The sequence below is a fragment of the Streptomyces sp. NPDC031274 genome, from assembly GCF_055570235.1.
Map to the genome: position 1 here is coordinate 110856 of NZ_JBVIHP010000022.1, position 54670 is coordinate 165525.

Consider the following 54670-nt stretch of genomic DNA (forward strand, 5'->3'; position numbering starts at 1 on the left):
TGCCGACTTCCGCTTGGGTACGAGAAGTTCACCGCCTCCGCACAGCGCGGCGGCCTCCGCCACAGAGGGCGTGCCCACGGTGGCGAGCGGCGCGTCGGAGGGGCTCGGCACGTCGACACCGGCCAACTCGTCGGCCGCGTACGACACGACCGGTACCCCGAGCCGCGCCGCCGCCCCGACGATGCCGGGCTCTTCGGCCTTCGTGTCGAGCGTCGCCAGCGCGGTGACGCGGGCGGGGGAGAGCCCCGCGTCCCGGAGGGTGTCCTCGACGAGGCCGATGACCTCTTCGGCGGGCGCACCCTTACTCGCACCGACGCCCACCACGAGGGAGCCACCGGCCGCCACCTGTTCGGGGGACATCGTCATCGGGCCGACGGCCTCTGCGCCTTCCCTCGTGTGTTCGATGACCGCCGCCCCCGGGAGGTCGGCCGTCCCCGACCCGGCAGGGGAGACCTCGCCGGTGGCGGCTTCGGCGGTGGCTTCGGCGGCGGCCATGGGCGGGGGCTCCTCTCGTACGGGACGGAAACAGGACAGAAACGGGTCGGTGTCCGCTCGGCGGGCCCGATGTGGATGTGCGGGGCAGGGGGTCAATCGGCTAGCAAGGGCGCATGGCGGTGTTCGTGGCGCTCGGCGCCTTTGTGATGACCCTGGTGGGCGGCTGGACGGCCCAGCGGGTCACCGACCGGCGCCACCTCGTCCTGGGGCTCGCGGGCGGTCTGATGCTCGGCGTGGTCGGTCTGGACCTGCTGCCCGAGGCGCTGGACGCCGCGGGCAGCCCCGTCTTCGGGGTACCGGCGGCGCTGCTCCTGTTCGTCGCGGGCTTCCTCACCGCGCACCTGGTGGAACACCTCCTCGCGGGCCGCCAGGCCGCCCACGGGGCGGGCGAGGACACGAACGGCCGGATCCCGCAGGTGGGGATGACGGCGGCCGGGGCGATGGTCGGGCACAGCGTCATGGACGGTGTCGCGATCGGTGCCGCGTTCCAGGTGGGCGGCGGCATGGGCGTGGCGGTGGCGCTCGCGGTCATCGCCCATGACTTCGCTGACGGCTTCAACACGTACACGCTCACCAGTCTGTACGGGAACGCCCGCCGCAAGGCCCTCGCGATGCTCTTCGCGGACGCGGTGGCCCCGGTGGTGGGCGCCGCGTCGACGCTCCTGTTCACCATTCCGGAGCAACTGCTCGGGGGATATCTCGGCTTCTTCGGCGGCGCGCTGCTCTACCTGGCCGCCGCGGAGATCCTGCCGGAGGCGCACCACGAGCATCCGGCGCGCTCGACACTGCTGTGCACGGTGGCGGGGGCGGCGTTCATCTGGCTGGTGGTGGGCATCGCGGAGTGAGACGGCCACGGCGTGGACCGAGGTCACGGTCTTCCGCTCCGGCCGCCCCCGACCTCGAACCCGAACCCGACCTCGACTCCGGCCCCGCCCCCACCCCGCGTACCGCTCATCCCCGGCACCTCTCCACGAACCGACGCGCGATACCCGGCTCGGCGGCCCAGTGCGTGTGCAGATAACTCGCGTGCACACCCTGTTGCACGAAGCCTTCGACGCGCCGCTCGGGGGAGTGCAGCCCCCAGGCGGGAGCGGCCCCGGCGCCCGGTTCGACGACGGTGCGGTGGAACTCGTGCCCGCGCATCCGGGTCCCGACCACCGCGAGCGGGCTCTCGGACACGGCGACGGCCTCGCGGTACCCGAGCGTGAGCCGCTCGGACATGTGGGAGCGGGCGTCGAGCACCCCGCACATCGGCTTCCCGTCCAGCTCCCGGGTCAGATAGAGCAACCCGGCGCACTCGGCGGCGACGGGCGCACCGCTCAGCGCCAGCTCGGCGACGACTTTCCGCAGCGGCTCGTTGGCGGAGAGCTCGGGCGCGTACACCTCGGGGAATCCGCCTCCGATGATCAGTCCCGCGGTGCCGGGCGGCAGTTCCTCGTCGTGCAGTGGATCGAACGTGACGACGTCCGCGCCCGCGGCCGTGAGCAGCTCGGTGTGTTCGGCGTAGGAGAAGGTGAACGCGGCCCCGCCGGCGACGGCGACCACCGGCCGACGCTCATCGTCCTGCGGCACCTCCTCCTGCGGCACCTCGCCCTGCGGCACCTCTTGAGGCGTCCACGTCTCACCGGTCATCGCGGGCGCACTGCGCGCCAACGCCAGAATCGCGTCGAGATCGCAGCCCTCCCGCACCCGGGACGCCAGCGCGGCCACCGATTCGACGGCTTCGGTCTGCCGCTCGGCCACCGGAACGAGCCCCAGATGCCGCGAGGGCGCCCGGACCTGCTGCACCCGGCCGAGCGCGCCGAGCACGGGCACCCCGGACTCGCCCAGCGCGTCCCGCAGCAGCTCCTCGTGCCGCGCGGACCCCACCTTGTTGAGGATCACGCCCCCGAGCCGCACCTCCGGATCCCAGGACGCGAACCCGTGCACGAGCGCGGCGACGGAGCGGGACTGCGACGACGCGTCGACGACAAGGACCACCGGCGCCCGGAGCAGCTTCGACACATGCGCGGTGGAAGCGAGCTCACCCTGCCCGGAGACCCCGTCGTACATCCCCATGACGCCCTCGACCACGGCGAGATCGCAGCCGCGTGCCCCATGGTTGAACAAGGGCGCCACCATCTGGGGCCCGCACATGTACGCGTCGAGATTCCGCCCGGGGCGGCCGGTGGCCAGCGCGTGATACCCGGGGTCGATGTAGTCGGGGCCCACCTTGTGCGGGGACACCGTGAGCCCCGCCGCGGAGAACGCGGCCATCAACCCCGTGGCCACGGTCGTCTTCCCGCTTCCGGAGGACGGCGCGGCGACGACGAGCCGAGCTACCACTCGATGCCCCTCTGGCCCTTCTGCCCCGCGTCCATCGGATGCTTGACCTTGGACATGTCGGTGACGAGATCGGCGAACTCGACCAGGGCTTCCGGCGCGTTGCGCCCGGTGATGATGACGTGCTGGTGCCCTGGACGGTCCCGGAGAACCTCGATCACCTCGTCCACGTCGATCCACCCCCAGTGCAGGAGATAGGCGAACTCGTCGAGGACGTACAGCGAGTACGTCTCCGCTGCGAGGTCGCGCTTGACCTGCTCCCACCCCTCGCGGGCCTTGTCCTCGTGGCTGGGCTCGCCCTCGGCGGGCGCACGCTGGATCCACGACCAGCCCTCGCCCATCTTGTGCCAGTCGACGGGGCCGCCCTCGTCGCTGGCGCCGAGCACCTTCAGGGCGTTCTCCTCGCCGACCTTCCACTTCGCCGACTTCACGAACTGGAAGACCCCGATGGGCCATCCCTGATTCCAGGCCCGCAGCGCGAGCCCGAAGGCGGCGGTGGACTTTCCCTTGCCGATCCCGGTGTGCACCATGACCAGCGGCCGGTTGCGCCGCTGACGCGTGGTGAGCCCGTCGTCCGGCACCACGTTCGGCTGTCCCTGCGGCATCAGGCCACGCTCCTCATCTGCGTCTGAGTTCCCTGTACGTCCTTGACGAGCCCGGCGATGGAGTCCGCCCGCAGCTCGTCGAGCGTCACGGCCGTCCCGCCGAGCTCGCCCGCAAGCTGCCCGGCCAGCCCGAGCCGGATGTGCCCCGACTCGCAGTCGACGACCACGGAGGCGATGTTGGCGGCCTCGAAGAGACGCGCGGCACGCCCCGCGCGGGCCACCGGATCCACGCCACCCGTGGCCCGGCCGTCCGTGACGACCACGACCAGGGGGCGCCGTGCCGGATCCCGCAGCCGCTCGACGCGCAGTACGTCGTGCGCCTTGAGCAGCCCGGCCGCGACCGGCGTACGCCCGCCCGTGGGCAGCGTCTCGAGCCGGGCGGCAGCCGCGTCGACGGACGAGGTCGGCGGCAGCGCCACCTCGGCGTCGGAGCCGCGGAAGGTGACAAGACCGACCTTGTCCCGGCGCTGGTAGGCGTCGAGCAGCAGCGAGAGCACCGCACCCTTCACGGCGCTCATCCGCTGGCGTGCGGCCATGGACCCGGAGGCGTCCACGACGAAGAGCACGAGGTTGCCCTCACGCCCCTCCCGCGTCGCCTGCCGCAGATCGTCCCGCCGCACGACGAGCCCCCGCCCCACGCGCCCCCGCGCCCGCTGATGCGGGGCAGCCGCGTGCACGGTGGCCGCCAAGTGCAGCTTGGTGAGCGCTCCTTGAGGCCGCCGGGCCCCGGTGGTCCGCCCGTGCTCGGTCCGCGCCCTCGATCGGCGCCCCGCGGCACCCTCACCGAGACCGGGGACGCTCAGCATCTTCGTACGGAACGGCTCGGAGGCCTGCACGGGCCGCTGTTCACCGCCACCGCCACCGGCCGCGGGAGCCTGTGCCGGGGATGCGTCGTCGTCCTGGTCCTGCCCGGTCCCGGCGTCGGTGTCGGAGGCGGGTGCGTCATGTGCGTCGGGCGCCGGGGCGTCGGGGGTGTCGGGCCCCTCCTGGGGCGGCTGTCCGCCCCCGCCGGGACCGTCGCCGTCGGGCTCGGGGTCCTCGCCCCCGTCATCGCCGTTCTCGTCGTCGCCGTTCTGCTCCAGCGTGTCGTCGAGCTTGTCCTCGTCGAGGCCCGGCGCGTCGAAGGGGTTGCGACGGCGCCGGTGCGGAAGCGCGAGAAGAGCGGCCTGCCGTACATCCTCGGCGAGTACGTCGTCGCGGCCGGCCCAGGCGGCCAGAGCCGTCGCGGTACGCGCCATCACGATGTCGGCCCGCATCCCGTCGACCTCGAAGGCCGCACAGGTCGCGGCGATCTGCCGCAACGCACCGTCCCCGAGCCGCACGTGGGGAAGCAGCGCACGTGCCGCGACGATCCGGTCCCGCAGCGCGGACTCGTCCTCGTGCCACCGCGCGGCGAACCCTTCCGCGTCGTCGTCGTACGCGAGCCGTCGGCGCACGACCTCGACCCGCTGATCGGTCTCGCGCGATGCGGCGACCTCGACGGTGAGCCCGAACCGGTCGAGCAACTGCGGGCGCAGTTCGCCCTCTTCGGGGTTCATGGTGCCCACGAGCAGGAACCGCGCGGCATGCCGGACGGACACGCCCTCGCGCTCGACGTACGAGGCGCCCATGGCGGCGGCGTCGAGCAGCAGGTCGACCAAGTGGTCGTGCAGCAGGTTGACTTCGTCGACGTAGAGGATGCCGCGGTGGGCGTCGGCGAGAAGACCCGGCTCGAAGGCCTTCACGCCCTCGGCGAGCGCCCGCTCGATGTCGAGAGCCCCTACGAGGCGGTCCTCGGAGGCCCCTACGGGCAGTTCGACCATCCGCGCGTCCCGCACCGAAGCGCCGCCGACGTCGTGCGGACCGTCGGGGCAGGCGGGGTCGGGGGCGGCCGGGTCACAGGAGAAGCGGCATCCGGCGACGACGGGCACCTGCGGCAGCAAGGCCGAAAGGGCTCGCACGGCGGTGGACTTGGCGGTGCCCTTCTCCCCGCGCACGAGCACACCGCCGACGGCGGGCGAGACGGCGTTGAGCAGCAGGGCGAGCCGCAGGTCGTCCTGCCCGACGAGGGCGGTGAACGGATAGGGGGTACTCACAAGGCCTCCATTACGTGGTTCAGGGCGGGGCAGGGGGCGGCGGCTCTCACCCGTCCCCCTCCGCCGGTCGTGCGGGCGCCCCGGGTGCGATGAAGGGGAGGCCGGACGGGGCGCCGGTCTCGATCAGGCGGAGCAGCGCGTCCGTGTCCGCATGCTGCTCGATCAGGTCGCCGAGCAGGTCGAGCTGCTCCTCGCGCAGTGCGGCGAAGCTGGTGTCGGGCGCGGGCACGAAGCGGCGCCCGGCGGCGCGGGCGACCTCGGTCAAGAAGCGGCGCCGGAACGCGTCGCTCTCCAGCGAGCCGTGCCAGTGCGTGCCCCACACCTCGCCGACGCGGCAGCCGTCCAAGAAGGCCTCACCGCCCAGGACTTCGGCGACGCCGTGATGGATCTCGTACCCCTCGACGGGTTCGCCGAGCGCCTCGCCGACCGGCCGCGCGAGGGTCTTCTCGCGCGCGAACCGCACGCGCACGGGCAGCAGGCCGAGCCCGTCCACGGCTCCTGCCCGCGACTCCACGTCGTCCTCGATGTGCTCGCCGAGCACCTGGAAGCCACCGCAGATACCGAGCACGGGCCGCCCCTCGGCGGCGCGCCGCGCGATGGCGTCCGCGAGACCGCGCTCGCGCAGCCACTGAAGGGCGCGGACGGTGCCGCGCGTCCCCGGTACGACCACGAGATCGGCGTCGACCAGCTCATCGGCGCGGTCCACGAACCGCACCACGACGCCGGGTTCGGCGGCCAGGGCGTCCACGTCCGTGAAGTTCGACATCAGTGGCAGGGCACAGACGGCGACCCGCAGCACGTCCTCACCGACCGGGGGAGCGACGACGGACTCCCGCACGGCGCCCCGCAGGGACACCCGAAGGCCGTCCTCCTCATCGATGCCGAGGCCGTGCTGGAAGGGCAGCACACCGAACGTGCGCCGCCCGGTGAGCCCGTGCAGCATGTCGAGCCCGGGTTCGAGCAGTGAGACGTCGCCCCGGAACTTGTTGACGAGATAACCGGCGACCAGTTTCTGGTCCTCGGCGCTGAGCAGCGCGGTCGTACCGAAGAACGAGGCGAAGACGCCGCCGCGGTCGATGTCGCCGACCACGAGGACCGGGAAGCGGGCGGCCCGCGCGATCCCCATGTTCACGATGTCCGTACGCCGCAGATTGATCTCCGCGGGACTGCCCGCGCCTTCGCAGATCACGGCGTCATAGCTGCCCCGAAGTTCTTCGAGGCATCCCACGACGGTGGAGAGCAGCTGCTCCTGGCGCCCTCCGTGGTAGCCACGCGCGCTCATCTCGCCGACGGGCTTGCCCATGAGGACGACCTGGCTGCTGCGGTCACTGCCCGGCTTGAGCAGCACGGGGTTCATCAGCGCGCTCGGCTCGACCCGCGCGGCCTGCGCCTGCATGGCCTGGGCCCGCCCGATCTCGGCGCCTTCGCGTGTGACGAAGGAGTTGAGGGACATGTTCTGCGCCTTGAAGGGCGCGACGGAGACCCCCTTGCGGGTCAGCCACCGGCAGATCCCGGCGGTGATCACGCTCTTCCCCGCGTCGGACGTGGTCCCGGCAACGAGCAGCCCACCACTCATCAGGCCCTGCCTTTCCGCATAGTGCTCACCACGGCCGCGACCCCCAGGGCGAGCAGCCCGACCCGTCGCGAAAGCTTCACGGCCCGCTCGATGTCGGCGACTTCGACGTCCCGCCCGTCCCCGTTCAGGACAGGCCGGTGCTCGACCCGGCCCCCGTACGAGAGGGTCCCCCCGAGCCGTACCCCCAACGCCCCGGCGAAGGCGGTCTCGACGGGCCCCGCGTTGGGGCTCGGATGCTTGGCCGCGTCCGCACGCCAGGCCTTCAGGGCTCCTCGCGGCGCATCCCCGGCGGCAGCCGCGAGCACCGCGGTGAGCCGGGCCCCGGGCCACCCCAGAACATCGTCGAGCCGCGCGGAGGCCCACCCGTACCTCCGGTACTTCACCGACTTGTGCCCGACCATGGCGTCGAGCGTGTTCACGGCCCGGAAGGCGACAAGCCCGGGAACCCCGCCGAGCGCACCCCACACCAAGGCGCCGACGACCGCGTCGGACGTGTTCTCGGCGACGGACTCGACCACGGCCCGCGCGATGCCATCGGCGTCGAGCGCCTGCGGATCCCGCCCGCACAGATGCGGAAGGCGCTCCCTGGCCACCTCGATGTCCCCGGCGGCGAGCGCACCGCCGACGGCCCGCGCCTCGCGGCCGAGCGAGGTCCCGCCGACCACGGCCCAGGTGGTGGCGGCGGTCAGCGCGACGGATGCGGCGCGTGAGTCACGTACAAGGGAAGAGGCGAGGGCGGCGGCACCGGCCGCGCCCCCGGCGCACACCACGGCGTGCAGGGCGCCCCACCCGCGGTGGTCACGCCACAGCACACGCTCGACGGCTCCCGCGGCCCGGCCGAACGCGGCGACCGGATGCCCGCGGCGAGGATCGCCGAGGAACAGATCACCGAGGAGGCCGGCGGCGGCGCCGTACGCGAAGTCGCGATCGGCACGCATGGCTTCAGCCGGCCGTGACGCGGAGGGGAGCGAGGGGCCCGGCCTGGACAGGCGGGGGCACAGAGACCGGCAACGGGCGGCCGCACATGGCGATATGTCCTCACTCAGGGTGTCCGCGCCCTGATTCGACGAGATCGGCGGCGAGAGTTCCTGGCTTCCGAGGAGTCGTCTCCTCGATGACAGTGGCGGGACCGCGCCGGATTCGCACCGGCTTCCTCTTCTGCCGCCGTAATGGCTCCGGCAGTCCACCACGCCCGCGAACGCCCGTCAACTTGCCGTTGACCTGGGGCGGGAGAGTGTGCCGAGGCCCACAGCCGGGCCTCTCGCCGGAACCCTCACCGGGCCCGCGCACAGAGGTGGGGTGCGGGCCGCCGAAGCGTCCCGCACCCCACCCGGAGCTGCGATCGTCAGGCGACGATCAGAGAGATCCCGTACGCCACCGCCGCCGCGCAGAGCGCGAAGCACACGTACGCGCCCGTGCGTGCCGCCATCGGGGGCCCGCCCGCGGTGGAAGCGGTGGAAGCGGTCGAAGCGGCGCCGGACGTTGCCGCCTCGCGCTTGGAGAGGCCGACGATGCCGAGGGTGAACAGGCCCACCAGGGCCACCGTCACCGCGAGGCTGACTCCGAACACGGAGCCGAGAGCTGCCCAGTCGATGTTCATGCTGACTTGTCCTTACACCGTGGCGGGCCGGGCGGGGTCCGCCACGGTGCCGGTCGGAGTCGGGGTCGGGGCCGGGATGGTGGCCTTGACGAGGTCGACGTCCGCGGTCGTCACGGCCGAGCCGGTGGGCGGCGGCGTGACGGCGGCGATCGCGGTGGTCACGACACCGGCGGGCTCGGCGGCCGGGGAGCCGCCGATCTCGTCGTCGGCGACGTTCGTGTGGTCGACGGCGTCGCGCCGGGACAGCGCCCAGATGACGGCGGAGCCGGCCACCAGGAGCGTGGCGGTCGCCGCGACGCCCCAGGGGCCCTGCTTGGTGAGGAACTCGGCGCCCGCGCCGACCAGACCGGCGGCCGGGAGCGTGAGGCCCCAGGCGACGAACATGCGCGTCGCCGTGGACCAGCGGACCACACCGCCCTTGCGGCCGAGGCCCGCGCCCATCACGGCGCCCGAGCAGACCTGGGTGGTGGAGAGCGAGAAGCCGATGTGCGAGGAGGCCAGGATCGCGGTCGCGGCGCTGGTCTGGGCGGCGAAGCCCTGCTGCGGCGCGAGGTCCGTCAGACCCTTGCCCATCGTGCGGATGATGCGCCAGCCACCGAGGTAGGTGCCGAGGGCGATGGCGATGCCGGCCGAGACGATGACCCACATCGGGGGGTTGGCGCCCGGGTTCAGGACGCCGCCGGTGATCAGGGCGAGCGTGATGATGCCCATGGTCTTCTGCGCGTCGTTCGTGCCGTGCGCCAGCGAGACGAGGCCCGCGGAGGCGATCTGACCGGCGCGGTAGCCCTTGGCGGTCGCCTTGGTGTCGGTGTTGCGCCCGATGCGGTACGTCAGGCGCGTGGCCAGCGTCGCGGCGATGCCGGCGACGAGGGGCGCGGCGATCGCGGGGAGCAGGATCTTGGTGACGACGGTGCCGCCGTTGATCGACGACCAGCCCATCGACATGACCGCGGCGCCGATGAGGCCGCCGAAGAGCGCGTGGGAGGAACTGGAGGGCAGGCCCACCAGCCAGGTCAGGAGATTCCAGAGGATCGCGCCCACCAGGGCGGCGAAGATCACCTCTGTCTTCAGTCCGTCCTCGTTGACGATGCCGCCAGAGATCGTCTTGGCGACTTCGATCGACAGGAAAGCGCCGACGAGGTTCAGCACGGCGGACATGGCCACCGCCGTCTTGGGCTTGAGGGCGCCAGTCGAGATGGTGGTGGCCATCGCGTTGGCTGTGTCGTGGAAACCGTTCGTGAAGTCGAACACGAGAGCGGTAACGATCACGATCCCGAGGAGAAGCGTGATGTGTTCCATTTACCCAGGCTTCTGTTGGACGTCAGTGGCAAGTGGAACGTAGGCAAGCTGAGTGAACGGAAAGTGAACTGGGTCGGGCCGTGCGGTGACCCAATTCGGGGCACTGCCACTCCGGTTCCGTCGTGGCCCTGACGAAGATCGCCCGGAGTGGCGTCGCGAGGCCTGGAACGTGAGCTTCCAGAGGCCTGGAATGCGGGGTTCCGAGGGTGTCCGGCAGCGCGTGGCTACCCTCGGGCGAACCTCTTCAGCTGGCTCAGCGAGCCGTTGAAGAGATTCTGATCACCTGGCAGCCTGCCGCCGTTGTCGTACTGCCAGAAGGTCAGGTACGACCAGCCCCTGGGCAGCGACCCCGACCCCGCCGACCAGCGCGCGAGCCACAGCGCGTGATGCGCCGCGAAGGCACGGCTGCCGCCTGTGCACTTGTTCCACCACCTGGTGGTCGTGTAGATCACGGGACGCCGTCCCGTCTGCCGCTTCACCTCGTTGCTGAACGACTTGATCCAGTGGACCATGCCCCGCTTGCTGATGCCGTAGCACTTCCGCTTGCCGTACGGATTGTGCTCGATGTCGAGGGCCGGCGGCAGCGTCCGGCCGTCTGCGCTCCACCGTCCACCGTGCCTCATGAAATAGGCGGCCTGCTTCTTGCCCGAGGACTTGCTCGGCACGGCGAAGTGGTACGCGCCGCGGAGGATGCCCGCTTTGCGGGAGCCGTTGTACTGCTGCTTGAAGCGAGGATTGCGGTACGTGTAGGACTCGGTGGCCTTGATGTAGACGAAGCGTGCGCCCTTGCTCTTCGCCTTGTGCCAGTTGACTCGCTTCTGGTGCGACGAGACGTCGTGCCCCCTGGGCTTGCCCGCCGCCGAAACCGGAATCTCGGCGAGGACGGTCCACCCAAGGGCCAGAGTCACTACTGAGGCCGCGATGACGCGCGCGCGGCGACGGGACGGTTTGTGGTCATGAGCCATATTTCCTCCCGGACTGCGACGTGCGGGACAAATTCTTCCGGAGAGTACTGGAAGACCATCGGATGGCAGTCGATGGCCGCCGATGGCAAGCCAATCAATGCCAGGGAGGGATGTATGCACATTTGTACTCTTACGGACTCCCTGCCTCCGCCCCTACGGTGCCGCGCCTCACGGCTGGCAGGATCGCGGCATGACGGAGCAGCGGGACGAAGTTCGGCAGGACGCGGTGGAGCGGGCGTGGGGCGAGCTGGTGGCGGCTGCCCGCAGGACGGTGACGGACGGCCTGGTGGTGGGCACGTCGGGCAACGTCTCGGTGCGGGTCGGCGGCACGATCCTGGTCACCCCGAGCGGCATGCCGTACGACCGCCTGGGGCCGCGGGACGCGGTCGGCGTCGACACGGACGGCAATCAGCTCTTCGGTGACCTCGCCCCCACCAGCGAACTGCCCATGCACCTGGCCGTCTACCGCACCACGGACGCCGGAGCCGTGGTCCACACCCACGCGGTGCACGCCACCGCCGTCTCCACCCTCGTCCCGGAGCTCCCGCCCATCCACTACATGGCGGCGGCCCTCGGCGGCCCGGCCCGGGTTGCCCGGTATGCCCCGTACGGCTCCGACGAGTTGGCCGAGAACATGCTCCGGGCCCTCAGGGACCGCACGGGTTGCCTGCTCCAGAACCACGGAACCGTCACCTACGGCGACACCCTGGACCAGGCGTACGACCGCACGGCGCAGCTGGAATGGATGTCCCGCCTCTGGCTGACGGCCAGCGCGGTCCCGGGTCACACCCCGACGCTCCTGTCCGCGGGGCAGCTGAGGGAAGCGGAGGACAGGCTGCGGGGCTACGGCCAGCAGTGACGGCCCCGGGGGCGCGTCCGGCCGGGTCGGCTTCGTCCCGGGGGCCCGCGGATTCAGCACCTCGCCCACGGGTACGCGGACGGCATGACGTCACCCCGCGGGCTACGCCCACTGGCCGTGGCCACTCGCCCGCCGGACACTGGGCAGGTGCGCCCAGCCAAAGCGACGGCAACGGCCGTCACCGCCGTCACCACCGCCCTCCTGGGCGGCGCAGCCGCCGTCGCCGCGGGTCGGTTCGCCAGCAATGCCGCCCTGAAGGCACCGGCGGGCCGCCCGCTGCCGACCGACCCCCGCCTCACGGTCCACTCCACGACCGCGGGCCAGATCACCCTGACCCGCGCCCTCGCGAGCCTGCGCCCCGGCACGTACGGCCTCAGCGGCAACGGCAGCCACGCCGTGATCGGCCCCGTCCTGGACTGGGCGCCGCACGAGGCGGACGCCGTCGTACGCCGCCTGGAGCGCGTCACGCACGGCTCCCTCGAACCCGGTGCGAAGGTCTGGCTCACCCCGCAGGTCCACATCGGCGACCCGCACGCCGCACTGGACATCGACCACGCGGACGTCGACATCCCCGGCGAACTCGGCGGCCTGCCCGCCTGGTTCGTGCCGGGTGTCCGCGACACCTGGGTGATCACCGTGCACGGCCTCGGCACGACCCGAGAGCACCCCATGGTCGTCATGGACTTCCTGCACCGCCAGCAGTTCCCGGTGCTCGACATCGCCTACCGCGGCGACCTCGGCGCGCCCCGTTCCCCGGACGGCCTCGGCCACCTCGGTGAGACCGAGTGGCGCGACCTGGACGCGGCCATGCGCTACGCCGTGCGCCACGGAGCGCGGAACGTGATCCTGCACGGCTGGTCCACCGGCGCCGCCATGGCGCTGCGCGCCGCCGCGCACTCCGCCCTGCGCGAGAGGATCAGCGGACTCGTCCTCGACTCCCCGGTGCTCAACTGGGAGACCACCCTGCGCGCGCTCGCCGCGGCCCGGCGTACACCGGGCCCCCTTCTGCCCCTCGCGGTGCGCGCCGCCCAGGGCCGCACGGGCCTGCGCGGCGACCGCATCCTGGAGGCCGCCGACCCCGAGGTGCTCAAGGTCCCCACGCTCCTCTTCCACGGCCCCGACGACGTGATCGCCCCCTGGGCGCTCTCCCGCCAACTCGCCGAGCGGCGACCGGAACTCGTCACCCTCCACACCGTTCCGGATGCGCCCCACGGAGCCATGTGGAATGCCGACCCCGCAGGCTACGAAGAGGCGCTGCGGCGCTTCCTCACGCCTCTCATGTAGCGCGCGAGAGCCCTCTGAGGTAGCTCTCCGGAGCCTCGCGAAGGCATTCCGTTTGGGTTTTCGGACCGTCAACAGGAAGACTGCTCCTGTGACGTCCCGTATCCCGCGCGACTCAAGGCTTCGACTCGTCCGCGCTCAATCCCCCAGGGCCGAGAGGCGAGCGGGGGCGGAGCGCGACACAGCGCGGCCCCTGACCGCCCCCGGCGCAGTGACGCAGCAGCGTGCGCGCCGTCCCGCGCCCCGGCCGCCCGAGGGCACACCCGCCCCCGGAGAGCTGGCCCGCATGGCGCGCAAGCGCCTCGCCGACGCCGTCCGGGTCGCGCGCTGGGCCGACACGTCCCTGCGCTCCGGGCCCAGCCGCGTGGGAACACCCGGCGCCGCCGACGGAGCCGAAGGCACCAAAGGCACCCTCTCCGTCGCCATCGCCGAACGGGCCGCCGCGGAACTGGCACTGACCCCGGATCAGGTCCGCGCCGACTGGGACACCGCACGCCTCGCAGGACTCATCGAGGTGCACGGCGACATCGCGCGCCCCGGCTGGCGGCTGCGCGCCTGGGACCGGGACGACGCCGCCGTGCTGCGCGGCTGGGTCGCCCTCTTCGACGCCTGGTCGCTCGCGCACGCGGCATCACGCGAACTGGCGCCCGCCACCGTGGCCGAGACCGTCGAGGCCATGCCGCAGCTCCTCACCCTGCTGCAGCTCTCCGCGGGCCCCGTCCCCGTACCGCAGCTCCTCGACCTCCTGGACCAGCGCGTCACGGAACTGCGCACGGAGCGCTGCGAGATCCCCTACGGCCCGCAGCCCGAGCCGGTGGACCCGGCCGAAACCCCGCCCCTCGCCACCCTCCTGGACTGGGCGCTGCGCGGCCTCGCCGCCGTCGGCGCGCTGACGTTCGCAGAAGGGCAGGCCACGCTCACGCCGCTCGGCAGCTGGGCGGTCTGGGTCAAGCTCGAGCAGATCTGCGTGGCCGCGCAGAGCCCGGCGGGCAACATCGAGCAGTCCGCCGAGGACATGCTGCGCGGCTGCGCGCGGCTTCGCCCGAACGCGGCCCGCTCCGAGTACCGCGCCTGGCTCGCCCCGCGCCCCGTCGGCAGCGCCGTCACCGAGCTCCTGGACGCGGCCCGCGGCGAGGACGCCCTCCTGCGCGGCCTCGCCTTCGAAGCCCTGCGGGTGGTCGGCGCCCCGGCCGAGGCGGAGGTGCGGGCCGTCGTGGACGAGGTCTCGCTGCGGCCCTACGCCCTCATCTGGATCGCCGAGCAGGAGGGGGCCGACCCCGAGGACGTCCACCTCGTTCTGACGCGGGACGAGTCGACGTGGCTGTGGGTCGACACCGCCGCCGCCGTCGCCGACCACGGGGAGATCCATCTCCTCGTACGTCATCTGGAGTCCGCGGTGCAGCCCACGGTGCCCGCGCTCCTCGACGAGGTCCGGCGCATCGGTCACCCCCGTACCGTCCAGGTCCTTGTCGCTCTGGCCGCGGCCCACCCCGACCCGGCGCTCGCGAAGGCCGTGCGCCGGGCGGCGTTCCAGGTGCACACCGGAGGGGTGTAGCGCCGCACGGGAAGGTGCCTCATTGGAAGGCGCCTCACCGGAAGGTGTTGCACTGCCCCATGTCGCCGGTGCGGTAGCCCTGGTAGAACCACTGCTGCCGCTGCTCGGCCGAGCCGTGCGTCCAGGACTCCGGGGTGACCCGGCCCTGGAACTTCTCCTGGATGCGGTCGTCGCCGACCGCGGCCGCCGCGTCGAGGCCCTCGCGGATGTCCGCGTCGTCGAGGCTGGTGATCAGCGGCTTGCCCGTCCTGTCGTCGGCGGTACGGGTCGCGTGCCGCGCCCAGACACCCGCGTAGCAGTCCGCCTGCAGCTCGACCTTCACGGCGTTGCTGTTCTGTCCCGTACGCCCGTCCTGGGAGCGCTGCAGCGTCCCCATGAGGTTCTGCACGTGGTGCCCGTACTCGTGCGCCACGACGTACGCCTGCGCGAAGGGGCCGCCGCTTGAGCCGAACTTGGTCCGCAGCTCGTCGAAGAAGCCCAGGTCCAGATAGACCTTCTGGTCACCGGGACAGTAGAAGGGGCCGACCGCCGACGACGCGGCGCCGCAGGCCGTGCCCACCCGGCTGGTGTAGAGGACGGTCGGCGCGGGGGAGTAGGTCCCCTTCCTGCGCTGGAACTCGGGGCGCCAGTAGTCCTGCACGCTGTTGACCACCGCCACCATGCGGCAGTCGTCCTTGGTGTTCGCGTCCTGTCCCGTACGGCAGGTCTGCTGGACCTGCGCGAGCGACGAGGACGCGGCCGCGGGCTCCTCGCTGCCCGACGAGAGCCCGAGCTGATCCGGGCCGACCCCGAAGAGCAGCCCGAGGACCAGCGCGATCAGGCCCGCGATGCCGCCGCCGACCGTCGCCTTGCCGCCGGGAATCCGGCTGCCCCGCACATCCTGTACCTCGGACGTGTCCAGATCGGCGTCGTCGTCGAACTGCATGGGCGCACCACCCTCTGCCTCGCATCCGGGGCGGCCGCTCGCCGCCCTGTGCCGAGATGCCGGCGCCTTCATCCTGATATGCCCCATCCCGTGCGGCGCCGGACGGGGGTCCGAACGGGGGACCCCGGCGACATGGCGCGCCGTGTCGCGGCCGCCGCCCGGGCCCGCGCGCTCACGCCGCCGCTACGCTCTGCGCCTGTCGCGTGGGCAGAGGTACCGGCAGAGATGCCGAAGAGGGGGGCGTCGTGTCCGTTGTGCCGTGCGAGGCGACGGGATCCGCGCCCGTACCGTTCGAGGCGACCAGATCTGGGCCCGTGCCGCGCGAGGCGCCCGGATCCGGGCCCGTGCGGCCGGTGCCCGCCCGTCGCGGCCCCCGTCGCGGCCCCCGGCTCGCCCTCCCGGTGGTCCTCGGTCTCCTCGCCCTGCCGCTCATCACCGCCGCCCACCACTCACGACCGGCCCCCTACGGAGACCACGTCACCGTCCACGCGCGCGTGGACGCCGGTACGGCGGCCCCCGCGCTGCGGACCACCGGCCGCGCGGTCGAGGCGTACGACAAGGCGACAGGCCGCCCGCGCTGGACGTACCGCCGCGAGGGAGCCAGGCCGCTGGCCCTGCTCTACGCCCCCGGGCACGCCGTCGCGCTCTGGAACGACGGCCTGGTCACCGACACCGCGCGCGCCGACGGCAGCGCCGTCCGCTGGCACCGCGCCATCCCCGACAGCGCTCCCTGGCTGCGCACTCCGGCGGCCCGCGGCGCCGCCGGGGTCCTTCAGCGGCTCGACGCCCGCGGCCGCATGCTCGCCGTCGTCACCCCGCAGCGCGTCGCCGCCTACCGCAGCGCCGACGGCGACCTGCGCTGGGTGCTGCCCGCCGAACCCGGCTGCGCCTTCGAACCCGCCCGGTCGGTGCGCCACCGCGAGGCTCTGCTGGTCGCCCAGCCCTGCGAGGACGCCGCGACGCCGTGGACCTCGCAGCTGATCGCCGTGGACGACCTCGGCCGGATCGTGCCCCGGCGCACGCCCCTGGGCAACGAGCTGCCGGGCGGCGCCCCCGACGGCGTACGCACCCGGGCAGAAAATGAGTTTGCACCGCCCCGTTAGAATTGCCCTCATGGCCATTCTCCTCGTGCATTAGACGGCGTGATCGCCTTCCCCTCTTCCGCCGTCCATCCCCCCTGCCCAGGAGTCTGTCCGTGATCACCGCTTCCGGCATCGAGCTGCGCGCCGGCGCCCGCATCCTCATCGAGAACGCCACCTTCCGTATCGCCAAGGGCGACCGCATCGGCCTGGTGGGCCGCAACGGAGCGGGCAAGACCACGCTCACCAAGTGCCTCGCCGGTGAGGGCGTCCCGGCCGGCGGCACCATCAGCCGCTCCGGAGAGGTCGGCTACCTCCCGCAGGACCCCCGCACCGGTGACCTGGACGTGCTCGCGCGCGACCGCATCCTCTCCGCCCGCGGACTGGACACCCTCATCCGCAAGATGCGGGAGAACGAACAGCGCATCGCCAGCGGCTCGGGCGCCACGCGCGACAAGGCGATGCGGCAGTACGAGCGCCAGGAGACGGAGTTCCTCACCAAGGGCGGGTACGCCGCCGAGGCCGAGGCCTCCACCATCGCCGCCGCGCTCAGCCTCCCCGACCGCGTGCTCGGCCAGCCCCTCCACACGCTCTCCGGTGGTCAGCGCCGCCGCGTCGAGCTGGCCCGCATCCTCTTCTCGGACGCCGACACGCTCCTCCTGGACGAGCCGACCAACCACCTCGACGCCGACTCCATCGTCTGGCTCAGGGACTACCTCAAGTCCTACCGCGGCGGCTTCATCGTGATCTCCCACGACGTCGACCTGGTCGAGACGGTCGTCAACAAGGTCTTCTATCTGGACGCCAACCGCGCCCAGATCGACGTCTACAACATGGGCTGGCGGCTCTACCAGCAGCAGCGCGAGTCCGACGAGAAGCGCCGCAAGCGCGAGCGCCAGAACGCCGAGAAGAAGGCCAGCCAGCTCCACTCGCAGGCCGACAAGATGCGCGCCAAGGCCACCAAGACCGTCGCCGCCCAGAACATGGCCAAGCGCGCCGACAAGCTCCTCGCGGGCCTCGACGAGGTACGCCAGAGCGACAAGGTCGCCAAGCTGCGCTTCCCGGACCCCTCGCCCTGCGGCAAGACCCCGCTGATGGCCGAGGGCCTCTCCAAGTCGTACGGCTCCCTGGAGATCTTCACCGACGTCGACCTCGCCATCGACAAGGGCTCGCGCGTGGTCATCCTCGGCCTCAACGGCGCGGGCAAGACCACGCTCCTGCGGCTCCTCGGCGGCGCGGAGAAGCCCGACACCGGGCAGGTCATCGAGGGCCACGGCCTCAAGCTCGGCTACTACGCGCAGGAGCACGAGACCCTCGACCCCGAGCGCACGGTCCTGGAGAACATGCGCTCGGCCGCTCCCGACCTCGACCTCGTGGCGGTGCGCAAGACGCTCGGTTCGTTCCTCTTCTCCGGCGACGACGTCGACAAGCCGGCGGGCGTCCTGTCCGGTGGCGAGAAGACCCGTCTGGCGCTCGCGACCCTGGTGGTCTCCTCCGCCAACGTGCTGCTCCTCGACGAGCCCACCAACAACCTCGACCCGGCGAGCCGCGAGGAGATCCTCGGCGCTCTTCGCACCTACAAGGGCGCGGTCGTCCTCGTCACGCACGACGAGGGCGCGGTGGAGGCGCTCCAACCGGAGCGGATCATCCTGCTGCCCGACGGAGTCGAGGACCTGTGGGGCCAGGATTACGCGGATCTGGTCGCGCTCGCCTGATGCCGTCGAGGCGTCCACATTGGTTGATCGAATAACTGATCCACTGCGTATGGATCATTCGGCCGATCCGTGATCCTTCATCTGTGTGAGGTCTCCTCGTACCGAAGTGTGGGATACACGGATTTCCCCTGTGGTCTGGGCCTGGAACTCGACTCTCTCCCGTCACCGCGCTGACCTGGTGTTTTGTCCCGCAACTCATTCAGCCGTACGGAATTCGACACGCGGAATCGTTAATTCCGATCGTGGTCCCGCCTTCCCTGGCGGGAAACCTCGTCGTACGGACCTTGCCGAATGGGTGGCCAGGAAGGCCGGGAGGGGTGATCATGAGAAGTCCAGAGCGCACTTCCCACGAGGAGGCACGGGTGGCCGAGACTCTGAAGAAGGGCAGCCGGGTAACCGGCGCCGCGCGCGACAAGCTCGCGGCAGACCTGAAGAAGAAGTACGACGGCGGTGCGAGCATCCGGGCGTTGGCCGAGGAGACTGGCCGTTCGTACGGTTTTGTGCACCGCATGCTCAGCGAGTCCGGAGTCACGCTGCGGGGACGCGGCGGGGCGACGCGAGGCAAGAAGGCCGCAGCTGGCTGACAGCTGCGGGCGGTTCACCGGTTTCGACGGTGGCCACCCGGTCGATCGGCTGATCGGTCGGGTGGTTACTGTGCAGTCACTTACGGGCGCGCGTGCGCGCCCGGACCGACCGCACACCACCATCGGAGGCCCCTATGGTTTCGCCCGGCAGTGAACTCGGCGGATCCGCACCGGTACTCGACAAGGACGGCGTACGCCTGACTGTCGACGAGGCCGTCGCCACGGTGACGCTGGCCAACCCGGCCAAGCGCAACGCCCAATCTCCCGCGCTGTGGAGGGCGTTGGCCGAGGCAGGCCGGATGTTGCCGGGCAGTGTCCGTGTCGTCGTGCTCCGCGGTGAGGGCAAGTCCTTCTCCGCGGGCCTCGACCGGCAGGCGTTCACGCCCGAGGGCTTCGACGGTGAGCCGTCATTCATCGATTTGGCGCGCGGCGACGACGACGTCCTCGACGCGACGATCGCGGAGTACCAGGAAGCGTTCACCTGGTGGCGGCGCAGTGACATCGTGTCCATCGCCGCCGTCCAGGGGCATGCCATCGGTGCGGGCTTCCAGCTCGCGCTCGCCTGTGACCTGCGGATCGCCGCCGACGACGTGCAGTTCGCCATGCGCGAGACCAGCCTGGGCCTGGTGCCCGACCTCACCGGCACGCACCCCCTCGTGGGGCTTGTCGGCTACGCCCGCGCGCTCGAGATCTGCGCCACCGGGCGGTTCGTCCACGCGCCCGAGGCCGAGCGCGTCGGCCTGGCCAACCTCGTCGTGCCCGCCGACCAGCTCGACGCGTCCGTGAGCGACCTGGCGGCCGCGCTCCTCACCGCCCCGCGTGACGCGGTCATCGAGACCAAGGCGCTCCTGCAGGGCGTGGCCGGCCGTACGTACGAGGAGCAGCGCACCGCCGAGCGTGCCGCACAGGGGCGCCGCCTGCGGGACCTGGCGGGGCTCGGCGACTGACCCCCCTTCACCTCTTCACCTCGTCACTTCTCACTCCACCGCGGTGACCAGGACGGCCACCGATGGGTGGTCCGGCAGAGCCTTGCCGACCGCTGCACGGACCGCGAGCGCCACGTCCAGGGCGCGGTGTTCGCGGCCCGTCGCCAGCTCCACGCGCGCGTGGCGGCGCGGCAGGGCGGTGTCCGCCGTCGGTAGCTCGTCGATGTGAACGGCACGGCCGAAGCCGCCGAGGGCGCCGGTCAGCCGCCGCACGCCCGGCACGCCGAGGGCGGCGCCCGCCGCACGGGCCTCGTCCCCGCTCCCGGTGGCCGCCTGCCCGCCGTCCGGCGGCGTCTCGTCGTCCGGCTGTACGTCGACGGAGGCCTGCGGGGCCTGCCCCTCGTCGAGCAGCGTCGTCACGCTGAGATCCACCTCGTCGACCACCAGGCCGAGCCGCTCGTCGGCTGCCGCGAACAGCGCCGCCCGGAGCCGGGCCGCCGCCTCGGGAAGCGGCTCGGTCGACTCGGCAGCGAACTCCGCCGTGATCCGCAGCGGGCCCGGCGGCAGCGCGCTCGGCGGTGACGGCACGGGGGAGACGTCCGCCTTCGACGGATCGGCGAGCGCCAACCGCAGGTCACCGAGGCGTACGCCCCTCACCCGATCCGCCGCTTGGCGCAGTACCCCGCCCGCGCACGCCTCGGTCAGCCAGGAGCCGTCACCCGGGCCGCCCAGGGGCAGAACCCGCCCCAGGCCGAGCTGTCGCCGTACCGCCTCGGTCCATCCGTCACCGGTCATTCCCCCAGCCTGCCGCATCCCTGGCGCGCGAGGACGTAAGCGCACTTAGTGTGGGCGAAGGAGCAGATCCCCTTTCGAAAGGGACAGACCGCAATGAGTGACACCGGACAGCGGAACCGGCCTCAGGAGACCCTCGCGAAGGAGTCTCCGGACGAGGCGGGGAAGAGCGGCTCGACCAAGAGGGGCGGCGGCGACCCCGCCACCCGAGGGCGCACCACCATCGCCGACGGCGTGGTCGAGAAGATCGCGGGCCTCGCGGCCCGGGATGTCCTCGGAGTGCACGCGATGGGCGGCGGACTCGCCAGGACCTTTGGGGCCGTACGCGACCGCGTGCCCGGCGGTTCGAGCTCCAAGTCGGTGTCGCGCGGCGTGAAGGCCGAGGTCGGCGAGGTACAGACCGCGCTCGACCTGGAGATCGTCGTCGAGTACGGCGTCTCGATCGCGGACGTCGCGCGCGCCGTACGGGAGAACGTCATCGGGGCGGTCGAGCGCATGACGGGGCTCGAGGTCGTCGAGGTCAACATCGCGGTGAGCGATGTGAAGCTCCCGGACGAGGAAGACGATGAGCCGCAAGGCCGCCTTCAGTAACGCGGTCGCCAGGAGCAACGCTGTCGCCGGGGGCCCGAACTCTAGGAGCGCACGATGAGCATGGCCGTTATCGGCATGGTGGCCGGAATGGCACTCGGCTTCGCCGGGTACTTCGGTGGGTTCGGGGCGTTTCTCCTGGTGGCAGCCCTGGGCGCCATAGGGTTTGTCGCGGGCCGGTTCCTCGAGGGGGACCTGGAGCTCGGCGACTTCTTCCGTACCCGTGGCGACGACCGGCGGCGGTGAGTCATGGCGGCACAGGTCGCGCCCGGGGAGCGAGGTGCGACCAGGATCGCCGACCGGGTCGTCGCGAAGATCGCGGCACAGGCGGCACGTGAGGCGCTGACGGCGGTGCCCGCCGACGGTTCACCGCCGCACGCGACCGTCACCGTGCGCCATGACGTCGCCCGCGTGCGGATCAGCGTCGAGCTCGACTACCCCTCGGACATCGGCGGGCAGTGCGGCGCGGTGCGTCGCCAAGTCGTCCAGCGGGTAGAGGCGTTGGCGGGGATGGAAGTGCCCGAGGTCGCGGTCCAGGTCGAACGGCTGCACTCGGCACACGTTCACGCCGCGACGCAGGGGAGGACACGATGAGCGAGGCTCAGGGGCCCCAGGGTGCGGGCGCCGGTGGCGGCACACAGCCGCTGCCCGTCATCGAACGGGCCGACGGCGAACTCGACCAGTCGGCGTCCGCGGCGTCCTACGACCCGCGGCCCACACTGGCCGACGACACCAAGGCGACCCGCTTCTGGTCACCGCGGCGTGTGCCCGCCGCCGTCCTCGCGCTGCTCGTCCTCGGCGGCGCGGGACTCGTGCTGTACGACATCGCCGCGGTGCGGGCCGGGCACTTGGCCATGAGCTGGCGGCGCGACCTCGCCCGCGAACTGGCCGAGCGGCCCCTGGCGGACACGGCCGTCCTCGTCGGCGCCGGGGTGGCCGCGGCCGCCGGTCTCTGGCTGATCGTGCTCGCCGCGACGCCCGGGCTGCGGGCGGTCCTCGCGATGCGGCGCGGGGACCCGGACGTACGGGCGGGGCTGCACCGGGGGGCCGCCGCGATGGTGCTGCGGGACCGGGCGATGGACGTGTCCGGCGTGCAGTCGGTGCGGGTCCGCATGAAGCGCTCCAAGGTGGATGTCCGCGCGGTCTCGCACTTCCGTGAACTCGACGACGTACGAAACGACTTGGACACCACGCTGGCCGACGGCATCAGGGACCTGGGCCTCGGCCGCGGCCCCGCGCTCTCGGTCCGGGTGGCACGGCCTGGCAGGAAGGGCTGAGCGCGCGATGCTGAAGACGGTCAACCGTGTGGTGCTCGGCCTGATCGGCCTGGTGCTTGTGCTCGGCGGCGGTTCGGTGCTCGCGGTCGGGCTCGGGGCTTCGCCGCCGTCGTGGTGGGTCCACGACGGGAAGCGTGACGTCCTGCTGAGCGACGCGGACCGGGCCAGGTGGCGGGACGAGGGCTGGTTCTGGCCCACGGTCATCGCCGTACTCGCGGTGTGCGTGCTGCTCGCCCTGTGGTGGCTGGTGGCGCAGGTGCGGCGGCGGAGGCTGGCCGAGGTGCTTGTGGAGACCGGGGACGGAGAGGGCGCGCTGCTGCGGGGGCGGGCCCTGGAGAACGTGCTCGTGGGGGAGGCGGAGTCGATCGAGGGCGTCCAGCGGGCCGCGGTCGCCCTGACGGGCCGCCGTAACGCGCCCCACGCGCGGGTGTCCCTGCTCCTGGAGCCCCACGCGACCCCCGGCGATGCGCTGCACCGGCTCTCCGCGGAGGCGCTGGCGCATGCGAGGGACTCGGCGGGGCTCGACCGGTTGCCCGCGGTGGTGCAGCTGCGGGGTGTGAAGCATCGGGCTGAGCGGGTGAGTTGAGGTCCTCGAACGCCGGACGGGCAGAGTTGGCCCGGCCGGCGTTCGATGGCATCTTTCGGGGGCCCTGGGGCGGGGCAGCCCCAGGGTTTCGGAAAGGGGCGGGATCGGGGATCAGAACCCGTGCCGCGCCCCGCCGTCCACCGGCAGCATGACCCCCGTCAGATAGGACGCCGCGGGCGAGAGGAAGAACGCCGCCGTACGTCCGAACTCCTCCGGAGTCCCGTACCGCCGCAGCGGAATCCGCGACTCGTGGCCCGCCCGAGTCGCCTCGGGGTCCGCCGAAAGTCCGTCGAGCTGCCGCACCCGGTCCGTGTCGATCCGGGACGGCAGCAGCCCGACGACGCGGATGCCCCGGGGGCCGAGCTCGTCGGAGAGCGACTTCGCGAAGCCCGCGAGTCCGGGCCGCAGCCCGTTGGAGATGGTGAGACCCGGAATCGGCTCGTGCACCGAGGCGGAGAGCACGAAGCCGATGACGCCCCCCTCACCGAGCTCCGCCGCCGCGCCCCGGGCAAGGCGCACCGCCCCGAGGAAGACGGACTCGAAAGCCGACTCCCACTGCTCGTCCGTGTTGTCGGCGGCGAAACCCGGCGCGGGCCCGCCGACGCTGATCAGTACACCGTCGAAGCTCCCGAAGTGCTCACGCGCGGCGGCGATGAGCCGGCCCGCGACGGCCGGATCGGCGTTGTCCGCCGCGATGCCCCGGGCGTTGTCGCCGAGCTCGGCCGCCGCGTCGGCGACCGTCTTCTCGTCCCGGCCGGTGATCAGTACCTTCGCGCCGTCCGCGACCAGCGCACGCGCGGCGGCGTTGCCCAGGCCCCGGGTGGCGCCGGTGATGACGTAGACGCGGTCCTTCAGTCCAAGATCCATGGCCCTATCCTGCCGCCTCGCGGCAGCCGAACGCGAGGGCGGGGCGACTACACCGAGGCGGGCGTGGCCTCCGGCGCCGGTGTCTCTGCGGCGGCCGCGCGGCGGTCCTTCAGCTCCCTGCGCACCAGGACCACCCAGCCGATGGGCACGCCCGCGCAGAACAGCCACCACTGGACGGCGTACGCCATGTGCGGCCCGATGTCGCCGTGCTCGGGCTCGCCGATCAGCTGGGGGGAGCCCCCTGCGGGCTCCGGCGAGGTCAGCTCGACATAGCCGCCGAGCACCTCCTTGCCGAGGCTGTGCGCCTGCTGCTCGCTGCTGATCAGCATGATCTGACGGTCCGGCAGCCCCTGGATGTTCTTGATGCCGCTCTGCCCGGACGTCTCGTCGGCTTTCATGCGGCCGGTGACGGTGATCTCGCCCTTGGGTGCCGCGGGGACCTTCGGGAAGGCGGTCTGGGGTCCGTTCGCCGGGATCCAGCCCCGGTTGACGAGCAGTACCTTGCCGTCGTCGAGGACGAACGGGGTCAGGACGTGGAAGCCGATCTCCTCGTCGGAGTTCGTGCGACGCCGCACGACGACCTCGTCCTTCGTGTCGTACGTCCCGTGCGCGGTCACCCTGCGGTAGCGCTCGGAGTCCGCCACGGAGTGGCCGGGCGACGTCAGCTGCTCGGCCGGTACCGGCCTCGCGTCGAGCGCCTTGGAGATCTCCGCGTTCTGCGCGACGCGGTGCTCATGGCGGTGCAACTGCCAGAAGCCCAGCTCGATCATCGTGGGGATGAGAACGAGGCCGATGAGGGTAAGGATCACCCACTGCCGGGTCAACAGGAAGCGGTACACGCCTTTGACGTTACCCGTCCCATTTCGGCCCCCGGCGGGAGGGGTCCCGTCGAGGGCCGGATCCCGCAGCGGCGGGAGCACCCCGGACGCCCGGTCACACGGCCCGGTCACGCGTCCGGGTCACGCGTCCGGGTCACGCGTCCGGGTCACACCCTGTCGACGATGCCCACCTGCCCCTCCGCCCGCGAGCAGTGCGCACCGCAGTACCACTGCCCCTCGACCTCCACGCCCTGGCCGATGATCCGGCAGCGGCAGTGCTCACAGATGGGCGCCATGCGGTGAATGGCGCAGGAGAAGCAGTCGAAGACGTGCACCGCCCCTTGGGCATGAACCTCGAAGGACATGCCGTAGTCGTTTCCGCAGACCTCGCAACGTGCCATGCGCCACAGGGTGGGACGCGCGGCGCCCGCATGCGAGCAAGCAGGCGGGAGCCGGGCCGATAATCACCCGTCTGACGTCCGCGGGCGGCTCAGCCCTCCGCCGCCGGAGCGACATCCTGGAGGAGCTGGCCGAACGCGGCCTCGTCGATGACGGGCGTGCCGAAGGACCGCGCCTTCACGGTTTTGGACGTGCCCGAGTCCGGGTCGTTCGTGACGAGCAGGCTGGTCAGCCGCGACACGCTCGTGGCGATGTGCAGACCGGCCTCGACGGCGCGGTCCTCAAGCAGCTCGCGCTCGATGGAGGTGTCGCCGGAGAACGCGACACGCATACCCTGTTGGAGTGGTTTGCCCGTTTCGTACCGCCCCGGGTTGGGGTAGGGGCAGGCGGGCCGCTTGCGCGAGGGGCGCCAACTCCCCGGACCGAACGAGGAGTACGAGGATGAGCCGGAGCCCGGACCTGTCGGCTGGCGGACGATCCGGGCCGCCCCGTCGGTCCACTCGGTGAGCGGACGGCACTCCAGGAGCGGCAGTCGCACCCCACCGCTCGCCGCGGCCTTGAGGCTGGGACGGAACGCCTCGGCGAGCACGCGCGCGTCGTCGAGCGCGTTGTGCGCGTTGCGCTGTTCGACGCCGAAGTGCGCGGCGAGCGACTCCAGCTTGTGGTTGGGCAGCGGGAGCTGCAGTTCCTTGGAGAGGGCGATGGTGCACAGACGTTGGCGCACCGGGGCGGTGAGCTCCGCGCGTGCGTACTCCCTGGCGATCATCGACCAGTCGAAGACGGCGTTGTGCGCGACCAGGACGCGGTCGGCGAGGCGCGCGGCGAACTCCTCGGCGATGTCCTTGAAGAGCGGCGCGTCCGCGAGGAGGTCACTGGTGAGGCCGTGGATCCATACGGGTCCGGGGTCGCGCTGGGGGTTGACCAGCGTGTACCAGTGGTCCTCCACGTCGCCCTGGGCGTCCACCCGGTAGACGGCGGCCGACACTATGCGGTCGTCGCGGGCGAGACCTGTGGTCTCGACGTCGACGACCGCGTACCCCGTTGGGTACGCGGCCGGCCAGGTGGCTGCGGACGCTGCGGTCGTCTGGTCTTCGAGCATGGTCCCTGAGGATACGGGCCGCGACTGACAGTCAGGTCCCCGGTCCGGTACGCGGGTCTGTCGCGTGGCCGATTCGGTCGCCGGGGGGCGTGCTTCTGTCGGATTCCTCGCCGAGAAGCCCGGACACCAGTGCCCTTGTCGACAGGGTGAACAGTGCCTCGGGGTCGGCGGGCCTGGCGAGCGCGCGGGCGAGTGCCGGGTCGTGTTCGGCCGTCCGCGCGCCCCACAGCTCTTCCTCGCCGGGCCGCTGCACGGGCGCGCGTTCGCGGTTGCGCTCGACCAGGACGTGGCCGACGACATGGACCTGGACGGCGCGTACGGCGTCGGCCGCGCGGGCGCCGCGCAGGCCCGCCGCGTGCACTTCGTGGACGAGGACCTGCTGGGCGGGCAGGAACATCCGCTCGGTGAGGCCGCGTTCGTGCACCATCGCGACGAGGTGCGGGTGGTCGCGCAGCTGGCGGCGCAGGGCGCGCGCCACGGAGACGATGCGCCGGTCGGGGGTGCGTCCCGCGGGGTGGATCGCGCCGAGGTCGGCGAGGGTGCGCTCGACGAGGGCGTCCAGGAGCGACTCGCGGTTGCCGACGTGCCAGTAGATCGAGGTGACAGCGGTGCCGAGCTCGGCGGCGAGCTTGCGCATCGTCAGGGCCGCCGGGCCGTGCTGCTTCACGAGGGCCGCGGCGGCGGCGAGGACCTGTTCCCGGTCGAGACGGCCGCGTTCCCGGTCGGGATGGCCGGGTTCCCGGTCGGGGCGGCCAGGTTCCGGGTCCGGATGCGCACGCGTCTCTTCACTCTTCACGCCTCCTGTTGTAACTGTGTTACAGAACCGCCCGCAAGACCTCTTGTAGTCCTGACGAAGGGTGGTACGACATGGCACGCGTACGTTATGGAGCGCGCACCGAGGCGGAGATCGCCGCCGCGCGCACCGCGAGTTCGAAGCTGCCCGACATCTGGTCCACCGGTGTGGTGGCCGTCTGGGAGAGCGATCCGGACGCGGTGGCGGCGGTCCTGCCGCCTCCGCTGAAGCCCACGCACCGGCCCCTGGTGCGGGCCAACATCAGCAAGGTCGACCTGCCCGGGTATCCGCTCGGCGCGGGCTCGGTGGCCGTCGCCGCCGAGCACGACGGGGTGCCGGGCTGGTATCCGCTGGTGATGCCGATGACCCACGAGCGGGCGCTGATCGGCGGGCGCGAGGTCTTCGGGGAGCCGAAGAAGCTGGGCGAGGTCGAGGTGGAGCGCGACGGCCTGGTCGTCCGGGCCTCGCTGGCCCGGCACGGCATCGCCTTCGTGGAGGTGCGCGGCGCCGTCAGCGGCGACCTGCCGCTCCCGGCGCCGGTCCAGAAGACCGACTTCTACTTCAAGTTCCTTCCCGCGGTGGACGGTTCGGGCTTCGACGCCGATCCGGTGCTCGTGCACTGCGTACGCAACGAGAAGGTCCGCAAGCTGGAGGGCATCACCGGGGACGTCGTCCTGCGCGAGTCGATGTACGACCCGGTCGCCGACCTTCCCGTACGCGCGGTCGTCGAGATCACCATCGGCGAGAAGACCACCGACCAGAAGGGCCGGGTGGCCGAGCGGGTCAGCGCGCAGGCGCTGCTTCCTTACATCCACCAGCGTTACGACGATCCGCAGCAGATCCTCGACGGTCCGCCCGAGGGGAGCGTCTGAGATGGAGCTGCGGGAAGGGCAGGTCGCCGTCGTCACGGGCGCGGCGAGCGGCATCGGCCTCGCCATGGCGCGGCGGTTCGCGGCGGAAGGGCTGAAGGTGGTCCTGGCCGACGTCGAGGAGGGCGCCCTGGAGAAGGCGGCGGCGGGGCTGCGCGAGGGCGGGGCGAGCGTGCACGCGCGCGTGGTCGACGTCGGCTCGCGCGAGCAGGTCTTCGCCCTCGCCGAAGCGGCGTACGAGAAGTTCGGCGCCGTCCATGTGCTGTGCAACAACGCGGGTGTCGGCTCGGGCGCCGAGGGCCGCATGTGGGAGCACGAGCCGAACGACTGGAAGTGGGCCTTCGAGGTCAATGTGTGGGGTGTCTTCCACGGCATCCAGGCCTTCGTGCCCCGGATGATCGCCGGCGGCGAGCCCGGTCATGTCGTCAACACGTCCTCCGGTGACGGCGGCATCGCACCGCTGCCGACGGCGTCCGTGTACGCGGTCACCAAGGCGGCCGTCGTGACGATGACGGAGTCCCTGTACGCGCATCTGAGGGCGGAGCACGCGCGCGTGGGCGCCTCCGTGCTCTTTCCGGGGCCGCACATGCTGCGTACGGGGCTGTGGGAGTCGCACCGCAACCGGCCCGACCGGTATGCCAAGTCCCGCCCCCGCAAGACCCCTTACCGCAGCCTCGACCAGTGGGAGTCCGCGATGAAGGACGCGGGCCAGGAGGTGGAGTTCACCCCGGTCGAGCAGGTCGCGGACTTCGTGGCGGAGGGGATCGCGGCCGACCGTTTCTGGCTGCTCCCCGAGAGCGAGCACAGCGACCGGCAGATCAAGGCCAGGTCGCTCTCGATGCTGGACCGCGCCAACCCGGCGTACCTGGAAAGCTTCATCCTCGACTGACTGAGGGACGTGTGATGACGGCTCAGCAAGGCGCTCAGCAAGGCGCTCAGCGAAGCGCCCAGCAGAACGACCCGTACCTGATCATCTCCTCCGACTGCCACGCCGGGCTGCCCACCGAGGAGTACCGGCCCTATCTCGACAGCCGCTTCCACCGGGAGTTCGACCAGTTCCTGGGGGAGCGCGACGCCCGCCGCGCGGAGGCGACCCGGCTCGGCATCCGCAACGACGCGTTCGCCGCCAAGTGGTTCCAGGACAACGAGGAGGGCCTGCGCGGCGGCTGGGAGACCGCGCAGCGACTCAAGGAGCTCGACGGCGACGGGGTGGTCGCCGAGGTCGTCTTCCCCGACGCGGACGCCGTCGACAGCCAGACGGCCGCGCCCTTCGGGGTGGGCCTCGGCCTCTCGGGTGACCAGGACCCGGAGCTCGGCATGGCGGGTGCGCAGGCGCACAACCGCTGGCTCGCCGAGTTCGTGTCCCAGCATCCCGAACGGCACTGCGGTGTCGCCCTGTTGCCCATCACCGGAGAGGTCGACCGTGTCGTCGCCGAGGTCCACCGGGCCAAGGAGTCCGGGCTCGGCGCGCTGATGATCCCCTCCATGTGGGTCGACAAGGCGCCCTACCACGACCGCCGTTACGACCCCGTGTGGGCGGCGGCGGCCGAGTGCGCGATGCCCGTGGTGACCCACTCCGGGGCGGCGCCCCGCCATGAGTACGGCGATCACCTGGGGATCTACGTCTCCGAAGTGACCTGGTGGCCCGCGAGGCCGCTGTGGTTCATGCTCTGGTCCGGCGTCTTCGAACGTCATCCGGGGCTGAAGTTCGGCGTCGCGGAGTCCGGCTGCTGGTGGCTGCCGAACCTCCTGTGGTTCATGGACCGCCTCTACCTGGGCGCGCACGGCGGCAAGAAGCTCTCGCCGTTCGCGGAGCTCAAGCGGCCCCCGCACGAGTACCTGGACCGGCAGATCTTCATCTGCGCCACCAACACCAAGCGCCGTGAACTCGCCCAGCGCTACGAGATCGGCGTCGACAACATCCTCTGGGGCAGCGATTTCCCGCACCCCGAAGGGACCTGGCCCGACACGCGCGCGTGGCTGAAGAAGACCTTCCACGACATTCCGGTGGGGGAGACCCGCCGGATGCTGGGTCTGGCGGCCGCGGAGGTGTTCGGCTTCGACACCGAGAAGCTGGCGCCGCTGGCCCGCCGGATCGGCCCGACACCCGCCGAACTGGGCCAGGGGGCCGATCAGGCGGCGGTCGAGGCGTCCTGGGCGCGCTCGCGCGAGGTGGGGCGCCACTGGCTGACGGACCACGACTTCCCGGTACTGGGGGCCCAGACATGACCGAGGACACGAGCGAAGCCATGAGTGAGAAGACGACCGAAGCCATGAGTGAGAAGACGACCGAAGCCATGAGTGGGAACACGGCCGAAGAGCGCTACACCGTCATCTCGGCCGACTGCCACGCGGGCGCCGATCTCCTCGACTACAAGCCCTACTTGGAGTCCCGCTTCCACGACGCGTTCGACGCGTGGGCGGCCACCTACGTCAATCCGTACGAGGACCTGCTCGCCGACACCGCCGACCGCAACTGGAACTCGGACCGCCGCCTCGCCGAGCTGGAGAAGGACGGCATCGTCGCCGAGGTCGTCTTCCCGAACACCATCCCGCCGTTCTTCCCTACCGCCTCCCTGATGGCGCCGGCTCCCACGCGTGCGGAGTTCGAGCAGCGCTGGGCGGGTCTGCGCGCCCACAACCGCTGGCTCGCCGACTTCTGCGGCGCGGCCCCGGGCCGCAGGGCGGGCGTCTTCCAGATCCTCCTGAACGACGTGGACGAGGCCGTCAAGGAGATCCACCGCTCGGCCGACGCGGGCCTGAACGGCGGCCTGCTGCTGCCCGGCACGCCACCGGGCAGTGGACTCCCGGAGCTCTACTCGGCGACGTACGACCCGATCTGGGCGGCCTGTGCCGAGCGCGGCGTACCGGCCAACCACCACGCGGGCTCCGCGTCGCCGCCGCTGGGCGACGAACCGGCCGCGCGGGCCGTCTTCATGGTGGAGACCACGTGGTTCTCGCACCGGGCGCTGTGGCACCTGGTGTTCGGCGGAGCCTTCCGGCGCCACCCCGAGCTGCGGCTGGTGCTCACCGAGCAGGGCTCGGGCTGGATCCCGGGCGTGCTCGACATGCTGGACTACTACCACGGGCGCCTGGTCGCGTCGGCGTCGAAGGCCGACACCGCGGGGACCGCAGAGGCGAAGTTCGGTGCGGGGCTCGCCGATTCGATGGGCAAGGGCCCGTCCGAGGTCTGGCGCGAGAACTGCTTCGTCGGTGCGAGTTTCATGCGCCCGCACGAGGCGCTGATGAGGGACCGGATCGGCCTGGACAAGATCATGTGGGGCAGCGACTATCCGCACGACGAGGGCACGCACCCGTACTCGCGCGAAGGTCTCCGCATCGCCTACGCGGGCCTCCCGAAGGACGAGATAGCGGCCATGGTCGGAGGCAACGCGGCCGGTGTCTACGGCTTCGACCTGGAGCGGCTCGGGGCGGTCGCCGCACGCGTGGGACCGACGGTCCAGGAACTGGACGAGCCCCTCAAGGAGACACCGGCGGGAGCGACGAGCCCGGTGTTCGCCAAGGGAGGGTCGGCGCGCGTCTGGTGACGGCGTGCCCCTGCCGAACTCGCCCACCCGGGGGTGAGACCCTCCCCGGGTGAGCGATCAGGCAGCTGGACATGACGAACCGCACGGCGGCGCTCTCGCGTCGCGCCTCAACTGGCTGCGTGCGGCGGTGCTCGGGGCCAACGACGGCATCGTCTCCACGGCGGGACTCGTCGTCGGCGTGGCGGGTGCGACCGGCGACCGCAGCACGCTGCTCACGGCCGGTCTCGCCGGGCTGCTCGCCGGGTCGATGTCGATGGCCGCGGGCGAGTACGTCTCCGTGTCCACCCAGCGTGACTCCGAGAAGGCCGCCCTCGCCATGGAGAAGCGCGAGCTGCGGGAGCAGCCCGAGGCCGAACTGGTCGAGCTGACGGATCTCCTCGCGGACCGGGGGCTGAGCCGCGAGGTGGCAAGACAGGCGGCCGAGCAGCTCACCGAGCGGGACGCGCTGCGCGCGCACGCGCGCGTGGAGCTCGGTATCGACCCCGACGCACTCACCAATCCGTGGCACGCCGCCTGGGCCAGCTTCGTGGCCTTCACGGTGGGCGCGCTCCTTCCGCTTCTCGCCATCGTCCTGCCGCCCGCCGACTGGCGTCTCGGGGTCACCGTCGTCTCGGTCCTCGGCGCGCTCGCCCTCACGGGCTGGAGCAGCGCGCGGCTCGGCTCGGCGCGGGTGCGGCCCGCCGTGGTGCGCAACATAGGGGGAGGGGCGCTCGCGATGGCGGTGACGTACGGGGCGGGGGCGCTGCTCGGGGCGGTGGGGGTCTGAGCGCCCGCATGTGTCTGAGCGCCCGCATGTGTCTGAGCGCCCGCATGTGTCCCAGCGTCCGCATGTGTTTGAGCCTCCGCTTTTGGCGGAGATCGCCAACGTTCACCGCCTTACCGCTGGTAATACTTGTCGGTAACTACGTCTAGCGGCGGCCGACGACGGGCCCTTACGGTGCACGCATGCCGCCGAACCTGCCCGATGTCGTGCTGTGGTCCATCCCCGCTTTCGTGCTGCTCACCGTGGTGGAGATCGTGAGCCACCGGATCCATCCCGACGAGGACGAAGCCGGGTACGAGACGAAGGACGCCGCCACCTCCATCACCATGGGGCTCGGCAGCCTCGTCTTCGACTTCCTGTGGAAGATCCCCATCGTCGCGATCTACACGGCGGTGTACGCGCTGACGCCGCTGCACATCCCCGTCCTGTGGTGGACGATCCCGCTGATGCTGCTCGGGCAGGACTTCTTCTACTACTGGTCGCACCGCGGGCACCACGTCATCCGCATCCTGTGGGCCTGCCACGTCGTGCACCACTCGAGCCGCAAGTTCAACCTCACGACGGCGCTGCGCCAGCCCTGGACCAGCCTGACGGTCTGGCCGTTCTACATCCCGCTGATCGCCCTCGGCGTGCACCCGGCGGCGCTCGCGTTCTGCTCGTCGGCGAACCTCGTCTACCAGTTCTGGATCCACACCGAACGCATCGGCAAGCTGCCAAGGCCCTTCGAGTTCGTCTTCAACACGCCCTCCCACCACCGCGTCCACCACGCGTCGCAGGGCGGCTACCTGGACCGCAACTTCGGCGGCATCCTGATCATCTGGGACCGCGTGTTCGGCTCCTGGGTCGCGGAGACGGACCGCCCGGTCTACGGCCTCACGAAGAACATCGCCACGCACAACCCACTGCGGGTGGCCACGCACGAGTACGCGGCGATAGCCAAGGACCTCAGGAAGGCGACCAGCTGGCGCGAGCGGGGCGGACGGCTGTTCCGGGGGCCGGGCTGGCAGCCACCGGCGCAGACAGCGCCACAGGCGGCACCAGAGCCGGTGGTGGAGGGGGCGGCATGAGCCCTGTCCCCGCTGTGGGCAGGCGTTCCGCGAGGCGAGTGCGGCCTCCCCTGCTCAAGCGGAGCCGAGAGCTCGGGGAAGGGCGGGCGCGACCCGCGGCACCGGGTGCCGAACCAGAGGCGTCGACTGGAGCACGGCTGCTCCTCGCGGCGTTCGGCCTCGCCGCAGTCGGCGACCTGACGGCACTCCTGGCAGGCTCGGACGCGGCCCACACCGTCTTCAAGCCCCTCCTCATGCCGCTCCTGGCGGGGTACGTATTCACGGTCAAAGGCCCGCGCCTACTGACCGCCGCTCTCCTCTTCGGCTGGGGAGGCGACACCCTCCTCCTCTTCGACGCCGACCCCGCGTTCCTGGCAGGAATGGGCTCCTTCGCGGCGGGCCACGTCTGCTACCTCGTCCTCTTCAAGCGCCACGGCTCCAAGCGCGAGGGCACGTCACGCGCGCGCGGCGCATGGCTGGTGGCCGCGTACGCCACCGCCCTCATCGGCACGGTCGCCCTCCTCTGGCCGGACCTCCCCGCGGACATGCGCGGCCCGGTGGCGGGCTACAGCCTGCTGCTCACCGCGATGGCGTTCGCCGCCACGAGGCTGGGACCCACCGCGGCGGCGGGCGGCGCGCTGTTCCTCCTGTCCGACACCCTCATCGCGACCGGCGTCGCCGAGTGGCCACAGGCCCCGCGCCCCGACTTCTGGATCATGCTCACCTATATCGCCGCGCAGTTCCTGCTGGTCAGAGGCGTACTGGGGGCACGTTCCGCGCGACTCACCAGCGAATCGGCAGCGGCAACGCCGTCAGGAGCGCCGACACCGCCACGACCAGACCTAGCGCGATGACCTCCCCGCGCGCGGGGGAGTACGCGGAGACCGGGTCGGCGGCCCCGCGCAGCCGTCGGCGCGCGAGCAGGGCGAGGGCGGACACGACCACCACGAGGAGCACCTTGGCGAGCAGCGTGCGGCCGTAGGCCGTGTCCGTGAGCTGGCCGACGACCGTGCTCGCCGGCATCCGGCGCAGAGTGCTGCACACCCCTGTCACCGTGATCGCGGCGAACAGAACGGCCGCCACGCGCGCGTAGAGCCCCAGTACCGCCGCGCCCGCCTCCGGGGCGAACGGCCGCCACAGCCGCAGCATGCGTATCACCTGCAACAGGCCGCCCGCCCACAGCACCCCGCAGGTCAGATGCACCAGCGTCAGACCGGTGCCGATGAGCGGGGTGTCCTCCACCGGGGAGTGGGCCCGCAGCGCCTCCGCCACGATCACCGCGGCCAGCGGAAGCGCGGCAGTCGAAGGCCGCCGTGAGCGCGAGCAGAGCAGCGCCACGATGAAGGCGTTGACCTCCAGGAGCGCCAGCCTGCCGTCCCGCGACGCGTAGAGGCCGCCGATGTCCATGTCGGAGAGCTGGTGCGGCACCAGGTTGCCGGTGGCGACCACCGAAGCGAGGCCGAGCGCGGCGACGATGCCGGCGCCCGCCGCGTACGCCGCCCAGCTCCGCGGCTCACGGTCGAGCGGCGCCCCCGGCACCCTGCGGGCAAGACGGATCGCGTAGATCTCGCCCAACTGCACGCACAGCGCGGCGAACATGACCGTCCGCAGGAACGTGATCCCGGCCGTGCCGGGCGCCTCGGCCTCCCCGGTGCCGTTCAGCGCCGCCGACGGGCCGATGAGGGGGATGAGGGCGGCGACGAGCACCAGGACGAGCACGGCGACCGCACGGGCCGTGGAGGGGCGTCGGCGCGGCGCGCTGTGCGAGGCGTGGGGCGTGGCGGCGACCGCGTCCGCCGAGGCCTCGCCGCCGGAGTCGGCGGACGGCTGTATGGAGCTCACCACATGATCTTCACCAGGTGCACCCTTAACGGGCAAGTCCTGGCAAACAACTGGCTGAAGCTCATTCCGCCCGGCAGGAGCTTCGCGAGCGGCGTACCGGTGCGGGCTACTCCGTGGGAGCGGCGGCCGTCCACCCGAGCTTGATCTCCTTCTCCGGCTCCGACGGCTGGAGGTCCCAGCCCAGCGGGGCCGCCGTCCGCACCACGTAGGAGCCGCCGACGCCGCGGTAGAACCGCAGCGGGACCACGCACTCCTTGGGCAGCTCCGGGGCCTTGGGGTCCTTCGGGGCCGACAGCTTCCGCGTCCACTTGTCGAGGTGATTGTCGACCCGCGCGCGGTAGAAGTCGGCGTGCCCCTCGTGCTGCAACTCCGGCCAGGTCACGGCCCACAGCGGCCACAGCTCCATGCGGCCGAGGGTCGCGTCCATGACCTTCTCGAAGCCGCGCTCGTAGCCGGGAACGATGTACGTGAAGATCTCCGTGATCATGGCGATCGCGATGAGGACGATCGCGAAGGCGATCCACACCACCCACCACACGGGCAACACGGTCACCGTGGCCACGAACTGGAGCACCAGCTGCCAGGTGGGCCGGACGGGCCGGGGCACCCAGCTGTCCGTGTCGACGGAGCCGAATGCGGAATTCCGGTACTCATACATGGGACGAGATCCTCTCGCGAAGGGCCGGGCGGCACACAACCGCCCGGCCCCGCCTCACGAACCCGCTACTTCCGCACGGCGTCCAGCGCGTCGATCATGCCCACGCCGTAGAAGCCGTTCCTGTTCTTGCCGGCCGCGCAGACGGCGTCGACCTTGCCGTCACCGTCGATGTCGTACGGATCGGTGCACTTCATGGCGTCGGCCTCGCCGTAGAGCAGCGCCTTCACCTTCTCCGATGACGCGTGCGGGTGGGCCGACTTGATGAGCGCGGCGACGCCCGCGGCGTGCGGTGACGCCATCGACGTACCCGCCTTGTAGCCGAACTTGCCGCCCGGGAGCGTCGACAGGATGCGGCCGTCCGTGGCCGGTGCGTCCGGCGTCTGGAACTTCGTGGAGTCGCCGCCCGGCGCCGCGATGTCGACGACGCCCTTGCCGTAGTTCGAGTACGAGGACTTGATGCCCTTCGCGCCCGTGGCCGAGACGGTCACGACACCCGGCAGCTGCGACGGAAGGTCGAAGCAGTCCGCTGTCTTGATGGTCCGCTCCGTGGGCGTCGTGTCGTCCGGGCTGGAGTCGTCCACGATCTCGTCCTGCGCGAGGTCCGTCTCGGCGTTACCGGCCGCCGCGACGTTCACCGCGCCCTTGCGCTCCGCGTACCGGGTGGCCCGCCCGACGGCGTCGACCAGGGCCTTCTGGTCGTCGTCCGTCTTGCAGTTGAAGAGCCACGGATCGGTGTAGTAGCTGGAGTTGGTGACATCGACCCCGTGATCGGCCGCCCACATGAAGCCGCAGACCACGGCCTCCGTGTAGTACATGCCGGTCTCCGGCTCGGCCACCTTCAGGCTCGCCACCTTCACGCCCGGAGCGACGCCGGTCACGCCGGTGCCGTTCTTCGCGGCGGCGATCGTGCCCGCCACGTGCATGCCGTGGTCGCTCTCCCCGGCCACCGGACGCCACGCGTCGCCCTTCTGCACGGGCACGCCGCCCAGGCAGCTCGCGGACGCCTTCGCGTCGAAGTTCGGCGCGATGTCCGGGTGCGTGTCGTCCACGCCGGAGTCCAGGACGCCGACGGTGACCTTGGAGCTGCCCAGGGACTCCTTGTGGGCCTTGTCCGCCTTGATGGCGGGCAGGTCCCACTGGAGCGGCTCCAGCTCGTCCTGGCCCGGGGCCGCCTGCCCTGCCGCCTGCTTCGCCTCGGCGGCACTCAGCGGCCTGTCGGCCTCCAGTGCGTCGTCGGACTGCGCGGACAGCGGAGCCGTACGGGTGGCGCCCGCCGAAGCGACGCCCTTCGCCTTGCGGATCTTCTTGGCGAAGTCCGCGTCCGACGAGTGGACGACGATCACGCCGATCCTGTCGTACGCGATGACGACCTTGCCGCCCGCCTGGGCGATGGCCTTCTTCACGTACGCCGATGTCTTGCCGGACGGTGAACCGCCGTGCCCGGCGCGGACATTGACGACGTAGCTCATCGACGTGCCGTCCGCGAGGGACGCGCCGAGGCCGGACACGACGGACGACACCGGGCCGCCCGGCCGGGACGCGGCATCGGGCTGAGCCGACGCCGTGCCCGGCAGGAAGGCGACGGCCGATGCCAGCGCCATGCCGAGCGGGAGTGCGAGCACGCGCCGGGAGCGCGTGAAACGTGCGGTCATGATGTGCGAGCCCCTCACTTCTTCACGGCGTCGAGCGCGTCGACGATCCCGCTGCCGTAGAAGCCGTTCTTGTTCTTGCCGCCCTCGCAGACGGCGTCGACCTTGCCGTCACCGTCCGGGTCGTACGGCGTCGTCGGGCAGCCCGGGTTGTCGGCCTGCTTCTTGAGAAGCCGCTGGATCTCGGCGGGGCTCGCCTTGGGGTGCGTCGACTTCAGGAGCGCGGCCACGCCCGCGGCGTGCGGCGATGCCATCGATGTGCCCTGCAGCCAGCCGTACTGGTTGCCCGGCATCGTGGAGAGGATGCGGCCGTTCTTCGACGGGGTGTCGGCCGGAATCTGGCGGGCGTCGCCACCGGGGGCGGCGATGTCGATGACGCCCTTGCCGTACGTGGAGTAGTACGACTTGAGGTTCTGCACGCCCGTCGCGCTGACCGTGACCACGCCGGGAAGCTGCGTCGGGATGTCGAAGCACTCGGACGGGTCGATGGTGCGCGGCACCGGCGTCGAGTCGTCCGGGCTCGAGTCGTCCAGGATCTCGTCGGCGGCGAGGTCGTGGTTGGAGTTGCCCGCGGACGCGAGGTTCAGGGTGCCCTTCTTCTGGGCGTACAGCTGGGCCCGGTTGACCGCGTCGACGATGGCCCGCTGGTCCGGGTCGTCCATGCAGTTGTAGAGCCACGGGTCCACGTAGTAGCTGTTGTTCGTGACCTCGATGCCCTTGTCGGCGGCGAACACGAAGGCGCAGACGACGCTCTCCGGGTAGAACAGCTCGCTGACCGGGTCGGCCACCTTGATGCCCGCGACCTTCACGCCGGGCGCGACGCCCGCGACGCCCACGCCGTTGCGGGCGGCGGCTATCTCGCCGGCCACGTGCGTGCCGTGGTAGTGGTCCGGCTTCTCCGGGCGCCAGGCGCCGGGCGAGGTGTCCGCCTTGCCGCCGACACAGCTCGCCGACTGCGAGGCCGAGAAGTTGGGCGCGAGGTCGGGGTGGGTGTCGTCGACTCCGGTGTCGATGACGCCGACGGTGACCTTCTTGCTGCCCGGGTTTATCTTCGCTGCCTTGTCGGCGCCTATCGCGCGCAGATCCCACTGGTCGGCCTCGAGCGGCTCGGCGCCCGCATCGGCCTGCGCCTTGAGCGACTTGGCCTCGGACTTCGACAGGAGGGTCGGTGCGCCCTCCTCCGTCGTGCCCGCCGCCGTCAGGGGCGAGGTGCGGGTCGCGCCCGCGGAGTGGACGCCCTTGACCTTGCGCAGCTGCTTGCCGAAGTCGGGGTTGGCCGAGTGCGCGACGATGACGCCGATCTTCGGGTACGCGACGACGACGGAGCCGTCCGCCTTGGCGATCGCCCTTTTGACGGACGCGATCGTCTTGGAGTCCGTACGGGTGTTGACGACGTACGCGAGCTTCGGGGCCTCTGCCCTGGCCGACGCGGTGGCGGGGGCGTCGGGGGCCGCGGTCGCGATGCCCGGGGCGAAGCCGACCGACGCGGCGAGCGCTATCCCGAGGGGCACGGTGAGCGCGATTCGGCGTCTGGAACGCAGATGAGCCATGGGGTCTCCACATCATCCGGATACGTGAACTGCCCGAACACATCTAGTGATCGGGCAGGTACATGACGGGGCGTGCAGGGTGAAGCTATCCCCAGAACTCCCAGGCCAGCAATGGATTCCGGAAGAAAGCAGCGCACCGTGCCGCGCCGTGCGTGCCGCTATGACGTTGAACCGTTAACAGAAGCAACATCAACCCCCCTGTCGGATCACGCCCTGTGGCCTTAGCATCGCCATCCGTGGCTCACGTGATCCGCATCACTGCCGGATCGATGAGAGCCCATGGATCAGCTGTCCGTCCCCACCGCACCCGCACCACGAGGAGTCTCCGTGGCCCCCGAAGCATCCCCACCGTCCAAGGACGGAGAAGCCCCCGCTCCGTACGCGCCGACCACGGCAGAATTCCTCGAGGAGCAAGCGAGCCCCGAGTTCGGTGAACTCCGCAAGGCACACCGCTCGTTCGCCTTCCCGCTGACCGTCGCCTTCATCGTCTGGTACCTGGCGTACGTGCTGCTCTCGAACTACGCGGGTGACTTCATGGGCACCCAGCTGTTCGGCAACATCAACGTCGCCCTGGTCCTCGGTCTCGCGCAGTTCCTGACGACGTTCCTCATCGCCTGGTGGTACTCCCGCCACGCGGCCACCAAGCTCGACCCCAAGGCTGAAGCGATCAAGTCCCGTTTGGAGGGCGGCGCATGAGCCCCGCGCTGAACACCACAGTCCTGGCCGCGGGTGAGGCGAGCGAGCACCGGCCGCTGATCATCTCCCTGTTCGCCGTCTTCGTCGTCGCCACCCTGGTCATCACCGTCTGGGCAGGACGCCAGACCAAGAGCGCCGCCGACTTCTACGCGGGCGGCCGCCAGTTCACCGCCTTCCAGAACGGCCTCGCGGTCTCCGGCGACTACATGTCGGCCGCGTCCTTCCTCGGCATCGCGGGCGCCATCGCGCTCTTCGGGTACGACGGCTTCCTGTACTCCATCGGCTTCCTGGTCGCCTGGCTCGTGGCGCTCCTCCTGGTCGCCGAACCGCTGCGCAACTCCGGCCGCTACACGATGGGCGACGTCCTCGCCTACCGCATGCGCCAGCGCCCAGTACGTACTGCCGCCGGCACGTCCACGATCGTCGTGTCGATCTTCTACCTGCTCGCGCAGATGGCGGGCGCGGGCGTCCTGGTCTCGCTGCTTCTGGGCATCACGTCCGACGCGGGCAAGGTCGGGATCGTCGCCCTCGTCGGCGTACTGATGATCGTGTACGTCACCATCGGCGGCATGAAGGGGACCACGTGGGTCCAGATGGTGAAGGCCGTCCTGCTCATCGCGGGCACGCTGCTCCTCACCTTCCTGGTCCTCCTGAAGTTCGACTTCAACGTCTCGGACCTGCTCGGCACCGCCGCCTCCAACAGCGGCCAGGGCACCAAGTTCCTCGAACCGGGGCTCAAGTACGGCGCCACGTCCACCTCGAAGCTGGACTTCATCTCGCTCGGCATCGCCCTGGTGCTCGGCACCGCGGGCCTGCCGCACATCCTGATCCGCTTCTACACGGTGCCGACAGCCAAGGCCGCGCGTAAGTCCGTGAACTGGGCGATCGGCATCATCGGCGCCTTCTACCTGATGACGATCGCGCTCGGCTTCGGTGCCGCCGCGCTCATCAAGCCGGCCGAGATCATCGCGTCCAACCCGGCGGGCAACACGGCGGCGCCACTGCTCGCACTCCATCTGGGCGGCGTCGACTCGTCGTGGGGCGCGATCCTGCTCGCCACGATCTCCGCGGTCGCGTTCGCCACGATCCTCGCGGTCGTCGCCGGTCTGACGCTCGCCTCGTCCTCGTCGTTCGCGCACGACATCTACGCCAACGTCATCAAGAGGGGCAAGGCCACCGAGAAGCAGGAGATGAAGGCGGCCCGCTGGGCGACGGTCTTCATCGGCATCGTCTCCATCGCGCTCGGCGCGCTCGCCCGCGACCTGAACGTGGCGGGCCTCGTCGCGCTCGCCTTCGCCGTCGCGGCCTCCGCCAACCTGCCGACGATCCTCTACAGCCTCTTCTGGAAGCGCTTCACCACGCAGGGTGCGCTCTGGTCGATCTACGGCGGCCTCTTCACGGCGGTCTTCCTGGTGCTGTTCTCGCCGGTCGTCTCCGGCAACCCGAAGACGTCGATGTTCAAGGGCGTCGACTTCCACTGGTTCCCGCTGGAGAATCCGGGCCTCATCTCGATCCCGGTGGGCTTCCTGCTCGGCTGGCTCGGCACGATGCTTTCGAAGGAGGAGCCCGACAAGGGCAAGTACGCGGAGCTGGAGGTGCGCTCCCTCACGGGTACCGGAGCTCACTGAGCCTGCCTGGTTCCCTCTGAAACACGCACGTCAGCGGCCGCGTCGTAGATCGTTGGTAGATCTCTACGACGCGGCCGTGCCGCTCCTCGTGGGATCGGGCCCGGGTCGGTGTCAGTCCCGTCGCGTAGGCTCGTGATATCTGAACCGAACTGGCTCAACCAGGATCAGGGAGGGGGCCCACGTGCTCATCGACACTTACGGCCGAGTGGCCACCGATCTGCGGGTTTCGCTGACCGACAAGTGCAATCTGCGGTGCACGTACTGCATGCCCGAAGAAGGCCTGCAATGGCTGTCCAAGTCCGAGCTCCTCAGCGACGACGAGATCGTCCGCCTCGTCCGGATCGCCGTGACGCAGCTCGGCATCACCGAGGTCCGCTTCACCGGCGGCGAGCCGCTCCTGCGCCCCGGCCTCGTCGGCATCGTCGAGCGCTGCGCCCAGCTGGAGCCGCGCCCCAGGATGTCCCTGACGACGAACGGCATCGGACTCAAGCGCACCGCCGAGGCCCTCAAGGCCGCGGGCCTCGACCGGGTCAACGTCTCCCTGGACACGCTGCGCCCGGACGTCTTCAAGACCCTCACCCGCCGCGACCGCCACAAGGACGTCCTGGAGGGCCTCGAGGCCGCCCGCGACGCGGGCCTGACCCCGGTCAAGGTCAACACGGTCCTGATGCCGGGCCTGAACGACGACGAGGCCCCGGACCTGCTCGCCTGGGCCGTCGAGAACGACTACGAACTGCGTTTCATCGAACAGATGCCGCTGGACGCCCAGCACGGCTGGAAGCGCGACGGCATGATCACCGCCGGTGACATCCTGGAGTCGCTGCGTACGCGCTTCGAGCTCACCGACGAGGGCTCCGGCGAGCGCGGCTCCGCGCCGGCCGAGCGCTGGCTCGTGGACGGCGGCCCGCATCGCGTCGGCGTCATCGCCTCCGTCACCCGCCCGTTCTGCTCGGCCTGCGACCGCACCCGCCTCACGGCCGACGGCCAGGTCCGCACGTGCCTGTTCGCCTCCGAGGAGACCGACCTGCGGGCGGCCCTGCGGGCGCACGAAGAAGACAGCGAGTCCGGCTCGGACGAGGCGATCGCGCGCATATGGAAGCTCGCGATGTGGGGCAAGAAGGCGGGTTCGGGCCTCGACGACCCGACGTTCCTGCAGCCCGAGCGCCCGATGTCGGCGATCGGCGGCTAGGAGTCGGAGGGCTCGCTGCGCGCTTCCCACTCGGCCAGCGGCACGACGTCCTTCAACATGCTGCGTACGCCCAGGAATTGAGAGAGGTGCTCGCGGTGTTCCTCACATGCGAGCCACGTCTTGCGGCGCTCCGGAGTGTGGATCTTCGGGTTGTTCCACGCGAGCACCCACACCGCGGCGGCGCGGCAGCCCTTGGCGGAACAGATCGGTGTTTCGTCGCTCACAGGTAACGTCCAAGTGCGTTCAAAACAAGGCGACGCCGAGCAGCCACGGGGGGAGCTGCCCGGCGTCGGTCTGTCGCTCCGACGGGGGATGCGGAGCGCGTACGAAGTATGTCATGGGGGACCCAGTGCCTGGCACCGGAACTACATGATTGATCTGAGGTTTTCTTGAGCTTGGCGCAACGTCGACGGTCAGTTCTGGTGACCTGACGGGGCGTTGGGCTCGCCCGGTGCGGGGCCGGTCCCGGCTTCCGGGACGGGTTCCGCGGACTCGCCGTGCGCCGTCAGCGACGGGAGCATCGGCCGGGACGGTGCCGGTACGAAGGTCGACGGCAGCGAAGGATTGTTCTCCCGGCCCGCGTTGGCGATCACGACGGAGACGTACGGGAGGAGGATGCCGAGCACCAGAGCGACTAGGGCGACATGCCGCTCGACGTTCCACAGCACCGCCGCGGCGATGACCGAAAGAGTACGGATCGACATCGAGATCACGTACCGGCGCTGTCTGCCGCGCACATCGTCCGCCAGTGACTGCCGGGCCCCTGTGATCCGGAAGACCTGGGCGCCGCTCTGCTTCCGCATCACATTCCACCGCCTGCTCACAAGACGCCGGACGCTCCCGGCCCGGACCCGCTCCACGTTACGCCGGGGCTGCGCAGCCTTCGAGACCGGGGCAGGTCCCTTCTCGGTGTCCTGCCTGCGTCATGCCACGTATGGGCCTGCCCGACATGCGCCGTATGGAGGATCGGTCGACACTGACCGTAATGCTCATGTTGAGCCGGATGAGGAGGCAGCTATGAGCTGGTTGTGGGCCATCGTCGTCGGATTCGTGCTGGGGCTTATCGCCAAGGCGATCCTGCCCGGAAAGCAGCACAGTCCGCTCTGGCTGACCACGATCTTCGGCATCATCGGCGCGATCATCGGCAACTCGCTTGCCTCTGGGTTCGGCATCGCTGACACCAAGGGCATCGACTGGGGCCGGCACGCCCTGCAACTCGTGGCGGCTCTCGTCGTCGTGGGCGTCGGAGACATGCTGTACAAGATGATCAGAGGCAACAAACAGCAGCGGGCCTGACCTGCGGGTACGCGGCATGCGAAGGGGGTCGGCCCGCACGGGCCGACCCCCTTCGCACGGGTACGGGAACGTCAGCCCGCGGTGACCGCGGTGACCTCGACAGCCGCCAGGTTCTTCTTTCCCCGGCGAAGGACGAGCCAGCGCCCGTGCAGGAGCTCCTCGCGGGAGGGCACGGCGTCCTCGGAGGCCACCTTCGCGTTGTTCACGTAGGCCCCGCCCTCCTTGACCGTGCGCCGGGCCGCGGACTTGCTCGCCACCAGGCCGACCTCCGCGAGGAGGTCCACCACCGGGCCGAGCTCACTGACCTGGACACGCGGCAGCTCGGAGAGGGCCGCGCTCAGCGTCGCCTCGTCGAGGTCGCCGAGCTCGCCCTGGCCGAACAGCGCCTTGGACGCGGCGATGACCGCGGCGCACTGGTCGGCGCCGTGCACCAGCGTCGTCAGCTCCTCGGCGAGCGCGCGCTGGGCCGCACGGGCCTGCGGACGCTCCTCGGTGAGCTTCTCGAGCTCTTCGAGCTCCTCGCGGGACTTGAAGCTGAGGATGCGCGAGTACGTCGAGACGTCCCGGTCGTCCACGTTCAGCCAGAACTGGTAGAACGCGTACGGCGTGGTCATCTCCGGGTCGAGCCAGACGGCGCCGCTCTCGGACTTGCCGAACTTGGTGCCGTCCGCCTTGACCATCAGCGGTGTGCCGACGGCGTGCACCGTGGCGTCCGGCTCCAGGCGGTGGATCAGGTCGATGCCCGCGGTGAGGTTGCCCCACTGGTCGCTGCCGCCGGTCTGCAGCGTGCAGCCGTAGCGCCGGTAGAGCTCCAGGAAGTCCATGCCCTGGAGGAGCTGGTAGCTGAATTCCGTGTACGAGATGCCTTCCTGGGACTCCAGGCGGCGGGCCACGGAGTCCTTGGTCAGCATCTTGTTCACGCGGAAGTGCTTGCCGATGTCCCGCAGGAACTCGATCGCGGACATCCCCGCGGTCCAGTCCAGGTTGTTGACCATCAGCGCGGCGTTCTCGCCCTCGAAGGACAGGAACGGCTCGATCTGCGAGCGCAGCCGGGCCACCCAGTTCCTGATCGTCTCCGGGTCGTTCAAGGTGCGCTCGGCGGTCGGCCGCGGGTCACCGATCTGGCCCGTGGCGCCGCCCACCAGGGCGAGCGGCCGGTGCCCCGCGTGCTGGAGGCGGCGGACCGTGAGGACCTGCACCAGGTGCCCGACGTGCAGGCTGGCCGCGGTCGGGTCGAAGCCGCAATAGAACGTGACGGGACCGTCCGCGAGCGCCTTGCGCAGTGCATCTTCGTCAGTGGACAGGGCGAAAAGACCCCGCCACTTCAGCTCGTCGACGATGTCCGTCACGGTCTTGTGTCTCCTTGAAAGGTTCTGCGAAAGGTTCCTGGCCGGTACCGGTTGGTCCGGTTGGTACCGGCCAGTCTATGGGCGTCACACGCCTTGGCTGACCGAGCTCATGTTGAAGTCGGGGATGCGCAGGGCGGGCATCGCCGCCCTAGTGAACCAGTCGCCCCACTCCCGGGGCAGCGTCTTTTCCGTGCGCCCTGCCTCGGCGGCCCGCGAGAGCAGGTCGACCGGCGACTCGTTGAAGCGGAAGTTGTTCACCTCGCCCACGACCTCGCCGTTCTCCACGAGATAGACGCCGTCCCGGGTGAGCCCGGTGAGCAGCAGGGTGGCCGGATCGACCTCGCGGATGTACCAGAGGCAGGTCAGGAGCAGCCCCCGCTCCGTGCCCGCGACCATCTCCTCCAGGGAGCGGTCGGTGCCGCCGTCCAGGATGAGGTTGTCGATGGCGGGGGCGACCGGAAGGCCGGTCAGGGACGCGCTGTGCCGGGTGCTCGTCAGATGCGCGAGCTCGCCCGCGCGCACCCAGTCGGTGGCGGCCAGCGGAAGCCCGTTGTCGAAGACGGACGAGTCGCCGCCCGAGGCGTGCGCGAGCACGAACGGCGCGGACTGAAGGCCCGGCTCGTCCGGGTCGCTGCGCAGGGTCAGGGGCAGCTCGGCGAGCCGGTCGCCGACGCGGGTGCCGCCGCCCGGCTTGGAGAACACCGTCCGCCCCTCGGCCGCGTCCCGCGCGGAGGCCGACCACAGCTGGTAGATCAGCAGGTCGGCGACGGCCGTCGGCGGAAGCAGCGTCTCGTACCGGCCAGCGGGCAGGTCGATGCGTCGCTGTGCCCACCCCAGACGCTTGGCGAGCTCCGCGTCGAGCGCCGTCGGGTCCACGTCCTTGAAGTCCCGGGTCGCACGCCCCGCCCAGGCCGACTTCGTGCGGTCGGGGGACTTGGCGTTGAGTTCGAGGGTGCCGTTGGGCTGGTCGTGCCGCAGGCGCAGCCCCGTCGACGTACCGAGGTAGCTCGAGACGAGTTCGTGGTTCGCGAAGCCGTACAGCTCACGCCAGCCGGCGCGGGCCGTGGCGAACGCCTCGCCGAGCGCGGGGGCGAAGTCCGAGAAGACCGCCGATGACGTCTCGGCGGGCGCGTCCCTGAAGCCGGGGGACTCCTCGCCGCCGGTCACCAGCGGCTGCGCGTCCTCGGCGGGTCCCGCGCTCCGCGCCGCGTGCTCGGCGGCGCGGACCAGCGGCTCGAGATCGGCGGCGGTCACGGCCGAGCGCGAGATGACGCCGGACGCGGTGCCTTCCTTGCCGTCGACGGTCGCGATGACGGTGAGGGTGCGGCCCCGGGTGACGCCGTTCGTGGTCAGGGCGTTGCCCGCCCAGCGCAGGTTCGCGGTCGAGTGCTCGTCGGCGATGACGACGCAGCCGTCGGCGGTGGACAGTTCCAGGGCGCGCTCGACGATCTCGTGCGGCTTGTTCGTACGCTTCGCACCGTTCGTACGAGAGGTCATCGACCCGCCTCCTGCGTCGTGTTGAGGATGTTGACGCCCCGGAAAAGGGCCGAGGGGCAGCCGTGCGAGACCGCCGCGACCTGGCCCGGCTGGGCCTTGCCGCAGTTGAAGGCGCCACCGAGCACGTACGTCTGTGGGCCGCCGACCGCCGCCATCGAGCCCCAGAAGTCGGTGGTCGTGGCCTGGTAGGCGACGTCGCGCAGCTGGCCGGCGATGCGGCCGTTCTCGATGCGGTAGAAGCGCTGTCCGGTGAACTGGAAGTTGTACCTCTGCATGTCGATCGACCAGGACCGATCGCCCACCACGTAGATGCCACGGTCGACGCCCCCGATCAGGTCCTCCGTCGAGAGACCGCCGGGGTCGGGCCGCAACGACACGTTCGCCATGCGCTGCACCGGCACATGGCCGGGGGAGTCCGCGTACGCGCAGCCGTTGGAGCGCTCGAAGCCGGTGAGCTTCGCGATGCGACGGTCCAGCTGGTAGCCGACCAGGGTGCCGTCCTTCACCAGGTCCCAGGACTGAGCGGCCACGCCCTCGTCGTCGTACCCGATGGTCGCGAGCCCGTGCTCGGCCGTCCTGTCACCCGTCACATTCATGATCGACGAGCCGTACGCGAGCTTGCCGAGCTGATCGAAGGTGGCGAACGACGTCCCCGCGTACGCGGCTTCGTAGCCCAGGGCGCGGTCGAGCTCGGTGGCGTGGCCGATGGACTCGTGGATGGTCAGCCAGAGGTTCGAGGGGTCGATGACCAGGTCGTACGAGCCCGCCCGCACGCTCGGCGCCCGCATCTTCTCGGCGAGGTGCTCGGGGATGCGGTCCAGCTCGGCGTCCCAGTCCCAGCCGGTGCCGGTGAGGTACTCCCAGCCGCGTCCGGCAGGCGGCGCGATGGTCCGCATCGACTCGAACTCGCCGCTCGTCCCGTCGACCGCGACCGCGGTGAGCTGCGGGTGCAGCCTGACCCGCTGCTGCGTGGTCACCGTCCCCGCCGTGTCCGCGTAGAACTTGTTCTCGTGCACGGTGAGCAGCGAGGCGTCGACGTGCGAGACACCGTCGGCGGCCAGGAGACGCGAGCTCCACTCGGCGAGCAGCCCGCTCTTCTCCTCGTCCGGCACCGAGAAGGGGTCGATCTCGTACGACGACACCCAGGTCTTCTCCGCGTGCACCGGCTCGTCGGCGAGCTCCACACGCTCGTCGGAGCCCGCCGACTTGATGACCTTCGCCGAGAGCTTCGCCATCGCCACGGCCTGGGACGCGATCTTCGCCGCCGCGTCCATCGTCAGATCGACGCCCGACGCGAACCCCCAGGTCCCGCCGTGCACGACACGGACCGCGTAGCCCAGGTCCGTGGTGTCCGACGTACCGGACGGCTTGGCGTCCCGCAGCCGCCAGGACGCGCTGCGCACCCGCTCGAAGCGGAAGTCCGCGTGGTCCGCGCCCAGGGCACGCGCGCGGGCGAGCGCGGCGTCGGCGAGAGCCCGCAGGGGCAGCGCCGTGAAGGCTCCATCGATGGAATGAGGCACGGATGTCTCCCTGCTGTCGGCACCGGTCGGTCAGAATCATGTCGCGCTCGGGGGCCCGGCGACCAGAGTTTTCTGTAGGGACCCGACAGCGAGTCCGGTACGCCACTGTCGGTGGTCGATTCTCCGTATGGAGCACCGTACCGATAGGTTTTCGAGTTAACAGACCGCTATCGAAAGGGTGATCCGTTGAGCCGCTCGGTTCTCGTCACCGGAGGAAACCGGGGCATCGGCCTCGCCATCGCCCGCGTCTTCGCCGACGCGGGCGACAAGGTCGCGATCACCTACCGCTCGGGTGAACCGCCTCAGGCCCTCACGGAGCTCGGAGTCCTCGCCGTCAGGTGCGACATCACTGACACCGAGCAGGTGGAGCAGGCGTACAAGGAGATCGAGGAGAAGCACGGTCCGGTGGAGGTCCTGGTGGCGAACGCCGGGATCACCAAGGACCAGCTCCTCATGCGGATGTCCGAAGAGGACTTCACGTCCGTCCTCGACACCAACCTCACCGGCACCTTCCGTGTCGTGAAGCGCGCCAACCGCGGCATGCTGCGCGCCAAGAAGGGCCGCGTCGTACTGATCTCCTCCGTCGTCGGCCTGATGGGCGGCCCGGGGCAGGCGAACTACGCCGCCTCCAAGGCAGGCCTGGTCGGCTTCGCGCGCTCGCTCGCCCGTGAGCTCGGGTCGCGCAACCTCACGTTCAACGTCGTCGCGCCCGGTTTTGTCGACACCGACATGACCAAGGTGCTCACGGACGAGCAGCGCTCGAACATCGTGAAGCAGGTGCCGCTCGGGCGTTACGCGGAGCCCGAGGAGATCGCCGCCGCGGTGAAGTTCCTCGCCTCGGACGACGCGTCGTACATCACTGGAGCCGTCATCCCCGTTGACGGCGGATTGGGCATGGGTCACTGATCACCATGAGCGGAATTCTCGAAGGCAAGAAGATCCTCGTCACCGGTGTGCTGACGGAGGCCTCCATCGCCTTCCACGCGGCCAAGGTCGCTCAGGAGCAGGGCGCCGAGGTCATCCTGACCGCTTTCCCGCGGCCCACGCTCACCGAGCGCATCGCCAAGAAGCTCCCGAAGCCCGCCAAGGTCATCGAGCTCGACGTCACCAACCAGGAGCACCTGGACCGCCTCGCGGGTGTGGTGAAGGACGAGCTCGGCGGCCTCGACGGCATCGTGCACTCCATCGGCTTCGCCCCGCAGGGCGCCTTCAACTTCCTCGAGGCGACCTTCGAGGACGTCGCGACGGCGATGCACGTCTCGGCGTTCTCCCTGAAGTCGCTCACCATGGCCTGCCGCCCGCTGTTCGAGGACGGCGCCTCGGTCGTCGGCCTCACCTTCGACGCGCAGTTCGCCTGGCCCAAGTACGACTGGATGGGCCCGGCCAAGGCCGCCCTGGAGGCCACGAGCCGCTACCTCGCCCGCGACCTGGGCAAGGAGGACGTCCGCTGCAACCTCATCTCGGCGGGTCCGCTCGGCTCCATGGCCGCCAAGTCCATCCCGGGCTTCGGCGAGCTCGCGGACGTCTGGAACACCCGGTCGCCGCTGAACTGGGACATGGCCGACCCGGAGCCCGCGGGCCGCGGCATCGTCGCGCTGCTCTCGGACTTCTTCCCGAAGACCACCGGCGAGATCATCCACGTCGACGGCGGCGTGCACATGATGGGTGCCTGACAAGTCCTGACCAGGAATTCTGTACGTTCCTGACGCCCCGTTCCCCGCGCAGCGCGGGAGGCGGGGCGTCACCCGTTCGGCCCACCGGCCGGGCGCGGTCGTGGCAGAACCGCGCACCCTGAGGTGTGCGCCCGTCATCTCCTGCGGTGCTCGCCGCTCTCACTCTGCTGATCGCCCTGCCGTACGGCGCCGCGTCGCATGCCGTCACCGAGGCGAAGCCTCCACGCGCGCGCGTGGAGGCGGTCGAACCCCGGCCGTTCGGCTCGGAGTGCCGCACCAGCGTCGCGGGCTCGGACGCGGTCGCGTCCTGCCACAACCCGTACCCCGAGACCGACCGGGTCCGGCTGCACGTGGAGTGCGAGCAGTGGTGGGACATCGACAGCGACGGCGTGCAGGTCGAGGCGGGGCCCGCCTCGACGGTGCGGCTCACCGGGCGGTGCTGGAAAGAGATCCGGTCCGTCTGGGTCAGCCACGCGAAGTGACCACTCTGGGTCAGCTACGAGATCAGCCACGAGTTCAGCTACGAGAAGTGAACAGCTCCGGGCGGCACATGAACGGGTAGGCGGCAGCCTCCTTGGCCGCCGCCTCCTCGTCGTTCTCCCGGATCGCGTCGACGAGCCGGGCGTGGTCCATGTGGCTCTCGGGGGTCAGCTTCTCGCCGACGTCCTCGCGCAGCCAGTCCCGCATGACCTCGCCGAGGTCCGCGTACATCGCCGTCATCACGTCGTTGTGGGAGGCGGCCACGACGGCCAGGTGGAAGGTCGCGTCGGCCGTCACGAAGGCCTCCGCGTCGCCCGACGACCAGGCTTCCTCGCGCCGCTTCAGCAGGGCGTCGAGCTGTTTGAGGTCACGCTCCGTGCGGCGCTGCGCGGCCAGTTTCGCCGCGCTCGACTCCAGCGTGCTGCGCAGCTCCGCGATGTGCCGCGGCTCCGCGTCGGCGAACCTGCGCTGCATCACGCCGGCCAGTTCGCTCGTCGCGACCACATAGGTTCCGGAGCCCTGCCGGATGTCGAGCAGGCCGTTGTGCGCGAGGGCGCGGACCGCCTCCCGGACGGTGTTGCGCGCCACACCCAGCTGTTCGACCAGCTCGGGCTCGGTGGGGATGCGGGAGCCGACCGGCCACTCTCCCGATGAGATCTGGTTACGCAGCTCGGCGATGACCTGCTCGGAGAGCGCAGAGCGGTGAGGGGTGGTCAGCGGCATGACGATCCTTCGTGCGCGGTGTGACGGAAACGGAGGCAACGGGGTGATGGAACGGAGGCAACGGTGTGATGGAAACAGAGGCAACTGGGTGGCGAGAACAAAGACAACGGATTGGACAGCCAATCATCCCATGATTCTATGATGGCCCCATGGCTAGTGAGGAAACCAGGACGATGACACCGACACCCGCACCGACGACGACACCGACACGTACCGACGCGGCGGACGGGGCAGCGGAGAAACAGCCCGCCACGCGCGCGTGGGCGACGCGTCTCGTCATCGTCGGCATCGTCCTCGCCGCCCTCAACCTCCGTCCGGGCATCACCAGCCTCGGCTCCCTCCTCGAAGAGGTACGTGACGGGCTCGGCATGAGCGGCACGCTCGCCGGTCTCCTCACCTCCGTCCCGCCGCTCTGCTTCGCGGTCTTCGGCGTGATGGCTCCGCGGCTCGCCCGCCGGTTCGGCCCCAGCGCCGTGGTCTGCGCGGGCATGGTCGCGATCGCCACGGGCCTGGCGATCCGCCCCTTCCTGGGCGGCACCGTCGGCTTCCTGGCCGCGAGCGCGCTCGCCCTCATGGGCATCGCGGTCAGCAACGTCCTGATGCCGGTGATCGTCAAGCGCTGGTTCCCCGACCGGGTCGGCTCGATGACCGGGCTCTACTCGATGGCGCTCGCGCTCGGCACGTCGTTGGCGGCGGCCATCACGGTGCCCATGACCGATGCGATGGGCGGCAGTTGGCAGACCGGGCTCGCGGTGTGGGCGTCGCTCGCCGTCGTCGCCGTCGTGCCGTGGCTGCCGCTCGTGCGGGACCGCAGCGCCGCGTCGGCCGCCCCGGAGCACATCAGCTCCACCGTGCGCCGGGAGGACGCCGACCTGCGCATCACGCGCAGCCGTACGGCATGGGCGCTGGCCTGCTTCTTCGGGCTCCAGGCCACCGCCGCGTACATCACGATGGGCTGGATGCCGCAGATCTTCCGTGACGCGGGGGTTCCGGCGGGACAGGCCGGTGTGCTCCTCGCCGTCATCATGGCGATGGGCGTGCCGCTGGCCTTCGTCATCCCCCGGGTCGCCACACGCCTGACGAACCAGGGTCCTGTGGTGGTCGTGCTCGGCGCCTGCGGTCTCGCCGGTTACGCGGGCCTCTACCTCGCCCCTCAGGGCGGCGCCTGGGTGTGGGCCCTGCTGCTCGGCGTCTCGAACTGCGCCTTCCCGCTCGCCCTCACCATGGTCGGCATGCGGGCCAAGAGCAGTGTGGGCGTCGCCAAGCTCTCGGCCTTCGCGCAGAGCACGGGCTACCTGATCTCGATTCCGGGACCGCTCCTGGTGGGCGTGCTCTACCAGCACAGCGGCGGCTGGGGGCTGCCGATCGCGCTCATGGCGGGCCTGATGGTGCCGCAGATCGTGGTGGGCATCCTGGCGGGCCGCAACCGCACGGTCGAGGACGAGGTCGCGGCGGCTTCGGCTTCCTGACCCCGGTTCCCCGACCCCGGCGGAGCCCCGTCGGACAAAGGGTGCGAGACTCTCCCCATGCCAGTGCTCGACCCGAACCCCCAGAACGGCCAGAAGAAGCTGCTCCTCGTGCTGGGAGCGATGCTGGCCATCACCGTGATCATCGGGATCATCGCCTCCGTCGCCTCGCCGTGAACTGACCCCGGCGGGGCCGGTGGTGGGGTTAGCACCACCATCCCCTAGGGGGCCAGTGTCAGGGTCAAGTGGGTGGATCACCGGATGTGCTGAGGGTCGCCGGATCCGTACCTTCGAGATGTGGCCGCGAAGACGCGGCACGCAGGACTCGAAGACCACGGAGGCGGCATGTCGGCCCGTTCGCACACACGGCGCGACCCGGGAGCCACCAAGGACTCCGCGAGCGTCGAGATCCAGCTTCCGTGGTGGGCCATCGCCCTCCCCGCCATCGCCTTCGCGGCCCTGCTCCTGCTGGTGCTGAACCCCGCCGACGCACATGCGGCGGGCAGCGGACAGGTGGTCACGCAGGTGCTCGAGCGTATACAGGAGACGGTCTTCCGTACGGCCTCGTGACCTGCCCCGGGTGGACGCCGTCACCCGTGCCGGGGGAGCAGTCCAACTCCCTGCGCCCACTGGCGGGTTTCATGCGAAGCTGGGACGCATGAGCGTCGCAGAACCCCGCAGGATTGTCCTCTTCCGGCATGCGAAGGCCGACTGGCCTCAGGTTTCCGACCACGAGCGGCCGCTCGCGGAGCGCGGACGCAAGGATGCCCCGGTCGCCGGCCGCAAGCTGGCTGACAGCGGCATCCCTTTCGACCTGGCCCTCTGCTCGACCGCCGCCAGGACCCGCGAGACATGGAAGCTCGCCGTCCATGAGCTGCCGGACCGGCCCAAGACCGTCTACGAGGAGCGGCTGTACGAAGCCTCCCCTGGCGAGCTGATCGCCGTGCTCAACGAAACCCCGGACGACGTGCAGAACGTCGTGCTGATCGGCCACAACCCCGGAGTGCAGGGGCTCGCCGACATCCTCGCCGGTGACGCCGAGGGCGACGCCCGCACGCGGATGGACCGCCGCGGCTTCCCCACCTCGGCCTTCGCCGTCCTGACGTACTCCGGCTCGTGGAAGGCCCTGGAGCCCGGGGTCGGCACACTCGTCGACTACTGGGCACCTTCCGAGTAGGTCTCTGACGCAAGCACACCCTTGACGCAAGCAGACCTGTGACGCGAGCAGGTCCTTGACGCACGTATGCCGATGGGCCCCGGTACCACTGCGGTACCGGGGCCCATCGGCGTACGGCCTGACGAAGGAGCTGCTCGCCCGACGTCAGTCGGCGTGCGTGTCCGCCGCCTCGACCTCTTCGCGGGTGACGCCGAGGAGGTAGAGGACGGTGTCGAGGAAGGGGACGTTCACCGCGGTGTGCGCGGCCTGGCGGACGACGGGCTTGGCGTTGAAGGCGACACCGAGACCGGCCGCGTTCAGCATGTCGAGGTCGTTGGCGCCGTCGCCGATCGCGACGGTCTGTTCGAGCGGGACCCCGGCCTCCGCGGCGAACCGGCGAAGGAGCCGCGCCTTGCCCGCGCGGTCCACGATCTCGCCGGTCACCTTGCCGGTGAGCTTGCCGTCGACGATCTCCAGGGTGTTGGCCTGGGCGAAGTCGAGGCCGAGACGTTCCTGCAGATCATCGGTGACCTGGGTGAACCCGCCCGAGACGACGCCCACTTGGTAGCCGAGTCGCTTGAGCGTGCGGATGAGGGTGCGGGCGCCGGGGGTGAGGCGGACCTCGGAGCGGACCTTGTCGACGACCGAGGCGTCGAGCCCGGCGAGGAGCTGCACGCGGGCGTGCAGCGACTGCTCGAAGTCCAGGTCGCCCCGCATCGCGGCAGCGGTCACCTCGGCGACCTCGTCCTCGCATCCTGCGTGCGCCGCGAAGAGTTCGATCACCTCGTCCTGGATGAGGGTCGAGTCGACGTCCATCACGACGAGCCGCTGGGCACGGCGGTGCAGGCCCGCCGCGACGACGGCGACGTCCACGCCGAGCTTCGCCGCCTCAAGGGCGAGGGAGGTGCGCAGCGGCTCGGTCTCCGCGCCGGAGACGGCGAACTCGACTGCGGTGACCGGGTACTTGGCGAGCCGGAAGATACGGTCGATGT

The 54670-nt window shown here is 70.9% G+C and carries 57 protein-coding genes, 1 pseudogene and 1 riboswitch (2 of these 59 only partly in view); of the genes and pseudogenes, 31 read left to right on the forward strand and 27 right to left on the reverse strand.

Going from position 1 to position 54670, the window contains the following annotated elements; translation table 11 throughout:
* A pseudogene (locus ACZ5CR_RS30930) lies at positions 1–330 on the reverse strand (cobalamin biosynthesis protein) (its annotated part extends 42 nt beyond the left edge of the window); the annotation flags it as partial.
* Positions 331–608: 278 nt separating this feature from the next.
* Between ACZ5CR_RS30930 and ACZ5CR_RS30935 the strand changes: the two are divergent.
* On the forward strand, positions 609–1340 hold the full coding sequence (locus ACZ5CR_RS30935) for a ZIP family metal transporter (RefSeq protein ID WP_468863438.1): 732 nt from the start codon (positions 609–611) through the stop codon (positions 1338–1340).
* Positions 1341–1446: 106 nt separating this feature from the next.
* On the opposite strand, the gene ACZ5CR_RS30940 is transcribed toward ACZ5CR_RS30935, so the two are convergent.
* From ACZ5CR_RS30940 to ACZ5CR_RS30975, 8 genes are all read right to left on the reverse strand, one after another.
* Positions 1447–2820, reverse strand: coding sequence for a cobyrinate a,c-diamide synthase (locus tag ACZ5CR_RS30940; RefSeq protein WP_468863440.1), 1374 nt, complete (start codon positions 2818–2820; stop codon positions 1447–1449).
* The gene (gene cobO / locus ACZ5CR_RS30945; protein WP_468863442.1) at positions 2814–3422 is read right to left on the reverse strand and encodes a cob(I)yrinic acid a,c-diamide adenosyltransferase; all 609 of its coding nucleotides are present in this window, start codon (positions 3420–3422) and stop codon (positions 2814–2816) included. The genes ACZ5CR_RS30940 and cobO overlap by 7 nt, the downstream gene beginning before the upstream one ends.
* Entirely contained in the window at positions 3422–5497 is a 2076-nt protein-coding gene (locus ACZ5CR_RS30950) for a putative cobaltochelatase (protein ID WP_468863444.1), read from the reverse strand. The genes cobO and ACZ5CR_RS30950 overlap by 1 nt, the downstream gene beginning before the upstream one ends.
* 46 nt (positions 5498–5543) lie before the next feature.
* Positions 5544–7073 carry a cobyric acid synthase gene (locus tag ACZ5CR_RS30955; protein WP_468863446.1) on the reverse strand — a complete coding sequence of 510 codons (1530 nt, stop codon included), beginning with the start codon at positions 7071–7073 and terminating at the stop codon, positions 5544–5546.
* Entirely contained in the window at positions 7073–8011 is a 939-nt protein-coding gene (locus ACZ5CR_RS30960; RefSeq protein WP_468863448.1) for a cobalamin biosynthesis protein, read from the reverse strand. Before ACZ5CR_RS30960 ends, ACZ5CR_RS30955 begins: the two co-directional genes overlap by 1 nt.
* Positions 8012–8133: 122 nt before the next feature.
* A riboswitch (cobalamin riboswitch) is annotated at positions 8134–8276 on the reverse strand.
* A gap of 142 nt (positions 8277–8418) precedes the next feature.
* Positions 8419–8673, reverse strand: a complete 255-nt coding sequence (locus ACZ5CR_RS30965; protein ID WP_468863451.1) for a hypothetical protein — start codon at positions 8671–8673, stop codon at positions 8419–8421.
* A 12-nt stretch (positions 8674–8685) separates the two neighbouring features.
* Positions 8686–9972, reverse strand: a complete 1287-nt coding sequence (locus ACZ5CR_RS30970) for an inorganic phosphate transporter (RefSeq protein WP_468863453.1) — start codon at positions 9970–9972, stop codon at positions 8686–8688.
* 224 nt (positions 9973–10196) lie between these two features.
* Entirely contained in the window at positions 10197–10937 is a 741-nt protein-coding gene (locus ACZ5CR_RS30975) for a lysozyme (protein WP_468863455.1), read from the reverse strand.
* Positions 10938–11127: 190 nt separating this feature from the next.
* Here ACZ5CR_RS30975 and ACZ5CR_RS30980 point away from each other — a divergent pair, with 190 nt between their 5' ends.
* The 3 genes from ACZ5CR_RS30980 (at position 11128) to ACZ5CR_RS30990 (ending at position 14632) form a co-directional block, all read left to right on the forward strand.
* Positions 11128–11796 (forward strand): class II aldolase/adducin family protein, encoded by a 669-nt coding sequence (locus ACZ5CR_RS30980; RefSeq protein WP_468863458.1) that lies wholly within the window; start codon positions 11128–11130, stop codon positions 11794–11796.
* 147 nt (positions 11797–11943) lie between these two features.
* A complete protein-coding gene (locus ACZ5CR_RS30985) occupies positions 11944–13080 on the forward strand; it encodes an alpha/beta hydrolase (RefSeq protein WP_468863460.1) in 1137 nt (378 codons plus the stop codon).
* Positions 13081–13168: 88 nt separating this feature from the next.
* Complete coding sequence (locus tag ACZ5CR_RS30990; RefSeq protein ID WP_468863463.1) at positions 13169–14632, forward strand: hypothetical protein; 1464 nt, start codon at positions 13169–13171, stop codon at positions 14630–14632.
* Positions 14633–14666: 34 nt separating this feature from the next.
* Here ACZ5CR_RS30990 and ypfJ read toward each other — a convergent pair whose 3' ends face one another.
* Positions 14667–15557, reverse strand: a complete 891-nt coding sequence (ypfJ, locus tag ACZ5CR_RS30995) for a KPN_02809 family neutral zinc metallopeptidase (RefSeq protein ID WP_468863466.1) — start codon at positions 15555–15557, stop codon at positions 14667–14669.
* A gap of 245 nt (positions 15558–15802) precedes the next feature.
* On the opposite strand from ypfJ, the gene ACZ5CR_RS31000 reads away from it, so the two are divergent.
* The 4 genes from ACZ5CR_RS31000 to ACZ5CR_RS31015 all read left to right on the forward strand — a co-directional run bounded on the left by ACZ5CR_RS31000 (position 15803) and on the right by ACZ5CR_RS31015 (position 19882).
* On the forward strand, positions 15803–16660 hold the full coding sequence (locus ACZ5CR_RS31000; protein WP_468863468.1) for a PQQ-binding-like beta-propeller repeat protein: 858 nt from the start codon (positions 15803–15805) through the stop codon (positions 16658–16660).
* A 92-nt stretch (positions 16661–16752) separates the two neighbouring features.
* Positions 16753–18351 carry an ABC-F family ATP-binding cassette domain-containing protein gene (locus tag ACZ5CR_RS31005; protein WP_468863470.1) on the forward strand — a complete coding sequence of 533 codons (1599 nt, stop codon included), beginning with the start codon at positions 16753–16755 and terminating at the stop codon, positions 18349–18351.
* Positions 18352–18713: 362 nt separating this feature from the next.
* Positions 18714–18935 carry a helix-turn-helix domain-containing protein gene (locus ACZ5CR_RS31010; protein WP_055550175.1) on the forward strand — a complete coding sequence of 74 codons (222 nt, stop codon included), beginning with the start codon at positions 18714–18716 and terminating at the stop codon, positions 18933–18935.
* 134 nt (positions 18936–19069) lie between these two features.
* The gene (locus ACZ5CR_RS31015; RefSeq protein ID WP_363207950.1) at positions 19070–19882 is read left to right on the forward strand and encodes an enoyl-CoA hydratase/isomerase family protein; all 813 of its coding nucleotides are present in this window, start codon (positions 19070–19072) and stop codon (positions 19880–19882) included.
* Between the two features lie 30 nt (positions 19883–19912).
* Here the strand turns inward: ACZ5CR_RS31015 and ACZ5CR_RS31020 are convergent, their stop codons facing one another.
* A complete protein-coding gene (locus ACZ5CR_RS31020) occupies positions 19913–20656 on the reverse strand; it encodes a nucleopolyhedrovirus P10 family protein (RefSeq protein ID WP_468863473.1) in 744 nt (247 codons plus the stop codon).
* Between the two features lie 93 nt (positions 20657–20749).
* On the opposite strand from ACZ5CR_RS31020, the gene ACZ5CR_RS31025 reads away from it, so the two are divergent.
* From ACZ5CR_RS31025 to amaP, 5 genes are read left to right on the forward strand one after another with little or no spacing between them, the layout of a single operon-like run.
* Complete coding sequence (locus tag ACZ5CR_RS31025) at positions 20750–21244, forward strand: Asp23/Gls24 family envelope stress response protein (RefSeq protein ID WP_468863476.1); 495 nt, start codon at positions 20750–20752, stop codon at positions 21242–21244.
* 54 nt (positions 21245–21298) lie between these two features.
* Complete coding sequence (locus ACZ5CR_RS31030) at positions 21299–21487, forward strand: hypothetical protein (protein WP_249590721.1); 189 nt, start codon at positions 21299–21301, stop codon at positions 21485–21487.
* A 3-nt stretch (positions 21488–21490) separates the two neighbouring features.
* On the forward strand, positions 21491–21835 hold the full coding sequence (locus ACZ5CR_RS31035; protein WP_468863478.1) for an Asp23/Gls24 family envelope stress response protein: 345 nt from the start codon (positions 21491–21493) through the stop codon (positions 21833–21835).
* A complete protein-coding gene (locus tag ACZ5CR_RS31040; RefSeq protein ID WP_468863480.1) occupies positions 21832–22518 on the forward strand; it encodes a DUF6286 domain-containing protein in 687 nt (228 codons plus the stop codon). Before ACZ5CR_RS31035 ends, ACZ5CR_RS31040 begins: the two co-directional genes overlap by 4 nt.
* A 7-nt stretch (positions 22519–22525) precedes the next feature.
* Entirely contained in the window at positions 22526–23104 is a 579-nt protein-coding gene (gene amaP / locus ACZ5CR_RS31045) for an alkaline shock response membrane anchor protein AmaP (protein WP_468863482.1), read from the forward strand.
* A 111-nt stretch (positions 23105–23215) separates the two neighbouring features.
* On the opposite strand, the gene ACZ5CR_RS31050 is transcribed toward amaP, so the two are convergent.
* The 5 genes from ACZ5CR_RS31050 to ACZ5CR_RS31070 all read right to left on the reverse strand — a co-directional run bounded on the left by ACZ5CR_RS31050 (position 23216) and on the right by ACZ5CR_RS31070 (position 26954).
* The gene (locus ACZ5CR_RS31050) at positions 23216–23971 is read right to left on the reverse strand and encodes an SDR family oxidoreductase (RefSeq protein ID WP_468863484.1); all 756 of its coding nucleotides are present in this window, start codon (positions 23969–23971) and stop codon (positions 23216–23218) included.
* Between the two features lie 47 nt (positions 23972–24018).
* A complete protein-coding gene (locus ACZ5CR_RS31055; protein ID WP_468863486.1) occupies positions 24019–24810 on the reverse strand; it encodes an SURF1 family cytochrome oxidase biogenesis protein in 792 nt (263 codons plus the stop codon).
* A gap of 146 nt (positions 24811–24956) precedes the next feature.
* Positions 24957–25190 carry a hypothetical protein gene (locus ACZ5CR_RS31060; RefSeq protein ID WP_249590727.1) on the reverse strand — a complete coding sequence of 78 codons (234 nt, stop codon included), beginning with the start codon at positions 25188–25190 and terminating at the stop codon, positions 24957–24959.
* Positions 25191–25279: 89 nt separating this feature from the next.
* Positions 25280–26287, reverse strand: coding sequence for a DEDDh family exonuclease (locus tag ACZ5CR_RS31065; RefSeq protein ID WP_468863489.1), 1008 nt, complete (start codon positions 26285–26287; stop codon positions 25280–25282).
* Between the two features lie 31 nt (positions 26288–26318).
* Positions 26319–26954 (reverse strand): TetR/AcrR family transcriptional regulator, encoded by a 636-nt coding sequence (locus ACZ5CR_RS31070; protein WP_468863587.1) that lies wholly within the window; start codon positions 26952–26954, stop codon positions 26319–26321.
* Between the two features lie 200 nt (positions 26955–27154).
* On the opposite strand from ACZ5CR_RS31070, the gene ACZ5CR_RS31075 reads away from it, so the two are divergent.
* The 7 genes from ACZ5CR_RS31075 to ACZ5CR_RS31105 all read left to right on the forward strand — a co-directional run bounded on the left by ACZ5CR_RS31075 (position 27155) and on the right by ACZ5CR_RS31105 (position 34160).
* Positions 27155–27952: an acetoacetate decarboxylase family protein gene (locus ACZ5CR_RS31075; RefSeq protein WP_468863492.1), complete on the forward strand. Its 798-nt coding sequence runs from the start codon at positions 27155–27157 to the stop codon at positions 27950–27952.
* Position 27953: 1 nt separating this feature from the next.
* On the forward strand, positions 27954–28838 hold the full coding sequence (locus tag ACZ5CR_RS31080; protein ID WP_468863494.1) for an SDR family NAD(P)-dependent oxidoreductase: 885 nt from the start codon (positions 27954–27956) through the stop codon (positions 28836–28838).
* 14 nt (positions 28839–28852) lie between these two features.
* Positions 28853–30178, forward strand: a complete 1326-nt coding sequence (locus tag ACZ5CR_RS31085; protein ID WP_468863496.1) for an amidohydrolase family protein — start codon at positions 28853–28855, stop codon at positions 30176–30178.
* A 68-nt stretch (positions 30179–30246) separates the two neighbouring features.
* Positions 30247–31497 carry an amidohydrolase family protein gene (locus ACZ5CR_RS31090; protein WP_468863589.1) on the forward strand — a complete coding sequence of 417 codons (1251 nt, stop codon included), beginning with the start codon at positions 30247–30249 and terminating at the stop codon, positions 31495–31497.
* A gap of 49 nt (positions 31498–31546) precedes the next feature.
* Positions 31547–32263, forward strand: coding sequence for a VIT1/CCC1 transporter family protein (locus ACZ5CR_RS31095; protein WP_468863498.1), 717 nt, complete (start codon positions 31547–31549; stop codon positions 32261–32263).
* Positions 32264–32442: 179 nt separating this feature from the next.
* Positions 32443–33327 (forward strand): sterol desaturase family protein, encoded by an 885-nt coding sequence (locus tag ACZ5CR_RS31100; RefSeq protein ID WP_468863501.1) that lies wholly within the window; start codon positions 32443–32445, stop codon positions 33325–33327.
* Positions 33324–34160 (forward strand): lysoplasmalogenase, encoded by an 837-nt coding sequence (locus tag ACZ5CR_RS31105; protein WP_468863503.1) that lies wholly within the window; start codon positions 33324–33326, stop codon positions 34158–34160. The genes ACZ5CR_RS31100 and ACZ5CR_RS31105 overlap by 4 nt, the downstream gene beginning before the upstream one ends.
* Here the strand turns inward: ACZ5CR_RS31105 and ACZ5CR_RS31110 are convergent.
* From ACZ5CR_RS31110 to ACZ5CR_RS31125, 4 genes are all read right to left on the reverse strand, one after another.
* Positions 34090–35148, reverse strand: coding sequence for a CopD family protein (locus ACZ5CR_RS31110; protein WP_468863506.1), 1059 nt, complete (start codon positions 35146–35148; stop codon positions 34090–34092). The genes ACZ5CR_RS31105 and ACZ5CR_RS31110 overlap by 71 nt on opposite strands.
* Before the next feature lie 106 nt (positions 35149–35254).
* Positions 35255–35806: a hypothetical protein gene (locus ACZ5CR_RS31115; protein WP_468863508.1), complete on the reverse strand. Its 552-nt coding sequence runs from the start codon at positions 35804–35806 to the stop codon at positions 35255–35257.
* A 65-nt stretch (positions 35807–35871) separates the two neighbouring features.
* On the reverse strand, positions 35872–37458 hold the full coding sequence (locus tag ACZ5CR_RS31120; RefSeq protein ID WP_468863510.1) for a S8 family peptidase: 1587 nt from the start codon (positions 37456–37458) through the stop codon (positions 35872–35874).
* A 14-nt stretch (positions 37459–37472) separates the two neighbouring features.
* The gene (locus tag ACZ5CR_RS31125; RefSeq protein WP_468863513.1) at positions 37473–39005 is read right to left on the reverse strand and encodes a S8 family serine peptidase; all 1533 of its coding nucleotides are present in this window, start codon (positions 39003–39005) and stop codon (positions 37473–37475) included.
* A gap of 327 nt (positions 39006–39332) precedes the next feature.
* Between ACZ5CR_RS31125 and ACZ5CR_RS31130 the strand changes: the two genes are divergently transcribed.
* The 3 genes from ACZ5CR_RS31130 to moaA all read left to right on the forward strand — a co-directional run bounded on the left by ACZ5CR_RS31130 (position 39333) and on the right by moaA (position 42518).
* A complete protein-coding gene (locus ACZ5CR_RS31130) occupies positions 39333–39701 on the forward strand; it encodes a DUF485 domain-containing protein (RefSeq protein WP_468863592.1) in 369 nt (122 codons plus the stop codon).
* Positions 39698–41329, forward strand: coding sequence for a solute symporter family protein (locus tag ACZ5CR_RS31135; RefSeq protein WP_468863515.1), 1632 nt, complete (start codon positions 39698–39700; stop codon positions 41327–41329). Before ACZ5CR_RS31130 ends, ACZ5CR_RS31135 begins: the two co-directional genes overlap by 4 nt.
* A gap of 181 nt (positions 41330–41510) precedes the next feature.
* Positions 41511–42518, forward strand: a complete 1008-nt coding sequence (moaA, locus tag ACZ5CR_RS31140; RefSeq protein ID WP_468863518.1) for a GTP 3',8-cyclase MoaA — start codon at positions 41511–41513, stop codon at positions 42516–42518.
* Here the strand turns inward: moaA and ACZ5CR_RS31145 are convergent.
* Entirely contained in the window at positions 42515–42742 is a 228-nt protein-coding gene (locus tag ACZ5CR_RS31145; protein ID WP_389910535.1) for a hypothetical protein, read from the reverse strand. The genes moaA and ACZ5CR_RS31145 overlap by 4 nt on opposite strands.
* Before the next feature lie 189 nt (positions 42743–42931).
* Positions 42932–43321 carry a DUF3099 domain-containing protein gene (locus tag ACZ5CR_RS31150; protein WP_468863520.1) on the reverse strand — a complete coding sequence of 130 codons (390 nt, stop codon included), beginning with the start codon at positions 43319–43321 and terminating at the stop codon, positions 42932–42934.
* Positions 43322–43535: 214 nt separating this feature from the next.
* Here ACZ5CR_RS31150 and ACZ5CR_RS31155 point away from each other — a divergent pair, with 214 nt between their 5' ends.
* A complete protein-coding gene (locus ACZ5CR_RS31155) occupies positions 43536–43814 on the forward strand; it encodes a GlsB/YeaQ/YmgE family stress response membrane protein (protein WP_383280725.1) in 279 nt (92 codons plus the stop codon).
* 71 nt (positions 43815–43885) lie between these two features.
* Here ACZ5CR_RS31155 and tyrS read toward each other — a convergent pair whose 3' ends face one another.
* From tyrS to ACZ5CR_RS31170, 3 genes are all read right to left on the reverse strand, one after another.
* Positions 43886–45163: a tyrosine--tRNA ligase gene (gene tyrS, locus ACZ5CR_RS31160; RefSeq protein WP_468863522.1), complete on the reverse strand. Its 1278-nt coding sequence runs from the start codon at positions 45161–45163 to the stop codon at positions 43886–43888.
* Positions 45164–45247: 84 nt separating this feature from the next.
* Positions 45248–46660, reverse strand: coding sequence for a metallopeptidase TldD-related protein (locus ACZ5CR_RS31165; protein WP_468863524.1), 1413 nt, complete (start codon positions 46658–46660; stop codon positions 45248–45250).
* Positions 46657–48180 carry a TldD/PmbA family protein gene (locus ACZ5CR_RS31170; protein WP_468863527.1) on the reverse strand — a complete coding sequence of 508 codons (1524 nt, stop codon included), beginning with the start codon at positions 48178–48180 and terminating at the stop codon, positions 46657–46659. The genes ACZ5CR_RS31165 and ACZ5CR_RS31170 overlap by 4 nt, the downstream gene beginning before the upstream one ends.
* A gap of 186 nt (positions 48181–48366) precedes the next feature.
* Here ACZ5CR_RS31170 and fabG point away from each other — a divergent pair, with 186 nt between their 5' ends.
* The 3 genes from fabG to ACZ5CR_RS31185 all read left to right on the forward strand — a co-directional run bounded on the left by fabG (position 48367) and on the right by ACZ5CR_RS31185 (position 50335).
* Positions 48367–49086, forward strand: a complete 720-nt coding sequence (gene fabG / locus ACZ5CR_RS31175; protein WP_468863529.1) for a 3-oxoacyl-[acyl-carrier-protein] reductase — start codon at positions 48367–48369, stop codon at positions 49084–49086.
* Positions 49087–49091: 5 nt separating this feature from the next.
* Positions 49092–49853 carry an enoyl-ACP reductase FabI gene (fabI, locus tag ACZ5CR_RS31180; protein WP_468863531.1) on the forward strand — a complete coding sequence of 254 codons (762 nt, stop codon included), beginning with the start codon at positions 49092–49094 and terminating at the stop codon, positions 49851–49853.
* A 146-nt stretch (positions 49854–49999) separates the two neighbouring features.
* Positions 50000–50335 (forward strand): hypothetical protein, encoded by a 336-nt coding sequence (locus ACZ5CR_RS31185; protein ID WP_468863534.1) that lies wholly within the window; start codon positions 50000–50002, stop codon positions 50333–50335.
* A gap of 34 nt (positions 50336–50369) precedes the next feature.
* On the opposite strand, the gene ACZ5CR_RS31190 is transcribed toward ACZ5CR_RS31185, so the two are convergent.
* A complete protein-coding gene (locus ACZ5CR_RS31190) occupies positions 50370–51056 on the reverse strand; it encodes a FadR/GntR family transcriptional regulator (RefSeq protein ID WP_468863536.1) in 687 nt (228 codons plus the stop codon).
* Between the two features lie 149 nt (positions 51057–51205).
* Here ACZ5CR_RS31190 and ACZ5CR_RS31195 point away from each other — a divergent pair, with 149 nt between their 5' ends.
* From ACZ5CR_RS31195 to ACZ5CR_RS31210, 4 genes are all read left to right on the forward strand, one after another.
* Positions 51206–52525: a CynX/NimT family MFS transporter gene (locus tag ACZ5CR_RS31195; protein ID WP_468863538.1), complete on the forward strand. Its 1320-nt coding sequence runs from the start codon at positions 51206–51208 to the stop codon at positions 52523–52525.
* Positions 52526–52582: 57 nt separating this feature from the next.
* Positions 52583–52699 (forward strand): SGM_5486 family transporter-associated protein, encoded by a 117-nt coding sequence (locus ACZ5CR_RS31200; protein WP_326788600.1) that lies wholly within the window; start codon positions 52583–52585, stop codon positions 52697–52699.
* A 120-nt stretch (positions 52700–52819) separates the two neighbouring features.
* A complete protein-coding gene (locus tag ACZ5CR_RS31205; RefSeq protein ID WP_468863541.1) occupies positions 52820–53092 on the forward strand; it encodes a hypothetical protein in 273 nt (90 codons plus the stop codon).
* 88 nt (positions 53093–53180) lie between these two features.
* Positions 53181–53699, forward strand: coding sequence for a SixA phosphatase family protein (locus tag ACZ5CR_RS31210; RefSeq protein ID WP_389910564.1), 519 nt, complete (start codon positions 53181–53183; stop codon positions 53697–53699).
* Between the two features lie 144 nt (positions 53700–53843).
* Here the strand turns inward: ACZ5CR_RS31210 and serB are convergent, their stop codons facing one another.
* Positions 53844–54670, reverse strand: the 3' portion of a protein-coding gene (gene serB, locus ACZ5CR_RS31215) for a phosphoserine phosphatase SerB (RefSeq protein ID WP_468863543.1). It continues 388 nt past the right edge of the window; only the last 827 of its 1215 coding nucleotides appear in the window; its start codon lies beyond the right edge, outside the window — the gene reads right to left on this strand; its stop codon occupies positions 53844–53846.

What these genes read in the sequence shown, in the direction of transcription:
- ACZ5CR_RS31195 (WP_468863538.1), top strand. Translation starts at nt 51,206, where the DNA reads ATGGCTAGTGAGGAAACCAGGACGATGACACCGACACCCGCACCGACG.
- ACZ5CR_RS31200 (WP_326788600.1), top strand. Translation starts at nt 52,583, where the DNA reads ATGCCAGTGCTCGACCCGAACCCCCAGAACGGCCAGAAGAAGCTGCTC.
- ypfJ (WP_468863466.1), bottom strand. Translation starts at nt 15,557, where the DNA reads ATGCAGTTCGACGACGACGCCGATCTGGACACGTCCGAGGTACAGGAT.
- ACZ5CR_RS31075 (WP_468863492.1), top strand. Translation starts at nt 27,155, where the DNA reads ATGGCACGCGTACGTTATGGAGCGCGCACCGAGGCGGAGATCGCCGCC.
- ACZ5CR_RS31040 (WP_468863480.1), top strand. Translation starts at nt 21,832, where the DNA reads ATGAGCGAGGCTCAGGGGCCCCAGGGTGCGGGCGCCGGTGGCGGCACA.
- cobO (WP_468863442.1), bottom strand. Translation starts at nt 3,422, where the DNA reads ATGCCGCAGGGACAGCCGAACGTGGTGCCGGACGACGGGCTCACCACG.
- ACZ5CR_RS30955 (WP_468863446.1), bottom strand. Translation starts at nt 7,073, where the DNA reads ATGAGTGGTGGGCTGCTCGTTGCCGGGACCACGTCCGACGCGGGGAAG.
- ACZ5CR_RS31050 (WP_468863484.1), bottom strand. Translation starts at nt 23,971, where the DNA reads ATGGATCTTGGACTGAAGGACCGCGTCTACGTCATCACCGGCGCCACC.
- ACZ5CR_RS31015 (WP_363207950.1), top strand. Translation starts at nt 19,070, where the DNA reads ATGGTTTCGCCCGGCAGTGAACTCGGCGGATCCGCACCGGTACTCGAC.
- ACZ5CR_RS31085 (WP_468863496.1), top strand. Translation starts at nt 28,853, where the DNA reads ATGACGGCTCAGCAAGGCGCTCAGCAAGGCGCTCAGCGAAGCGCCCAG.
- fabI (WP_468863531.1), top strand. Translation starts at nt 49,092, where the DNA reads ATGAGCGGAATTCTCGAAGGCAAGAAGATCCTCGTCACCGGTGTGCTG.
- ACZ5CR_RS31135 (WP_468863515.1), top strand. Translation starts at nt 39,698, where the DNA reads ATGAGCCCCGCGCTGAACACCACAGTCCTGGCCGCGGGTGAGGCGAGC.
- ACZ5CR_RS31165 (WP_468863524.1), bottom strand. Translation starts at nt 46,660, where the DNA reads ATGACCTCTCGTACGAACGGTGCGAAGCGTACGAACAAGCCGCACGAG.
- ACZ5CR_RS31090 (WP_468863589.1), top strand. Translation starts at nt 30,247, where the DNA reads ATGAGTGGGAACACGGCCGAAGAGCGCTACACCGTCATCTCGGCCGAC.
- ACZ5CR_RS31020 (WP_468863473.1), bottom strand. Translation starts at nt 20,656, where the DNA reads ATGACCGGTGACGGATGGACCGAGGCGGTACGGCGACAGCTCGGCCTG.
- ACZ5CR_RS31105 (WP_468863503.1), top strand. Translation starts at nt 33,324, where the DNA reads ATGAGCCCTGTCCCCGCTGTGGGCAGGCGTTCCGCGAGGCGAGTGCGG.
- ACZ5CR_RS31155 (WP_383280725.1), top strand. Translation starts at nt 43,536, where the DNA reads ATGAGCTGGTTGTGGGCCATCGTCGTCGGATTCGTGCTGGGGCTTATC.
- ACZ5CR_RS31025 (WP_468863476.1), top strand. Translation starts at nt 20,750, where the DNA reads ATGAGTGACACCGGACAGCGGAACCGGCCTCAGGAGACCCTCGCGAAG.
- ACZ5CR_RS31190 (WP_468863536.1), bottom strand. Translation starts at nt 51,056, where the DNA reads ATGCCGCTGACCACCCCTCACCGCTCTGCGCTCTCCGAGCAGGTCATC.
- ACZ5CR_RS31030 (WP_249590721.1), top strand. Translation starts at nt 21,299, where the DNA reads ATGAGCATGGCCGTTATCGGCATGGTGGCCGGAATGGCACTCGGCTTC.
- ACZ5CR_RS30935 (WP_468863438.1), top strand. Translation starts at nt 609, where the DNA reads ATGGCGGTGTTCGTGGCGCTCGGCGCCTTTGTGATGACCCTGGTGGGC.
- ACZ5CR_RS30975 (WP_468863455.1), bottom strand. Translation starts at nt 10,937, where the DNA reads ATGGCTCATGACCACAAACCGTCCCGTCGCCGCGCGCGCGTCATCGCG.
- ACZ5CR_RS31100 (WP_468863501.1), top strand. Translation starts at nt 32,443, where the DNA reads ATGCCGCCGAACCTGCCCGATGTCGTGCTGTGGTCCATCCCCGCTTTC.
- ACZ5CR_RS31065 (WP_468863489.1), bottom strand. Translation starts at nt 26,287, where the DNA reads ATGCTCGAAGACCAGACGACCGCAGCGTCCGCAGCCACCTGGCCGGCC.
- ACZ5CR_RS30965 (WP_468863451.1), bottom strand. Translation starts at nt 8,673, where the DNA reads ATGAACATCGACTGGGCAGCTCTCGGCTCCGTGTTCGGAGTCAGCCTC.
- ACZ5CR_RS30980 (WP_468863458.1), top strand. Translation starts at nt 11,128, where the DNA reads ATGACGGAGCAGCGGGACGAAGTTCGGCAGGACGCGGTGGAGCGGGCG.
- ACZ5CR_RS30970 (WP_468863453.1), bottom strand. Translation starts at nt 9,972, where the DNA reads ATGGAACACATCACGCTTCTCCTCGGGATCGTGATCGTTACCGCTCTC.
- ACZ5CR_RS31035 (WP_468863478.1), top strand. Translation starts at nt 21,491, where the DNA reads ATGGCGGCACAGGTCGCGCCCGGGGAGCGAGGTGCGACCAGGATCGCC.
- ACZ5CR_RS31080 (WP_468863494.1), top strand. Translation starts at nt 27,954, where the DNA reads ATGGAGCTGCGGGAAGGGCAGGTCGCCGTCGTCACGGGCGCGGCGAGC.
- ACZ5CR_RS31120 (WP_468863510.1), bottom strand. Translation starts at nt 37,458, where the DNA reads ATGACCGCACGTTTCACGCGCTCCCGGCGCGTGCTCGCACTCCCGCTC.
- ACZ5CR_RS30960 (WP_468863448.1), bottom strand. Translation starts at nt 8,011, where the DNA reads ATGCGTGCCGATCGCGACTTCGCGTACGGCGCCGCCGCCGGCCTCCTC.
- ACZ5CR_RS31115 (WP_468863508.1), bottom strand. Translation starts at nt 35,806, where the DNA reads ATGTATGAGTACCGGAATTCCGCATTCGGCTCCGTCGACACGGACAGC.
- ACZ5CR_RS31060 (WP_249590727.1), bottom strand. Translation starts at nt 25,190, where the DNA reads ATGGCACGTTGCGAGGTCTGCGGAAACGACTACGGCATGTCCTTCGAG.
- ACZ5CR_RS31150 (WP_468863520.1), bottom strand. Translation starts at nt 43,321, where the DNA reads ATGCGGAAGCAGAGCGGCGCCCAGGTCTTCCGGATCACAGGGGCCCGG.
- ACZ5CR_RS31210 (WP_389910564.1), top strand. Translation starts at nt 53,181, where the DNA reads ATGAGCGTCGCAGAACCCCGCAGGATTGTCCTCTTCCGGCATGCGAAG.
- ACZ5CR_RS31125 (WP_468863513.1), bottom strand. Translation starts at nt 39,005, where the DNA reads ATGGCTCATCTGCGTTCCAGACGCCGAATCGCGCTCACCGTGCCCCTC.
- amaP (WP_468863482.1), top strand. Translation starts at nt 22,526, where the DNA reads ATGCTGAAGACGGTCAACCGTGTGGTGCTCGGCCTGATCGGCCTGGTG.